General features: G+C 64.9%; 43 protein-coding genes and 1 pseudogene (2 of these 44 cut by a window edge). 16 read left to right on the forward strand and 28 right to left on the reverse strand.

Annotated features, from left to right (window positions below):
- The 7 genes from O6W96_RS19085 to O6W96_RS19115 form a co-directional block, all read right to left on the reverse strand.
- Nucleotides 1–457, reverse strand: partial view of an NAD-dependent epimerase/dehydratase family protein gene (locus tag O6W96_RS19085; protein ID WP_353471003.1) — the 5' portion only. The gene continues 350 nt to the left of window position 1, outside the view; only the first 457 of its 807 coding nucleotides appear in the window; the start codon lies at nt 455–457; its stop codon lies beyond the left edge, outside the window.
- Nucleotides 454–990, reverse strand: a complete 537-nt coding sequence (gene rfbC / locus O6W96_RS19090; protein ID WP_353471004.1) for a dTDP-4-dehydrorhamnose 3,5-epimerase — start codon at nt 988–990, stop codon at nt 454–456. Before rfbC ends, O6W96_RS19085 begins: the two co-directional genes overlap by 4 nt.
- A complete protein-coding gene (locus tag O6W96_RS19095) occupies nt 980–2,248 on the reverse strand; it encodes a class I SAM-dependent methyltransferase (RefSeq protein WP_353471005.1) in 1,269 nt (422 codons plus the stop codon). Before O6W96_RS19095 ends, rfbC begins: the two co-directional genes overlap by 11 nt.
- Nucleotides 2,245–3,318, reverse strand: a complete 1,074-nt coding sequence (gene rfbG, locus O6W96_RS19100; RefSeq protein ID WP_353471006.1) for a CDP-glucose 4,6-dehydratase — start codon at nt 3,316–3,318, stop codon at nt 2,245–2,247. Before rfbG ends, O6W96_RS19095 begins: the two co-directional genes overlap by 4 nt.
- On the reverse strand, nt 3,312–4,085 hold the full coding sequence (gene rfbF / locus O6W96_RS19105; RefSeq protein ID WP_353471007.1) for a glucose-1-phosphate cytidylyltransferase: 774 nt from the start codon (nt 4,083–4,085) through the stop codon (nt 3,312–3,314). Before rfbF ends, rfbG begins: the two co-directional genes overlap by 7 nt.
- A 27-nt stretch (nt 4,086–4,112) precedes the next feature.
- Entirely contained in the window at nt 4,113–4,883 is a 771-nt protein-coding gene (locus O6W96_RS19110; RefSeq protein WP_353471008.1) for a cephalosporin hydroxylase family protein, read from the reverse strand.
- Between the two features lie 231 nt (nt 4,884–5,114).
- The gene (locus O6W96_RS19115) at nt 5,115–6,137 is read right to left on the reverse strand and encodes an EpsG family protein (protein ID WP_353471009.1); all 1,023 of its coding nucleotides are present in this window, start codon (nt 6,135–6,137) and stop codon (nt 5,115–5,117) included.
- Between the two features lie 145 nt (nt 6,138–6,282).
- Between O6W96_RS19115 and O6W96_RS19120 the strand changes: the two genes are divergently transcribed.
- Nucleotides 6,283–7,419 (forward strand): glycosyltransferase family 4 protein, encoded by a 1,137-nt coding sequence (locus O6W96_RS19120; RefSeq protein ID WP_353471010.1) that lies wholly within the window; start codon nt 6,283–6,285, stop codon nt 7,417–7,419.
- A gap of 24 nt (nt 7,420–7,443) precedes the next feature.
- Here the strand turns inward: O6W96_RS19120 and O6W96_RS19125 are convergent, their stop codons facing one another.
- The 4 genes from O6W96_RS19125 to O6W96_RS19140 form a co-directional block, all read right to left on the reverse strand.
- Complete coding sequence (locus O6W96_RS19125; protein WP_353471011.1) at nt 7,444–8,790, reverse strand: O-antigen ligase family protein; 1,347 nt, start codon at nt 8,788–8,790, stop codon at nt 7,444–7,446.
- Nucleotides 8,787–10,115, reverse strand: coding sequence for a tetratricopeptide repeat protein (locus tag O6W96_RS19130; RefSeq protein ID WP_353471012.1), 1,329 nt, complete (start codon nt 10,113–10,115; stop codon nt 8,787–8,789). The genes O6W96_RS19125 and O6W96_RS19130 overlap by 4 nt, the downstream gene beginning before the upstream one ends.
- Nucleotides 10,105–12,270, reverse strand: a complete 2,166-nt coding sequence (locus O6W96_RS19135) for a GumC family protein (RefSeq protein WP_353471013.1) — start codon at nt 12,268–12,270, stop codon at nt 10,105–10,107. The genes O6W96_RS19130 and O6W96_RS19135 overlap by 11 nt, the downstream gene beginning before the upstream one ends.
- Nucleotides 12,271–12,369: 99 nt before the next feature.
- Nucleotides 12,370–13,095, reverse strand: a complete 726-nt coding sequence (locus tag O6W96_RS19140; protein ID WP_353471014.1) for a polysaccharide biosynthesis/export family protein — start codon at nt 13,093–13,095, stop codon at nt 12,370–12,372.
- A gap of 115 nt (nt 13,096–13,210) precedes the next feature.
- Here O6W96_RS19140 and O6W96_RS19145 point away from each other — a divergent pair, with 115 nt between their 5' ends.
- On the forward strand, nt 13,211–13,558 hold the full coding sequence (locus O6W96_RS19145) for a hypothetical protein (protein ID WP_353471015.1): 348 nt from the start codon (nt 13,211–13,213) through the stop codon (nt 13,556–13,558).
- Nucleotides 13,555–13,926: a hypothetical protein gene (locus O6W96_RS19150; RefSeq protein ID WP_353471016.1), complete on the forward strand. Its 372-nt coding sequence runs from the start codon at nt 13,555–13,557 to the stop codon at nt 13,924–13,926. The genes O6W96_RS19145 and O6W96_RS19150 overlap by 4 nt, the downstream gene beginning before the upstream one ends.
- Here the strand turns inward: O6W96_RS19150 and O6W96_RS19155 are convergent.
- Both O6W96_RS19155 and O6W96_RS19160 read right to left on the reverse strand, forming a co-directional pair.
- Nucleotides 13,918–14,679 (reverse strand): metallophosphoesterase family protein, encoded by a 762-nt coding sequence (locus O6W96_RS19155; RefSeq protein WP_353471017.1) that lies wholly within the window; start codon nt 14,677–14,679, stop codon nt 13,918–13,920. The two genes, O6W96_RS19150 and O6W96_RS19155, sit on opposite strands and share 9 nt — an antisense overlap.
- Before the next feature lie 90 nt (nt 14,680–14,769).
- On the reverse strand, nt 14,770–16,056 hold the full coding sequence (locus O6W96_RS19160; RefSeq protein WP_353471018.1) for a nucleotide sugar dehydrogenase: 1,287 nt from the start codon (nt 16,054–16,056) through the stop codon (nt 14,770–14,772).
- A 359-nt stretch (nt 16,057–16,415) separates the two neighbouring features.
- Here O6W96_RS19160 and O6W96_RS19165 point away from each other — a divergent pair, with 359 nt between their 5' ends.
- Both O6W96_RS19165 and O6W96_RS19170 read left to right on the forward strand, forming a co-directional pair.
- A complete protein-coding gene (locus tag O6W96_RS19165; protein WP_353471019.1) occupies nt 16,416–17,408 on the forward strand; it encodes a site-specific integrase in 993 nt (330 codons plus the stop codon).
- Between the two features lie 183 nt (nt 17,409–17,591).
- On the forward strand, nt 17,592–17,999 hold the full coding sequence (locus O6W96_RS19170; protein WP_353471020.1) for a hypothetical protein: 408 nt from the start codon (nt 17,592–17,594) through the stop codon (nt 17,997–17,999).
- A gap of 127 nt (nt 18,000–18,126) precedes the next feature.
- Here the strand turns inward: O6W96_RS19170 and O6W96_RS19175 are convergent, their stop codons facing one another.
- The gene (locus O6W96_RS19175; protein WP_353471021.1) at nt 18,127–18,384 is read right to left on the reverse strand and encodes a hypothetical protein; all 258 of its coding nucleotides are present in this window, start codon (nt 18,382–18,384) and stop codon (nt 18,127–18,129) included.
- 149 nt (nt 18,385–18,533) lie between these two features.
- Entirely contained in the window at nt 18,534–19,649 is a 1,116-nt protein-coding gene (locus tag O6W96_RS19180; RefSeq protein WP_353471022.1) for an SGNH/GDSL hydrolase family protein, read from the reverse strand.
- A gap of 22 nt (nt 19,650–19,671) precedes the next feature.
- Between O6W96_RS19180 and O6W96_RS19185 the strand changes: the two genes are divergently transcribed.
- Entirely contained in the window at nt 19,672–19,869 is a 198-nt protein-coding gene (locus O6W96_RS19185) for a hypothetical protein (protein ID WP_353471023.1), read from the forward strand.
- A gap of 19 nt (nt 19,870–19,888) precedes the next feature.
- On the opposite strand, the gene O6W96_RS19190 is transcribed toward O6W96_RS19185, so the two are convergent.
- The 3 genes from O6W96_RS19190 to O6W96_RS19200 form a co-directional block, all read right to left on the reverse strand.
- On the reverse strand, nt 19,889–20,695 hold the full coding sequence (locus O6W96_RS19190) for an SGNH/GDSL hydrolase family protein (RefSeq protein ID WP_353471024.1): 807 nt from the start codon (nt 20,693–20,695) through the stop codon (nt 19,889–19,891).
- 163 nt (nt 20,696–20,858) lie between these two features.
- Entirely contained in the window at nt 20,859–22,034 is a 1,176-nt protein-coding gene (locus O6W96_RS19195; RefSeq protein WP_353471025.1) for a nucleotidyltransferase domain-containing protein, read from the reverse strand.
- On the reverse strand, nt 22,031–23,032 hold the full coding sequence (locus O6W96_RS19200; RefSeq protein ID WP_353471026.1) for a hypothetical protein: 1,002 nt from the start codon (nt 23,030–23,032) through the stop codon (nt 22,031–22,033). Before O6W96_RS19200 ends, O6W96_RS19195 begins: the two co-directional genes overlap by 4 nt.
- A gap of 314 nt (nt 23,033–23,346) precedes the next feature.
- Here O6W96_RS19200 and O6W96_RS19205 point away from each other — a divergent pair, with 314 nt between their 5' ends.
- From O6W96_RS19205 to O6W96_RS19215, 3 genes and pseudogenes are all read left to right on the forward strand, one after another.
- Nucleotides 23,347–23,628, forward strand: coding sequence for a hypothetical protein (locus O6W96_RS19205; RefSeq protein ID WP_353471027.1), 282 nt, complete (start codon nt 23,347–23,349; stop codon nt 23,626–23,628).
- Between the two features lie 8 nt (nt 23,629–23,636).
- Nucleotides 23,637–24,347, forward strand: coding sequence for a class I SAM-dependent methyltransferase (locus tag O6W96_RS19210; RefSeq protein ID WP_353471028.1), 711 nt, complete (start codon nt 23,637–23,639; stop codon nt 24,345–24,347).
- Between the two features lie 57 nt (nt 24,348–24,404).
- Nucleotides 24,405–25,363 (forward strand): annotated as a pseudogene (locus tag O6W96_RS19215) (IS481 family transposase).
- On the opposite strand, the gene O6W96_RS19220 reads toward O6W96_RS19215, so the two are convergent.
- Nucleotides 25,352–25,726 carry a phage tail protein gene (locus O6W96_RS19220; RefSeq protein ID WP_353471029.1) on the reverse strand — a complete coding sequence of 125 codons (375 nt, stop codon included), beginning with the start codon at nt 25,724–25,726 and terminating at the stop codon, nt 25,352–25,354. The pseudogene O6W96_RS19215 and the gene O6W96_RS19220 sit on opposite strands and share 12 nt — an antisense overlap.
- 202 nt (nt 25,727–25,928) lie before the next feature.
- A complete protein-coding gene (locus O6W96_RS19225; RefSeq protein ID WP_353471030.1) occupies nt 25,929–27,164 on the reverse strand; it encodes a hypothetical protein in 1,236 nt (411 codons plus the stop codon).
- A gap of 376 nt (nt 27,165–27,540) precedes the next feature.
- Here O6W96_RS19225 and O6W96_RS19230 point away from each other — a divergent pair, with 376 nt between their 5' ends.
- On the forward strand, nt 27,541–28,167 hold the full coding sequence (locus tag O6W96_RS19230) for an SMI1/KNR4 family protein (RefSeq protein WP_353471031.1): 627 nt from the start codon (nt 27,541–27,543) through the stop codon (nt 28,165–28,167).
- Between the two features lie 12 nt (nt 28,168–28,179).
- Entirely contained in the window at nt 28,180–28,353 is a 174-nt protein-coding gene (locus O6W96_RS19235) for a lasso peptide biosynthesis protein (RefSeq protein ID WP_353471032.1), read from the forward strand.
- Between the two features lie 42 nt (nt 28,354–28,395).
- On the opposite strand, the gene O6W96_RS19240 is transcribed toward O6W96_RS19235, so the two are convergent.
- The 4 genes from O6W96_RS19240 to O6W96_RS19255 form a co-directional block, all read right to left on the reverse strand.
- The gene (locus O6W96_RS19240) at nt 28,396–30,318 is read right to left on the reverse strand and encodes a S9 family peptidase (protein WP_353471033.1); all 1,923 of its coding nucleotides are present in this window, start codon (nt 30,316–30,318) and stop codon (nt 28,396–28,398) included.
- 127 nt (nt 30,319–30,445) lie between these two features.
- On the reverse strand, nt 30,446–32,266 hold the full coding sequence (locus tag O6W96_RS19245) for an ABC transporter ATP-binding protein (protein WP_353471034.1): 1,821 nt from the start codon (nt 32,264–32,266) through the stop codon (nt 30,446–30,448).
- A gap of 7 nt (nt 32,267–32,273) precedes the next feature.
- A complete protein-coding gene (locus O6W96_RS19250) occupies nt 32,274–33,488 on the reverse strand; it encodes a nucleotidyltransferase domain-containing protein (RefSeq protein ID WP_353471035.1) in 1,215 nt (404 codons plus the stop codon).
- 628 nt (nt 33,489–34,116) lie between these two features.
- Entirely contained in the window at nt 34,117–34,323 is a 207-nt protein-coding gene (locus O6W96_RS19255) for a hypothetical protein (protein ID WP_353471036.1), read from the reverse strand.
- 585 nt (nt 34,324–34,908) lie between these two features.
- Between O6W96_RS19255 and O6W96_RS19260 the strand changes: the two genes are divergently transcribed.
- From O6W96_RS19260 to O6W96_RS19275, 4 genes are all read left to right on the forward strand, one after another.
- On the forward strand, nt 34,909–36,516 hold the full coding sequence (locus O6W96_RS19260; protein ID WP_353471037.1) for a TolC family protein: 1,608 nt from the start codon (nt 34,909–34,911) through the stop codon (nt 36,514–36,516).
- A 41-nt stretch (nt 36,517–36,557) separates the two neighbouring features.
- Nucleotides 36,558–38,273, forward strand: coding sequence for a type I secretion system permease/ATPase (locus O6W96_RS19265; RefSeq protein WP_353471038.1), 1,716 nt, complete (start codon nt 36,558–36,560; stop codon nt 38,271–38,273).
- Between the two features lie 11 nt (nt 38,274–38,284).
- Nucleotides 38,285–39,586: an HlyD family type I secretion periplasmic adaptor subunit gene (locus tag O6W96_RS19270; RefSeq protein ID WP_353471039.1), complete on the forward strand. Its 1,302-nt coding sequence runs from the start codon at nt 38,285–38,287 to the stop codon at nt 39,584–39,586.
- 190 nt (nt 39,587–39,776) lie between these two features.
- Nucleotides 39,777–45,770, forward strand: coding sequence for a Calx-beta domain-containing protein (locus O6W96_RS19275; protein ID WP_353471040.1), 5,994 nt, complete (start codon nt 39,777–39,779; stop codon nt 45,768–45,770).
- 140 nt (nt 45,771–45,910) lie between these two features.
- Here O6W96_RS19275 and O6W96_RS19280 read toward each other — a convergent pair whose 3' ends face one another.
- The 3 genes from O6W96_RS19280 to O6W96_RS19290 all read right to left on the reverse strand — a co-directional run bounded on the left by O6W96_RS19280 (nt 45,911) and on the right by O6W96_RS19290 (nt 55,379).
- The gene (locus O6W96_RS19280; protein WP_353471041.1) at nt 45,911–49,024 is read right to left on the reverse strand and encodes a TonB-dependent receptor domain-containing protein; all 3,114 of its coding nucleotides are present in this window, start codon (nt 49,022–49,024) and stop codon (nt 45,911–45,913) included.
- Nucleotides 49,025–49,558: 534 nt separating this feature from the next.
- Complete coding sequence (locus O6W96_RS19285) at nt 49,559–54,136, reverse strand: autotransporter domain-containing protein (protein WP_353471042.1); 4,578 nt, start codon at nt 54,134–54,136, stop codon at nt 49,559–49,561.
- 367 nt (nt 54,137–54,503) lie between these two features.
- Nucleotides 54,504–55,379, reverse strand: coding sequence for an SDR family oxidoreductase (locus O6W96_RS19290; RefSeq protein WP_353471043.1), 876 nt, complete (start codon nt 55,377–55,379; stop codon nt 54,504–54,506).
- Nucleotides 55,380–55,758: 379 nt separating this feature from the next.
- On the opposite strand from O6W96_RS19290, the gene O6W96_RS19295 reads away from it, so the two are divergent.
- Nucleotides 55,759–56,730 carry a phytanoyl-CoA dioxygenase family protein gene (locus tag O6W96_RS19295; RefSeq protein ID WP_353471044.1) on the forward strand — a complete coding sequence of 324 codons (972 nt, stop codon included), beginning with the start codon at nt 55,759–55,761 and terminating at the stop codon, nt 56,728–56,730.
- A gap of 54 nt (nt 56,731–56,784) precedes the next feature.
- Here O6W96_RS19295 and O6W96_RS19300 read toward each other — a convergent pair whose 3' ends face one another.
- On the reverse strand, nt 56,785–57,671 hold the 3' portion of the coding sequence (locus O6W96_RS19300) for a nucleotidyltransferase domain-containing protein (protein ID WP_353471079.1). 211 nt of this gene lie beyond the right edge of the window; the window shows 887 of its 1,098 coding nt (coding positions 212–1,098); its start codon lies beyond the right edge, outside the window; the stop codon is at nt 56,785–56,787.

Below are 57,671 nucleotides of genomic sequence, written 5' to 3' on the forward strand. Positions count from 1 at the left end.
TGTCAGACCGGTCGCTTGCACCAAATATGTTCGACAGGCGGACGACCCGCGCGGTCGGACGCGGATCGGTCAGTACCAGCGCCTCACCCGCCAGTTTGGATATGTTGTAGAAATCGGACGCGTCCGCCGGGTCGACGGCAATGCGCGTTTCCTCGCGTCCGCTGGATTGACCGGCGTACACCCGGGTCGACGACAGATACGTGAACGACTGGAAGCGGGATTCCGCGAGCCAAACTTGTGCGAGCGCCACGTGAGTGGCCATCGTATCGTGAAGGCGTACGCGGAAATCGGCGGTCAGCCCGGCACAGAAGAAGACGTGCCCAGCGGATGAAAGGGGGACGGCACCACGCTCGGGGATGACGACCTCGGTCCCCGCATCGCGGAGGCGCGTTACCAGCGCCGCGCCGATAAATCCGTGACCGCCAACGACGGTAGCCCTGTTCGGAGCAATCGTCATACCGTCGGCTCCAGCAGGGCATAGCCCCGGTCGGCGTCAGATATCACCGTAGGCTGGACGGGCCAGTCGATGCCGATCGCCGGATCGTCCCAACGCACGCCTGTCGCGGCGCCGGGTACATAGGCTGCACCCATCAGGTAATGGACTTCGCTGTCGGGCTCGAGCGTGACGAAGCCGTGCGCCACGCCGGTCGGTAAGTGCAAGGCGCTGTCGCTGTCGGGGGAGAGCTCGAACGCCTGCCACTGGCGATACGTCGGCGATGCGTCGCGCAGGTCGACTGCCACGTCCCAGATCCGCCCGCGAGGACAGGACACGATCTTGGGCTCGCCGTGCGGTGCGTGCTGATAATGCAGCCCGCGCAGCGTGTGACGGACGGTGTTGCGCGACAGATTGGCCTGCACGACGGTGAAAGGCAGGCCAGCCGCCGTTATCTCTTCGGCGCAGAAGGTGCGCGCGAACGCTCCTCGTGCGTCATGCTTCACATCCAGTCGGATCAGGACGACGCCGGCGATCCGCGTCGGTTCAAAGCGCACCAGTTGCGACCCGGATCTCGGGTACGGCGATGACGAAGTCGCCGCCCCAGCCGGCCACCTCGGGCAGCTGGCGCATAACCTCGTCTTTGATGTTCCATGGCAGGATCAGCACGTGATCGGGCCGCGCCGCGACCAGCGCATCGACGGTTCGCACCGGAATATGACTACCGGGCAACAGCGTATCCTGCTTGGCCGGGTTGCGATCGACCACGAAATCCACGTCGGCGACGGTGATGCCGCAATAGTTGAGCAGCGTGTTGCCTTTGGCCGCGGCGCCATAGGCGACGACGCGCTTGCCCTCGTCCTTTGCGGTGCGCAGGAAATCGAGCAGCCCAGTGCGGACCGCGCGGACGCGGGCGTCGAAGCCCTCGTATCCCGCCGGCCGATCGAGCCCGGCAGCAACCTCCTCGTCGAGCAGCGCCTGTACGTTTGCCGTCACCGTGTGCGCGCTTTGCTCCCGTGCCATGAACACACGCAGCGAGCCGCCATGCGTCGGCTGCTTCGTCACATCGACGATCTTGAGCCCTTGGCGTTCGGCGATCGTCTTCACCGCGAGTAGCGAGAGATAGGTGAAATGTTCGTGGTAGATCGTATCGAACTGAACCTGTTCTATCAGGTTCAGCAGATGCGGGAACTCGACCGTGAACACGCCTTCGGGTTTCAGTATCTCGCGTACGCCGGCGACGAAATCGTTGATGTCGGGGACATGCGCCAGCACGTTCTTAGCCGCGAGCAGGTCTGCGGCCCAGCCTTCCGCTACCATCCGGCGCGCGGTGTCCAGACCGAAGAACGCGATTTCGGTCGGCACACCCTTTGCGATGGCGGTCTCGGCGACATTGGCGGCGGGTTCGATACCCATCACCGGTATGCCCATGGCGACGAAATACTGCAGCATGTAGCCGTCGTTGCTGGCGATCTCAACGACGCGCGACTGCGGGCCAAGATCGAAACGTGCCGCCATATCCTCGGCATAGCGTTTGCAATGTGCCAGCCAGCTGTCCGAGAAAGACGAGAAGTACGCGTAATCCTTGTCGAAAATATCCTCGGCAGGCACCACGTCATCGACCTGCACCAGCAGGCATGCGTCGCATACCCGCGCGTGCAGGGGATAGACCGGCTCGGGTGCGTCGGCGCGCTCGGGCGTGATGTAACTGTTGGCGAGCGGCTGCAACCCGAGATCGACGACGGTGCGGCTCAGTACCGCGCCGCAGCCCTGGCAGATCGGCGCCGCGCTGGGCGAAGGTTTGTCGGACGTCATGGAATAGCCTCGTATTGATCGATCTGCGCGTCGCACAGTGCGCGCGCGTTGCTGCCTGCGGCGAAGTCTGAATACCAGCGCGCGGTCCACGCAACGCTCGCGGCATCGTTCAACCGCGGTCGCCAATCGAGCGCCTGCCCGGCAAGCGCGGGATCGAGCGAGAGTAATTTCATCTCAGGCGGATGCTCGCCGTTGTCGCGTTGCCATGCGGGGTCGGCGCCCATGGCCGCGGTGACCGTATCGGCCACCTCGGCGACAGTCATCGGCGTGCCCGGGACGGGGCCGAAATTGAGCGCACGGGGCGTCATCGCATCTTCCGCCAACGCCTGTGCATAGAGCAGGTAGCCGCGGATCGGCTCGAGCACGTGCTGCCAGGGTCGCGTCGCGTCGGGGAAGCGCAAGCTGAGCGGAAGCCCCGTCTGCATCGCGCGCCATACATCAGGGATCAACCGGTCCGCGGACCAGTCGCCACCACCGATTACGTTACCGGCGCGCGCGGTACCCACGGCCACGCCTGCTTTGTCGAAATAGGATGTGGCATAGCTGCGTGTTAGCAGTTCCGCCGCAGCTTTTGATGCCGAATAGGGATCATGCCCGCCTAGCGGATCGTCCTCGACAAAATCGCGCCCGCTATCGTTATTGGCATAGACCTTGTCGGTCGTGACGACGAGGATGGCTTGCAGCCCGGCGACACCCCGCAAGCTGTCAAGTAAGCAGACGGTGCCCATCGTGTTGCAGGAGATCGTCGCCAGCGGATCCGCATAGCTGCGTCGGACCAGCGCCTGCGCGGCCAGATGCAGGACGATCTCCGGCCGGGCGGTGTCGATCGCCTTCGCCAGCGCCGCGCGATCGGTAATGTCGGCGATCGTTTCGCTCGCCACCAGATCGGAGCCAAGCAAGGTCCACAAGGCCGGATCGGTTTCCGGGGCGAGCGCAAAACCATGGACCTCGGCACCCAATCGTTTGAGCCACAACGCGGCCCACGTGCCCTTGAATCCGGTATGACCGGTCAACAGGACGCGGCGACCATTCCAGAACGCGCGGTCAACGCCTCCGCCGTTGGTCACCATGTCTTCCACGGTGGATTGCCACCAGCCCACAATTCTTCGAGCTGCGTACGGTCACGCAGCGTGTCCATCGGTTGCCAGAATCCGTCGTGAAGGAACGCGGCGAGCTGACCGTCCGCGGCAAGGCCGGCGAGAGGTTCGGCTTCGAACGGCATCGCGTCGCTTGTCACGCGGTCCAGCACGCGCGGTTCGAGCACGAAGAAACCGCCGTTGATCCGCCCGCCGTCACCAGCCGGCTTCTCCTCGAAGCGCAGTACGCGCTCGTCTGCAATCACCGTTGCACCGTAGCGACCCGGCGGACGTACCGCCGTTACCGTTGCGTCCAGATCATGCGCGGTATGGAAATCGACAAGTTTGCCGATATCGACGTCTGACACGCCATCGCCATACGTCATACAGAACGGTTCGTCGTCGGGCAGCAAATGGCGAATACGCTTCAGCCGCCCACCGGTCATCGTCTCCGCGCCGGTATCAACCAATGTCACCTTCCACTTCGGAACATCCTCGCCGCGCGAATAGGTGATCGACCCATCCGCCAGATCGACCGTCAGGTCAGAGCGATGCAGCACGAAATTGGCGAAATATTCCTTGATGAAATATCCCTTGTAACCAAGGCAGACGATGAACTCGTCGAACCCGTGGCGGGCATACATGTTCATGATGTGCCACAGGATCGGATTGCCGCCGATCTCAACCATCGGCTTGGGGCGGAGATGTGTTTCCTCGGAAAGCCGCGAGCCAAGCCCGCCTGCCAGAAGCACTACCTTCACGTGGCTGTCTCCCGTCTCAGGTTTGCGTCAGCGAACGCGTTTGACGAAGCAGGACGGCCAATAGGTCACGCGCTCGGTCACGGGGCTTTCGTTGAACAGCCATTCGGGCTCCTCGATCACGAAGCGCGTATCCTCGGAGACAAAATCGCGTGCGGCTTCTTGCGGGTTGTTGGTAGCCCAATCATCCTGGCTGCGCGGTGCGCCAACAACCTGCTGCATGATCCCGTCGGTGGAGACGATATAGCTGCCGACCGGCACCATATCGGCATAAGCGCGCAACTCACCCAGCACGTGATCGTAGGTGTGGTTCGAATCCAGGATCACCAGCACGCGCTCGTCGGGCTCGATCATTCCCTTCACCTGATCGACGATCTCGGGCGCGGTCGACGATCCTTCGACCAAGTCGATACGCTTGAACATCGGATGCGCTTCGATCGCCTGACGGTTGTGCGCGCGGATCTCGATATCGATGCCGATCACGCGGCCTTGGCCCATCGCCTCGAACAGCGATGCATAATAGATCAGCGAGCCGCCGTGCGCGACGCCCGTTTCGACGACGACATCAGGCTTGAGCGTCCAGATCACTTCCTGCAGCCGGACCATGTCCTCGGGCAGCTGGATGATCGGGCGACCCATCCAAGTGAACGAATAGACGTGCTTGGCGTCCCACCCAACGCGCAGCCATGCATCGGAAGCAGCTTTGAAGCCCTCCGCGCTTGCCATCGGATAGGTGGTGTCGTGTCCAGCGGTATTGGTCACGGTGACGGTCGCCGCCACCTCGTCAATGATCGTCTTCATTTTCGCCCTTGATCGAGAGGCCGTGCCTGAATCGGCGTTGCCGTGGTTCGCTTAGCAGTAGAAACGTGACAAGCTCAACCCTAACTCAGCCGGTGCCTAATCATGACGATAAGGTGACGCGGATTAGCCAGGCGCGGTTGTTGCAACGGCAACACGCGTCGCTTGAGTGCATTGGAGGACAATGCAACAAGAATTTCGATGAGAGTAAAAATCTTACAACGAGCATCGAAATTAGATTAGGATCGTAAATGGAATCCAAAAATTCGCATTATCGGCAAAATTGAGCCACACAAACTGCACGAGAAAACTATAGGCTATGACGCCGATAAGAATGGAAGGTACTGCCCTCCCGCGCTGCCCTAGTAAATAGGGAAGTCGTGAGTAAAATACCGCCTGCAGCGGTATTAGGTATAGCGAAATTCTGTCTACGCCGGACGACGCGGAAGTCGTCGCCAGCGCGACCATCGATACGATGGCAAGGATCGCGCATGTCGTCCAATAGCTTTTTTGAAACGAGGGCATGTCAATGCGGTTGCGTAACAGCAGGAAGAGCACTGCGGCCACGACATTCATTGCTACGCGGATCGCTGCACCCTGCGAATCATACGTGCTCTGAACGTAGTTGGTGACTAGGGTGTCTGACGTATCCCGCAGAAATAAAACGAAAAGAACGGCGAACAGCACCGCACCCAGGCTGCCGAGTACCACGCTTCGTCGGAAGATCGGGATAAGCGCAATGGGTAGAATGAGAATAGCCGTCTTGTGAAACAGCGCCGCAATGCCGATCAGCATCACCATTCGGATGAGACGTCGCTCCGACGCGTCGGCGAGGGCAAAGCATATGACACCGATTGCAGCGGCCTGTCGCGTGTACCCCATCGCAACGACGATGATCAGATAGGGCACTGCCACCAGCACTGCGAGAAAAGGATTGGGTTGGCGCCACGCGAGTTTGGCGAAGCCGCCCATGAAAAGCGCGGCGCAACAGACGTTGACCAAGCCTATGCCCAGCCCCGTCTGTGCGCCAAGCCAGTTTAGCAGTGCGTACCCGGCATCTGTTGTCTTCAACGCAGCCGGCAGGGACAAGAAGAAGATATCATTGTATATCCGCTCATAAGAGCCCCAATCGCCACCTACCTCGAACCGTAACCCAATCATCAGGATTGTCGTGCAGACGGCCACCACGAAGAACAGGCCGCGGGGATCCCGTTCGTGCCGAAGTTGGGCTTGAACGGCACCCACCGACCACAGCACGAATAAAAGCCAATAGGGGAACAAAGCGGATCCAATCTTCGAGACCCAGCGCCGGGCGATATCAAGCGATATAGCTCTCGTCACGAACGGGTCCAGCGCATAGACGCCGGATGTATACTACCATTTGTGGTTCGGAACACACGGCATGCCCCAAACACAAACGATCGTCCTGTCGATCAACACGAGCTGGAATATCGTCAACTTCCGCCGCAACCTGATTGCCCGGTTGCAGCGCGAGGGGTATGACGTCGTCGCGCTGGCGCCGCGCGATGCGCATAGCGAGACGCTGGTCGCTATGGGCGTGCGCTATTTCCCGGTTGATATCGACAGCAAGGGGCTGTCCCCGGTCCGCGACCTGAAGCTTGCCGCACAATATTACCGCATCCTGAAACAGCTTCGCCCGGTCGCGTTCCTCGGCTGGACGATCAAGCCTAACGTCTACGGCTCGCTCGCGGCGCATGCACTCGGCATCCCGGTGATCAACAACATCTCGGGTCTGGGTACCGCGTTCATAAAGGTTGGACTGCTCACGCGGATCGTGCGGAGGCTCTATCGCACCGCGCTCGCACGGTCGGCGACGGTGTTCTTTCAGAACCGCCACGACCGCGATCTGTTCGTCGCGCAGCGGCTGGTCCGCGCGCCGCGTACCGTGCTGTTGCCCGGTTCGGGGATCGATCTGGCGCAGTTCGTCCCCGACCCAGCGGGGGAGGGGGCATCTCCGATGTTTCTGATGGTCGCGCGCCTGCTCCGCGACAAGGGCGTGGTCGAGTTCGCCGAGGCCGCCCGGATCGTCCGCCAGACCCGGCCCGATGTCGCGTTCCAGCTGCTCGGGTTTCTCGACGTACAGAACCGTACCGCGATCGACCGCGCGATGGTCGATGGCTGGGAGCGCGAGGGGATTCTGGGCTACCTTGGCGAGGCGGCGGATGTCCGGCCGTATCTGGCGCGTGTGACCGCTGTGGTGCTGCCGTCCTACCGCGAGGGCATGCCGCGGTCGCTGCTCGAGGCAGCCGCGATGGGGCGCCCGCTGATCGCCACCGACGTGCCCGGCTGTACCGAGATCGCACGCGCCGGCGAGAACGCGTTTCTGTGCGCGCCCCGCAACGCGCAGTCGTTGGCGGATGCGATGCTCGCGTTGCTCGACCTGGACGCCGACGCGCGCGCGACAATGGGGCGGCGCAGTCGGGCCATCGCTGAGCGCGAGTTCGACGTCTCGGTCGTCGAGGCACGCTATCTCGACGCGATCGCCCGCGCGACTGCGCCCGCCCCCGCGACCGCCTAAGCGACCGCGTAGTCCAAACCCAACCTACAGGCTCAGATGGCGGGCCGAGGAGGGCTGGCGACTACGCTGCGTATAGGGACGAACGCCCGACATCAGGCCGATGCACGCTGCGAACACCGCCGACAGCGCCGCGGTGCGGAGCGGATAGTCGACCATGCTGTGCAACATGATCGCCGCGGTCGCGATGACGGCCGCCTGCGCGAACGGATCGGGCTCCGTCGCGCGCCAGATCGCGCGCAGTCGGACGACCCACCAGGCTAGGAACAGCGCGGCGAACGCTACCCCGACGATGCCCGTCTCCAGCAGTAGTTCGAGCCAGTCGCTGTGTGCGTGGTTCATGAACGTCGTGGTGACCGACGCAAGCGGCTCCTGCAGGTGATAGACCGGCTGGAAGCTGCCGGTGCCCGAGCCGATCGGGAAATAGTCGCGAGCCGCGCGGACGGTGAGGGCGAACGAGGTCTGGCGCGACAGTTCGACATTCGCCTTCTGCGCCCCGAACAGGTTGTTGCCGAACGGGCCGACCACGATCGTGACGACCGCCGCGATCGATACGACGACGGTGGCCACGACGATTCCGCGGCGCAACGCGGGGCGCTGGCGCCCGAAGGCGAGCCATGATCCGAGCGCCACGGGGACGCCCAGGCCGATCCCCGCCAGCGACGAGTTGATCAGCAGGCCGACGAAGAGAACGGCATAGGCTGCACCCACCAGCAGGCGGATCGCCGAGGCGCTGCGCTGCGACCCGCTCCGCTTCAGCAGGGTCACCTGCAGCGCCGCAAGGAACGGGATGCAGACCAGCAACAGCGTCGCATTGTGATTGGCGTTAGCAAAGAAGCCGACGGCGACGCCGTAATTGGTGACCCGGTAGAGATAGGCGCTGTTACCGCCGATCACCTGCAGTGCGCCGATCGCGACCGAGGCGAGCGTGACCGCGACGATCGCTACGGCGATGCCGCGTCCGCGAAACGCACCGAGCACGACGATGCCCAGCAGTACGGCGAACGCCGGCAGCAGCCAGAGGATGCTCGACGGGGCGACATCGGGCGCCAGCGTCAACGGCAGCCAGGGCAGGGGAATGCCGAGCAGGCGATAGCCCTCGACCACCGCGCCGCGCCCAGGCAGCAGGGTCCAGAGCGCGGGCGGCAGCGGCACCAACTGGACCAGCGCGATGACGAGGAAGATCGCGAGCAGGCCTAGCGGCGCGCGGATCTGGGCAGAGGGACGCTCCTGGATCATCTGCCATACTGCCCAGCCGATCAGCGGCAGGCTGACGATCTGGAGGATGAAATTGGCGATGAATCCTGCCGCACTCGCGCCTCCGAGCAATAGGCAGGCGAGCAGATAAACAGGGACGGCTGCATGGCGGATCATGGGGTGGTTTCCGATGCGGCTGTCGATGTAGCTTTCGCCGCACCTGCCGGCTTGCCCGTCGACGCCGGTCCCGACAGGGGGCGAAGGTCGAGGTCGCGCAGCGTCACGCTCAGCGGGGACGGGAAATCGCCAGCTTCGCCGCGCAACGTCAGCGTCTGTGCCGGACAGCCTGCTGGAATGACGATTTCGCCGGTGATGCGGTGCGGCTTGGCGGTCGCGGTCACGACGACGTTCATCCGCTGGTCGCGGTTGGTAGGGGCAGTCGATCCGCAGGCGAGCGACCAATAGAGCTTGGCGGCTCCATCGGTCTTGCCGGGATCAACGGTGAACGCGAACCGATAGCGCCCCGGTTGCAGGACCAGCAACTGGCGCGCGAGATCGCCGCTGTCGCGACCGTAATAGTCCACGATCAGGCTATTGTTGCGGATATCGGCTGCGCCAAGACCGCTGGCGGTCAGCGTCCAGTCGAACGGGGGCGACGCTGCGGTCTCGCGGAAACCGCCGTTGGTGATCGGCGCTGCGGCCTGCGTCGGCGCGATCCCGTAGATACGCTGCCAGACCGACCGCGCGATAGGATATTGGCCGCGTTCGACCAGGCGGTTGATCAAGATCGGGCCCCAGCTTTCCTTGTCGCGCGCATCGGCACGGCCTGCGGGGCTTGCGAGTGCGAAGATCGTGTCCGGCGCGGTGTCGGACTTGGCGAGCGCGATCAGCACGCTGCGTTCCAGGACCGGATCGGTACGCAGCGTATGGCGGACCGCGTCGTGCGTTTCGGGCGCCATCGTCATCTTCGCCATTGCGGTCGCGATCGGCACCTGGGTCGCGCCGAGGATCCGCGCGAGAACCGAGAATTGCGTCGCGGCATCGGCGTAGCGTGCAGTGCGTAGGTAGCGATCGAGCAGCAGCAGGTGGATCAGCCGCTGGCGAGGATCGAGCCGCTGCCCGGCCTCCAGCGTCGCGACAGCACGGGCAGGCATACCGTCGAGCAATTGCTGATGGCCCAGGATCAGATAGGCACGGGCATCGAGCGGTGCATGTGCCGCCCCGCGCCGCACGGTGTCGAGCGTGGCGGTGTCGAGCATGCCGCGTTGCTTGACAAGCATCGCCGCAGTCCGCGCGAGCACGGCATCAGGGTAACCGGGAGCAAACCGGGCGATCGCGGGTGACGTCGCTGGCAACGTCCTCACCATTGCCGACTGGAAGGAGAGCCAGCCGACCGATACGCCCGCAACCGTCAGGACCGCAGCGGACGCAAAGCCGCGCGCAGTGGCCAGACCTCCACGGCCTGCGGCCCTGCGGCGCGAGCCGCGGTCTTTACGGTTCATCATGCATCGTCAGCATGATGCGGCGCTTCTTGTCGTTACTGTCCGCGACGTAGCGATACTGATCCTTGTTCTGCCCATAGCCGTAGCCGTAGCCATAACCGTAGGACGCCTGAGGCTGGTAGCGCGTCAGAATGGCGCCGACCATGTGCGCTCCAGCCGTGCGCATGCGGTTCTGTGCCTCGACCGCGGCCCGCGTCCGGGTGCGACCGGACTCGATCACCATCAGCGTGGCCTGTGCGATCGACGACAATAAGGGGGAATCGGCGAGGCCGAGGATCGGTGGACCGTCGATGACGACGACGTCGAACGTCGCCGAGGCGTCGGCAAGCAGAGCGGCAAACCGTGCCGAAGCGATCAGCTCGGGTGGGCTTGGTGGAATGGTACCCGATGGCATGACCCACAACGCGTCGACATCGGTTTGCAACACATGCTCGCTGAGCGATCCCGTATTGGTCAGGATATGCGACAGCCCGACATTCTCCCGGCCCGTGACAAAGGCGGGACGGCGCATGTCTGCATCGATCAGCAGCACCGACTTGCCGAGCCGCGTAAAGCTGTACGCCAGTGCCCAGGCCGAGGTCGACTTGCCTTCGGCTGGACGCGTGCTGGTGACGAGCAGCGTCTTGGGCGCGCCACCCTCGGTGACGAACTGCATCGCCGAGGCGGTCGACAGATAGGCTTCGGCAACCGGCGACAACGTATCGCGCAATTCCTCGATCGGCTTGGCAGTCTTGGCGTTGGGAATACCTCCCAGGAACGGCAACTGCAGCTTGTCGCGGACGTCGTCGGGCGACTTTATCGTGTCGTTGATGAACTCGAGTACGATCGCGGCCAGCATGCCGACGATGAAGCCCAGCACCGCCCCGATCAGGAGGTTGAAGTAGAGATTGGGCGAAAATGCCCCGCCCGGTACCAGCCCGCGGTCGACCACCGACGCGACCGCCGTGCCGATCCCGCCGGCGACGCCGATCTCCTTGTAGCGCTGCAGAAGTGCATCGTAGAGCGTGCGGTTGGTGTCGACGTCGCGCTTGAGAATATTATACTGGATAAGGCGGCCGCGTTGATCGAGGACCGTGCCGCTAAGCCCGGAAACCTGCGAGCGTAGCCGGTCCTCTTCGGCGCGCGCCGCCTGGAAGTCCTGGCGAAGCGTACCGATGCGATCCGAATTCGCCGTGCGCGTCTCGGTGACGACGGACGCGCGGAGCGCATCTATCCTTGCCTTCAGCGCGACCATTTCGGGGTAATCGGGACGGAAGGTCTGAAGCTTCTGCTGATATTCGGCATTGAGTGCGGCGATCTGGCCGCGCAACGGTGCCGCGTTGCTGCTGCCTTCGGTCGTTGCACCGCCCAATGCGGCTTCACGATATTTTTGCTCGGCTGCGATGCGGCGTGCCTGCGTGGCGGCCAGCGCGGTGTTGAGCGAGACCAGCGAACTGCCGGTCAGCGAGTTGACGTCGCCGCCTTCCTCGCTGCCGCCCGTACTGATCAGGCGTTGCTGTTGCGCATAGCTGGTCAGCTGCCGTTCCGACCGTTCCAGATCGCGCCGTGTGGTAGCGATCTGGCGCTGGAGAAAATCGCGCGCGTAGGACGAGGATTGGTAACGGCGTTCGAGATTGGTCGCGATATAGGCGTCGGTGATTCCATTGACGACCTTCGCGGCGATCTGCGGGTCACGCGCGACGAACGAGACGGTCACGATCATGCTTTGCGGTTGCAGGATTACCTTCGTCCCGCCCTGTACGAACCCCGCCGCAATGGCGGTGTTGGCCGTGCGATCGGTCCCTTCGCCGACGATCGCTGGATCTGCCGCAAGGTTGAGATTCTGCGCGACGCGTTCGGCCAATGCCCGGCTACTGAGCAAGGCAAGCTGCGTTCCAATGAAATTGGAATCACTGCGTGCGCTATTCTGTCGTCCGCCTTTCGAACCTTCGTCAGCAATGATTTCGACTTGAGGTGGGTTGAGCTCGAGCGAGGCGGTGGAGCGATATTTCAGCGGCGTTAGCAAGGTGATAAGCACCGCTGCGGCGATGCCGGTACCTATCGCCGCCAGGATCAGCCAACGCCACTCGACAGCGATACGCCACAGCAGCGACAGGGACAGTTCGCGCCCGCCAGTCGCGGCCCCATAGCTACCATAACCGCTCTCGTTGGTCATGGGGGCGAGATCGCGGCGCTGATCCGGTTGCACGGTCAGATTCGTGGGACCAGCGGCCCCTGGGCTTGCCATGTACAATGATCCTAGAGACGAAAGACGTCAGAGCGCCAAGAAGATGGAAGCGAGCGGCAGGCTCTGCATCAGGTCGCGCTGGGTCTTCTTGACGGCCGAACCGTCCACCACGACTGTGTCACCCGGAAAGACCTCGGGATCCTTCATCTCGCCGCGGCGGATGCTGGTCAGATCGAACGCTGCGGCCATGCGCTTGCCGCCGATCGTACGGAAAATGGCCACACGGCGCGGATTTGCCAGGTCGTCGGTGCCGCGCGCGAGCGCGATCGTCTGGACGAGCGAGAGCGGTCCGGTCGCGGGATAGATACCAGGCTGGCGGACCGATCCATCGACGGTGACGACACGGCTGGCCGATGCCTTCAGCGATACGGTAACGCTGGGGTTTCGCAGGTATTTCTCATCGAGCCGCTTGGCGATCATAGTGCCTAGCTGGCTGGTGCTCAGCCCCACCGCATCGACCCGGCCGACCAGCGGCATGGTGATGCGCCCGCTCTGATCGATATCGTAATCGCGCGTGAGATCGCTCACCTGGAATACCATGACGCTGACCGTATCGAGCGGCGCAAGCTTGTAGGTGTCATCGACCGCTACGACCTTGGGGGCATCCGGCGCGCCAAAATTGCTGGAATCGTAGGAGATGTTACCGCCTCGCGTCGAAGCGCAGGCGGCCAGCAGCATTGCCAGGCCAAGAGCGATTATCCGGCTCATTGATCCGTTTCTCGTCATATCGTTGCCTTGCAAGCCGAACCGCATCCCCATGATGCAGGCGTCACATCTACAATTAACCCCGCTTTGTCGCAACCCGCGTGGTGAGCAACTTGGCGCAAGACTATAGTATATCGATCTCCGCCTATTGACAGGATCGAGCGTGCGACGGATGCGATTCCGCATGTCGCTGTTCCTAGTGCTTACGTTGCTGCTTCAGGTCGGTGGCAATGCCAGCCAGGCTATAACCGACGAAATCCTTGTCGTGGCCAAGCCCCGCAAATGCGATCTTTCGGTCGCGGGACGCACCTTGCGCAGTCGCGAGTTCAAGGCGCGTGCGGCAGAATGGGCGGCGGGGCGGCCGGTACGCGTCGTCGTGCCTACCGATGCTCGCACCAAATGCCTCGCCAAGATCATGTTCCGCCTGCACGATAACGGGGTGACCCGTGCCGAGTTCGTCGCCGAATCCGTCGATGCGCCCGCCACCATGGACGGGGGCGGCAAGCGATGATCGCGCTCGTACTCGACTGGGAGGCGTTCAAGGTCTGGTTGACCGCCACGACGGGACTTTCGCATCATGACTGGCATCTCTTGCTGGGAGTGTTGCTGACGCTCGGCTTCACATGGCTGCTGCGTCTGCCGCTGGGTGCATGGGCACCGTCGCTGATCGTGCTTGCCCTGGAACTGGTCAACGAGGCGCTCGATTTCACGCGGTATCATATCGATGGCTACCCGTGGGGGCCTGGTCCGATGATGGTCGATATCGCACTCACCATGCTGCCCCCGCTTGCGATCGTGCTGGCAGCGCGGTGGGATTCGCTCGACTTCTATCGTTTCAGGCGACGCCCGCAGGGCATGATCAAGGTCGCACTACGCTAGTGCCGGTTGCAATCCCGTCGCGAGAAAGCGGAGATCGTCCTCCTCGATCACGGCTGCAGTAAGAACGCCGGTCCGATAGGCACCGGTATCGATCCCGATCCGGTTGGTGCGACGGTCGATGCCGTCGCTGATCGTGTGACCGTGGATCACCATGCAGCCATGATCGTGCGCGTCGGACAGGAAGGGTTGCCGGATCCAGCGCAGATCACGAGGCTGCTGCTGCTCGATCGAAACGCCCGGCCGAATACCGGCGTGGACGAGGAGATAGTCGCCGAACGCGAACGTATCACCGAAGGTCTTCAAGAACGCGACGTGCGTTTCAGGAATCGCGGCCCGCAGTATTTCGGCAATCCGTTGGTCATCCATCGCCTGCAGGGCCGAGACCGCAATCCCATAGCTTTCGGCGCAGGTGTCACCGCCAAATCCCAGCCAGTCGTGCGCGACACCGGCTTCCCCTGCCAAGGCGCGCAGCAGGAACTCCTCGTGATTGCCGAGTAGGAACAGCATCCTGGCAGGGAAATGCTTCAGACTCTGCAGGCGCTCGATCACGCCGGCGGAATCCGGTCCGCGATCGATTAGGTCGCCGAGAAAGACCACTGCCGCGGTGTCCACCGGACGGTCGGCGATGTCGTCCTCGATGCGCCCGAGGAGATCGTCGACCAGATCGAGCCGGCCATGAACGTCGCCGATCGCATAGAGACGCTTGCCCTTGGGACCGGCGAAGCTTTGCGCCGACGATACGCTGGCCGACATGCGGCGAAACAATTTAGAGAACACGCAAACCTCGAACGCAAACACACGCGATCGCACTCCGACCGCTCCGTCTGCATGTAGGGTCGCGTTCTACATCGTCCATAGTTTTGACCCGGAGGGTATGTGTTGCGATCCCGCAAGCGCGTTCTTGAGATCGACAATGCCTCCACCCGGCGCCAGCACTTGCGCGAACCGGCCGAAATCCTCGACCAGTTCGCGGTGCGGTACCGCCAGGACGATCAGATCGTACTCGGCCGTATCGGGGACGGCAACGATCTCCAAGCCATATTCGTGCAAAGCTTCGGGCGCGGAGACGAGCGGGTCGTGGACGTCGACCCGGTGACCCAGTGCCTGGAACGCGGCGACTAGATCGGCGACCTTCGAGTTGCGCAGATCGGGCACGTCCTGCTTGAACGCCAGCCCGAGCATCAGCACCTTGCCAGCGCCGCTGCCCCCCGACCGCGCATGCCAGTCATGCACGTCCTTGGCCACCCACGCCGCCATGCCGTCGTTCATGTCGCGGCCCGCCAGGATGATCCGCGGATCGCAGCCGAGCTCGGTCGCGCGGTGTGCGAGATAATAGGGGTCGACGCCGATGCAGTGCCCGCCGACCAGGCCCGGCTCGAACTTCAGGAAGTTCCACTTGGTGCCGGCTGCCGCCAGCACGTCCCACACCGACAGATCCATCTTCGCGAAGATCTGCGTGATCTCGTTGACGAATGCGATGTTGATGTCGCGCTGCGCGTTCTCGATCACCTTGGCCGCCTCGGCTGCCTTGATTGACGCTGCGCGGAACACGCCACCGCTCGTCACCTGATTATAGAGTGCGGCGATGTCCTCGAGCACGTCGGGGGTCTGGCCGGAGATCACCTTGGTGATCCGGTCGACGGTGTGCTCGCGGTCGCCCGGATTGATTCGCTCGGGCGAATAGCCGAGGAAGAAGTCCTCGCCGCATCTGAGGCCGCTGATCCGCTCGAGTTCGGGGCCACACATGTCCTCGGTGACGCCGGGATAGACGGTGCTCTCATAGATGACGATCGAACGCCGGCCAAGCTTCAGCATGCCGCCGACGGTACGCGTCGCGGCCATCACGATACCAAGATCCGGCGTGTTGTTCGCATCGACCGGCGTGGGCACGGTAACGATGTAGAAATCGGCGTCGGGGCAGGCAGCAGGGTCGGTCGTCAGGCGCAGGCTCGACGCGGCGAGGCGATCGGTATCGATTTCCCCCGTGCGATCGTGCCGGCGTTCGAGCTCGGCGATGCGACCGGTATCGACGTCGAGACCCCAGGTCTCGAACGACTTGGCCAGCGCCACAGCGAGCGGCAACCCGACATAGCCGAGCCCGACCACTATTACGCGCTTGTCTCCGGTCATGTCCGACACCCTATCATCTGTTCTGCGAAAAATCGGTTTCTTACTGACAACCTGCGTAACGACAAGTCGCGTTAATTACAGGCTTAAGCTCATGACCGAGCGGAAGAGTCATAACGGTTATGTCGGATCGTGTTGGACCGATGGCGTGGATGGCGGTTGAGCGACGGTGTTCGCTCGGGCGGTCGCCTGGCAAAAGTCTGGCTCCGTATTCTTCCGATAAATGGTATTCTCGGAATAAAGAAAAGCTTGGTTCGGCGGGGTGGAATTGGCATGCGGCGTCTGGCGCATCACACGCCATCCGATTGAATTCTGGTCGAGAGAATTTTGGATCATTCGACGAACTGCTGGAGCAACGACGCATGACCGACGACTTCGACGATACCGCATTGGCGCGCGTTTCGTCGACGCCGTTGATCCCGTCGTTGCTCGACGACGAGATCGAGGCCGCGCGCGCCTACGTCAACGCCGCGCGGGCGCCGGCGACGCGACGTGCGTATGAATCGGACTGGCGGATATTTCTCGCCTGGTGTGCGTCGCGTGCGATCGACCCTTTGCCCGCCGCGCCGGGCGCGGTGGCGATCTTCCTGTCGAGCGAAGCGGACGCCGGCGCGCGGCCATCGACGATCGGGCGGCGCCTGGCGGCGATCGGCTATATGCATGCGCAGGCCGGGTATGATCCGCCGCAGCAACAACCGGGCGCGGTCGCGATCCGCAATGTCGTGGCAGGAATCCGGCGCACTCATGGTATCAAGAAGGTCCAGAAGCGTGCCGCGGACGGTGACATGCTGCGCGACATGCTGCGTGGCTGCGAGGGCGACAGCGTGCGCGCGGTGCGTGATCGCGCCTTGCTCGCGATCGGCATGGCAGCCGCCTTGCGGCGATCCGAGCTGGTCGCGCTCAATATCGACGACGTCGCGATCACACCCGACGGGCTGTTGATCACGATCCGCAAATCGAAGACCGACCAGGAAGGCGAAGGCGCGACGATCGCGGTGCCAGAAGGGCGCCGGATCCGACCCAAGGCGCTGCTGTTGGCATGGATCGCTTGCGCCGGGTTCGGTGACGGCCCGGTATTCCGCAAACTCACGCCGCAAGGGCGGATCACGGCTAGGCCGATGAGCGACCGCGGCGTGGCACTGGTGGTCAAGGCCCGCGCTGCGGCCGCGGGCTATGATCCGGCACAGGTGGCCGGGCACTCGCTGCGTGCCGGCTTCTTGACCGAGGCGGCGCGGCAAGGCGCGACCGTGTTCAAGATGAAGGAGGTCAGCCGCCACAAGTCGCTCGAGATCCTGTCCGACTATGTCCGCAACCACGAGCTGTTCCGCGACCACGCCGGCGAACGCTTCTTGTAGCGGCGACGCGAGATTTATCCGGCTCTATATATAGCACACGCGACGCAGACCCTTCCCATGACGGAAAATGCTCGTTGGTCGCGGTACGAGGATCACCCGCAGGAACAGGCTGATCGCCTCATCAGGTTCGTCGGCACGCGCTCGGACTATGCACGCGCGAAAGCATCGGCGTAGACGCAGACCATGACACACTTCCATAGAGCCATCCTGTCGATGGCGTGCCTGACCTTGATGGCAGGCTGCGATCAGCCATCATCATCCACGGTTGTCAAAGCGAAGGCGACGCAGGACCCGATAGCTGCGGACGTCGACCGGATGGAGGCGGATATACGTATTGCCGCTGCCAACAAGCGCATCGATGAACTGGAGCGGCAGGTCGGTGCGTTGCAGGCGACCCCGGAAAAGCTCGATCTCGACCTGCTCACACGTCGCGTGGAGACGTTGGAGGCAAAGGCTGGCGGCGATGCGTCGTCTCCGGGAAAGCTATCGGGGAAAACAACGTCCGAGCCTGGTCAAACGCCTCGATCGGGTTCGAAGCCCGATGGTTTTGGGCAGCTGAAACAGCAAACCGCTAAACCGGGTCCGCTCTGATCTAGAGACCGGACATGGCGGCCGAGCGATCGCTTTAACCCGGCAGGTTCATACCGTCGCGCTGCAGCGCGTCGTGTGGAAACTCTGCGTCATGTAAAAACGGGCCGGAATTACCGGCCCATTTCAATCAGTTGCTGTCCGAGTCGTCATCGTTTTCATGATCGATGATCAGGTACGTCACACCCGCGAGGATGCCGATACCGATGACGATCGGGGCGATGCTCGAATCCTGGAGACCAGCCAGATTGCTGGACTTCGACGTAGACGTGCCTGCACGAACCGACGAGAGCGACCCAGCCGAGCTTGCAACAGGGGCGGCGCTTGCTGCAACCGGCAACGCGGCCAGAGCAAAGGCCGATGCGGCCAAGGTCAGTTTCTTAATCATAGGTCACTCCCAGTATCAGCCAGTGCGGCTGCCCGGCCCCAACGTCTACGATCGCCAAGGGTTCCTGTGACAAGACCAATCAGGACACAGGTATCGCAACGGGCTGCACGATCGGATTCACGCAGGCTTTATCAGATCCGATCGTGTCGTCAGGATAGGGGCGGGCCTACAAGTCGTTCGAAGCCGCCACTCAGCCCATTCGTATCGAGCACGCCTGCCAGCCATGTCATCATGTCCCCGTAGACGACGCGCTGGGCTGCCCACTGCGGATGATTATAGGTTTCGAACACCACGCCCTGGTAGGTCGAGGTGTAAACGCTCTGCCAACCGCGCCGCTCTACCCACTTGAATCCGCGGTATTCGAAATCGAGCAGTTTGACGTCCTCCTCGCGAGCAAGGTTCGCGAGTATCCCGTTCCAGGTCGCATAGCTTGCCAAACCATCCACGATCACGCCGCCCCCGGTCCAGTCGCACTTCTGAACCTGCTGGGTAGAGGGCGGGACCAGGAATTCGTCGATCGGCGGATCGAAATGGCGAACGACACTGGTGAAGACCCCACTCTCCTGGATCGATCCGGGCTCGACCTGCACCGTATTGCCGCCAACCCTGCGGGTCACCGTCATGATGATCCCGGCATTTGCCCCGGCATTCTGCCCATCGTTCAACCCGGTACGATCGTCGATACGTAATTTGCTGCCGGCGCGTATCGCCTGCCCCCCGGCACGCTCGAACAGCCCACGCCCCTCTTCGCTCGGAAGCGGCGAGCCGAACGTGCCGGCTTCTCGATCAAACGCCAGGGTCCCGCCGTAAAGCAGGGTTTGCTGCTCGGCCGGCCATGCGATGCCCTCGGACAGCGCGCTGCGAATTGACAGCGGCGTCGTCTTTTCGGGCCAGGGATGCACCGTGTTGCAGACGATCGGCACGGCGCCGGTCGTCTTGATCTCGCGCAGAAGTGTTCGAAGTCTTTCCTTGGTAAAGGCAGCGTTCGGTCCGCGACCATGCACGCCATACGCCGATCCGCTGTTCATCCCGAGTCCGAGAATGACAACGTCGTACGGCTTTCCTGCCACGCCGGCATATTGGTTCGGGGTCTGATCGTCGAAGGAACCGCCGACGGCCGCATTGACTTCGCGGATCGTCCTGCCGGCCGGACGGGCGGCCATCAACGCTTTCGCGAAGTAGCGGGTCGGGGTGTTGTCCGCGATGATGGCGGCGCGATCGGGATTGTCGAAGCCTACCAGATCATCGCCCAGAAAAACCGACATGCCCAACGTCAGGATACCGAGCGTGGCGCGTGACTGGAGCGGCGGGGCGGACGGTGTCGGCGTAGGTGCCGGGGAAGGCGCAGGTGCAGGCGCGGGGGTTGCCGGCATGACGACGATAGGACCATCGCCGGTGCCGCCCTCGCCACCACATCCCGCCAGCGCTACGGTGCTGACGATGCCGCTTACGGCTGCGCGCCGGGTCAGTGTCATGTCGTCGTGATCCACCTGGCGCGAAGGCTTCAATGCTTATCCAGAGCCTTGTCGACGAATGCGACATCCAGCTTGCTCATGCCCGCATAACCGTCATCGGTCGGATGCACACCATCTGCCAGGGGAACACGGCCTGCGCGTTGCTCCGCGTCGAAGTCGAGCACGGCAATGCCCTGGCTCTTTAATGGTCCGTCAACGATCATCCTGTTGAACGCCTGACGTTCGCGTTCCTGTTCCGGCGGTAGGCCGTTGCGCATCATCACCGTGCCGACCCCGACGATCCAGCCATCCTCCTTCAGCCGCCTGACGTAGTCCTGTAGCGTCTCGAACAACGGAATGGCCTTGGCGTTCTGCGCGAAGTCGTTCGAACCGCCACCCAGGACCACGACATTGCGACGTCCCGATTGATAATAGTCCTCCAGCGATACCAGCCCGGCCAGCGAGCCCAGCGTGATGCCGTTCACGCCCTCGTTCGCGACGATCACATCGTTGCCGGCATGAACCTGATACCGGCCGGGCCGCGAGGTCGTCAGCGGATCGCTCGCGGCAACGCCCTCGGTGATGCTGTCCCCGACGAAGACCACGATGTCGTGCTTGGGGTGAGCCGCGGCATACCAGCGCTGCAGACCAAAGGCCAAGAGCAGCAGCAAGGCAGCGACAGCGAGATATTGCCACAACGGACTGCGACCGACCGGACGCCAACGCCCCTGTACTTTGACCATCGGGACGCGGCAGCCGACGCAGCGACTGAACGCCATGTCGTCCCGGAACCGGACTCCGTGGGCGTTACGCAAGTGACGGCCGAACAGGCATTCGGGTAATTGTTTTATCGTCATAAGTTCAGCACCCCCCGGCGTGCCCGCGCCTTTCATCGCGTGGTAACCGGAAACAGATCAACTTTGAAAGGCCTTGGTTTTTATTGAACCGGGCGCGGTGAGCGGACAGCCTCCGTGGGAATGGTCTTGCTTTCAGAAGCGATCGGATACTGCGATGCGGTGTTCATGCTCGTTCGCGATGACGGCGTCGCCTGCGTCGCCGGAGCAGCTTCGGGATGCGCTGCAGGGGATGGAGCACGAACCAGAAGCGCGAGCGATCCGCGTCTTCCTCATCGGAAGCGGAGAACAACAGACGCCTGATCCAGCCGGTGAGATCGCCCGCGCTCGAGGCGACGAGCAGCTTGCCGGTCATCTCCGCCCAGCCGCGCCAGCGCGAGCGGGCGAGTTCGGCGGTTCCGCCGCCCGCTTCGATCGTGCGCCGCGCCAGCGCGACGAGTAGTCTCAGGCGCAGCGATCGGGGGGCGGCGAAGGACGATGGCGGGGGCGTGCCGAAGAAGCGCCCGGCGAGCAAGATGGCGGAGGCGCCGGCGCGGGTCTGACCGCGGGCGACCGCGCCGTGCCAGAGCCGGTCGCCGCCATCGGGCTCGCGTGATAGCAGCGCGGCGACATCGGCCAGCCAGCGTAGCCGTGCCCATAAATGCGCCGCGCCGTGGTTGCAGATATAGGCGAACAGCGCGTCGCTTGCGAGCGTCGGCACTGCCGCGCCGGGGGCGAGGTCGACCCATTGGATGGCTTCGCGGTCCCGGACCGGGGGGCCGTGGACGGCGTCGGTCATGCTCCAGTGAAGCTCGACGGTTTGGCGATTGCTGGGGTGCCGGACCGCGATGTCCTTGGCGAGCGGCATCGTGTGTGCGACCCGTTCCGGCAGGTTGCATGCCCCGCCGGGTGTCCGGTACCCGGCCTTCTCGAGTACCATCGCCGCGCGGCGGGCGTCAGTCGGTCGGACGAGCAGGTCGATATCGGCGAACTGGCGGCGATCGATCGCGCCGTACGCCAGCACCGCCAGCGTGCTGCCCTTGAGGAACACCGGCTCGATCCCGTCCGCCATCAACAGCGTATGCAACCGGACCGCCTCGCGGGCGGACCGGAGCGGCGCAAGCGGATCATGACGCGCGGCGAGCATCGGGGGGATCGGCAGCTTGCACCTCTTCAGCGCTTCGACGACCAGCGGTACGACCTGGTGACGGTGGGCGATCGCGGAGAGCCTGTCGCCATCGAGATCGCCGTGCGTCTGCCAGGCCTGGGGTGGGTCGAGCGGTCCGGCACACGCACAGACGAACGCGAATTCGGCTGAGATGTTTGTAAGATAAGCGCGGCGAGGAGAAACCGGTGCCGTCACGCGCCGGGCGCGTTGAAGGTGATGGCATAGGTGCCGGCGGGAAGCGTCGCGCCGGGGGCGGAGGGCTGGCTGACCGTGAAGCCGGTCGCGGTCGCGGTCAGATACCCGTTACGGACCAGCGCGACCGCCGCTGCATTGGCGGCGGAGATGACTGGATAGCTGGCGGACGGATAGGCATGGGCATAGGTTACCGTGAACATATCCCCTGCCTCCGTTGCCGCGCTGGTGGCGAGCAGGACGATCCCCGTATTGCCGTTCGCGTTGATCGTGGCGGTTGCGCCGGAGCCCGCGCCGGGCAGAACCTTGACGCTCGGGTTGATGGTCTCGACGAGCATGACGCCGCGCCGGATGCCGTCGGCCGCGGTGAAATACGGCCGGGCGTTCGCATCGACCTCGAACGCGCCCGCTTCGGGTGTGGCGAGCAGCGCGGCGCCCGATCGCAGGAACTTTAGTGCGCCGAAACCGGGCGATGCCGCCCCGGCGCCGATCACCATCCATCCGTCGAAATTGCTCCCCGCCGATGGCAGCGCCGGGTTGACGCCGCCCGGGAAAATCACCTGCTGATAGCTGTTAGCGACGATCGCGTTCATCGTCCCGTAGCGGACCGGATATTGCTTGCTCACCTGCGACGACGCGACCCCGGTGCCGGTGAACAGCGCCCAGCGCCCGGCGACCTCGCCTGCCGAAAAAACCGAATTGTCGACGGTGACGCGGCTCCCGCCGACATGCCCGGTCTGTCCGCCGGTGCCCGCCTGCCAGAGGTCGACGACAATGCGATCGCCGTTCTGGACAGCGGCATAGCCGTTCATCGCCGGGCTGCGCGTCTTGACCCAGTAATTGGTCACCCCCTTGCCGTCCGCGCCGTATTTGAACGCGAGATAGCCGGTGTCGTTGGCGGCGCTGCCGTTGACCTGGATCGGCGAGTTGCCGACCGTTCCCGAAGCGTTTGCAACCGCTGGCGTGTTGGGCTGCTCCCCACCGACGATCATGGTCTTCATTATCGTCGGCGCGGTCGCGACCGCGAGCGCCTGCGCGGCTATCGCGCGCGCGACCGGATCGACCTGCGCGGCTGGCGGCGGAACTGGCTAGCAAGAGCGCCGATATTGCGAAAAGCACGATCCTGGTCATGCGCGATTCCTGCATAGGAGGACATCGACCCGCACAGCGACGCGTGCGGACCGATGCTCGGCCTTTGAAGGGCGTTTAACAAGCCGGGTGTTTGCCCACCCACCCTCCGTCGTCTGCCCCCGCGAACAGGTCTCACGTCATGCAGGCCTTGTCCGTATGGTCGTAGACTCGTAGACGTGTCGACATGAGGACCGGGTATCCTTCCGCGCTGGGCGATGCTCACGAACTGACCGGCATTCTCGCGGTCCCGAAGCGTATCGGGGGCAGGATCGTGGCCGGGGCGGTGCTGCCGGCGATGACGGTGCAGCGTCGCGCGGTAGTGTACGATCCAGCCGAGGAGAGAGCGACGATCCCCCGCTCCTACGCCGCGGCGGTCATCGCGCTGCCCGTGCTGCAATATTGGCGGATGATGGCGCACGCAGGTGACAGTGTGACGTGCGTGCCTGCGGTGCGGACCTGGTCGTGAGGGACGGCATGCACAACCGTCTCAAGCGGTTTGCGCGTCTGGTCGCGCTCGTCCGTTTTACGCGGGCGCTGGCGACGCCGCTCGGTCGTGGCTGGCTGCGCGCCAGCCGTCGCGGCGCGCTGCTGTTCCAGCCTGCGACCGTGACGCGACTGGATCGGCATCCGGCGCTGTTCGCGCTCGTGGTGGCGCGATTGATGGAGGCCGCTGCCCCGCGCGTGTTGTCGTTTGGCTGTTCGACAGGCGAGGAGCCGATTACGCTGGCGCGATATCTGCCGCACGCGCGGATCGACGCGATCGACGCCAACCCCGCCTGTATCGCGCAGGCTCGACGGACCGTCGACCGCCTCGAGCTGAGACAGATCACCTTTGCCTGCGCCGATACGCCGGATGCCTTGGTGGCGGATGGCTATGACGCAGTGTTCTGCCTGTCGGTGCTGCGTCACGGCGATCTCGAGGTGCTGCGCCCCGAACGCTGTACCGGACTGATGGCGTTTGCCCAGTTCGCCGCGGCCGTAGAGATGCTCGATCGTTGCGTGCGACCGGGCGGTTTGCTCATCCTGTGGGGCTGCCATTTCCGGTTCACCGATACCCCCATATCGGCATGCTACCAGACGGTCGCGACACCGCACGTCAAGCCGCAGCAGGGTCCGTTCTACGGTCCCGATGATCGGCTCTTGCCCGACGGCCGCTATCCTGCATTCGTCTTCCTGAAGCGCTAGGTGTTTGATCCCACGGTTTGATGGTGCGATCCTTTCGTTGGAATGGAAGGAAGCCATATGGGACAGGTACGTCACGGGAGGGCCACGACCACGCACGCCATCAGAGCAGCAATACAGCGATCGCAAGCTTCGCTCGCGACGTTGAGCCAGGAACTGGGGATCAACCCCAAGACGGTGGCGAAGTGGCGTAAGCGGGCGACGGTCGAGGATTTGAAGACCGGGCCGAAGGCCCCTCACTCCACGACCCTAACCGAAGCCGAGGAGGCAGCGGTCGTCGCATTCCGGCGTCACACGTTGCTGCCGCTGGACGACTGCCTCTACGCATTGCAGCCGTCGATCCCGCACCTGAGCCGGTCAACGCTGCACCGCTGCCTGCAACGCCATGGCATCTCCCGTCTGCCGGACATCGAGGGGGACAAGCCAAAGCGGCAGCGCTTCAAACGCTACCCTATCGGCTTCTTCCACGTGGATATCGCCGAGGTGCAGACCGCCGAAGGCAAGCTTCATCTGTTCGTAGGCGTCGATCGCACGAGTAAGTTCGCGGTGACGCAGTTGGTCGACAAGGCTGACAGGCGGACGGCTTGGGAATTTCTGGAACACCTGCTGAAAGCGGTGCCGTACCGGATCCACACGATCCTGACCGACAACGGCATCCAGTTCGCCGAGCAGCCGCGCAACCGCAACACCGCCTGGTCGCGGCAGATGCGCTTCGACATGATCTGCGAAGCCAATGACATCGAGCACCCGCTTACCAAGCCGAACCACCCTGGACCAATGGTCAGGTTGAGCGGATGAACCGCACCATCAAGGAAGCGACCGTCAAACGCTTCCACTACGAGAGCCACGAGCAGCTACGGACGCACCTTGCCGACTTCATGGCTGCTTATAATTTTGCCCGCCGACTGAAGACGCTCAGCGGCCTCACACCCTACGAATACATCGCCAAGATCTGGACGTCAGAGCCGGACAGGTTCATCGTTGATCCGATCCACCATATGCCGGGACTAAACACCTAGGGGGATCTGCGCCGTAGCCTTCACTTTGATGGCGTTCAGCCCCGATCCGGTACTGCTGAAGCCGTGCGTATGCCGGGGCATCTGCGTGGGGCTGATCGTAGAGGATGGACTTCCGCCACGTGTAGCGATGGCATAAAGTGGCAGGCCGGGCCCCTCGCCCATGTTGATCGGTACGCGACCGCGCAAATCGGGCAGTGCGAACGTGTTCACGCCATTGCCGCCAAATTCTATGCCAAGCAATGAGAACAACACGGAGTATTGCGAGGTCGACATTACCTTGCCTCGCAAGACGCATAGTCGAGGGGCGAGAAACTGAACCCGAACATATTGATGGAGCCGATGAAGCGTTCCACACCCATGCAAAATTCCTTCTTGCTGCCGTGCCGATGGACGCGATGCACTGGAATACTGATGTACCGGATGCGAACGATCATGCCATTTTTTGCAAAATCACCGATAACTTAAGATAGTATAGTATATTAACCGAAGTTATATATCGATCTTACGAATGCAACATGATGCCTACAAGACTAGAGAGTCAATCAAATCTAAAAAATTGCGTCGGTTATGAAGCCTGTTCTGATAGGATTGCAGTATCATGGCGCAAGGTTTCGAGCCGGGCATGGATAGAGTCGGTGAATTCACGCGCTGCGGCGTCGATCTCGGGCGTCACGTCGCGGCGTTTCGTCGCGCTATCGGCAACGAAACGCAGGCCAGGGGCCTTGGCGCTGCGTAGCGCGATCGCGGTCATCGCGGCGCGCTGTCCTGGATCGGGCACGAACCCGAAATGCGGCGCGATCCGGTCGACGATCGCCCCGGGCATCTCGGTATAATCGACTAGCAGGCCACCCCCCAGATGCCAATGCTCGAGCACGGCCTCGCCCATCCGCTTCAGCACCAGCGCCGCATACCGATCCGCCGCCATGTTCTCCGCGTCCGGAATGTCGAGCAGCCCGACCGGCAGCATCCCCGCGACCGTATGGATGCCGCGTTGGCGCCGCTGCGACACCAGCACTTCGACCGGGTTGCGATACGCGAACACCCACGGCGTCTCGGGAAAGGCGGCGCGGAACAGCGGCAGCGCGAGCACGTGCCAACTGTCGAGCTTGAAGAAGACGCGCTGCGTCCGTCCCGACCGGTCGCGACCAAGCGCGGCGACGATCGCGCGCAGCGCTGCGACCTGTTCGTCCAGCGGTGCACCCGATGTCATCGCCCAGCGGACGACCGCGTCCAGCGGCTCGGGCTCGGAGAGCACGACATGGTGCGGATCCGCGCCGAGCATCTGCGCGATCAACGTCGACCCGCATCGCGACATGTGATGGACGAAGCCGGCGGGCGCAGGGGCGGCATCGGCGCCGGCCATCAGCGTCGCCAGGCTGGTGCGGGCTCGGAACATGCGGTTGAACGGCCGCGGCGCGAACCGTTGCACCGCTTCCTCGTAGAACGGCATGTCTAGCTGCTGGGGACCGAACCAGGCCCAGTCGAACACGGGAATTACGCCAGTCTGCACGGCCCGCGCGGGCAGCCAGCCGCAAGGTGGCCAGCGATCGAGCGTCACCGGACTGGGCGTCCCGCGGCTGATACCGAGCCGATCGGGCCGGATCGCCTCCATGTCGAGCACGATCCCGTGCGCAGCGGCGATTGCCACGGCGTCGGCGACATAGGCATCGGGCTGCTCGATCGCGCCGAGCCGAGCCTGAAGCGCCTCGTCGGCCAGCACGAGCGCAGCGAACGCGGCCAGTCCGGCTTGAGCGTGCGGATCGCTCGCAGACGTATCGTAGCCATGGTGCATCGTGGTCACGCTTGTCCCCCCGTTGTGGTATAGGCTGTTCTGGTGTCCGTAGCTCGTGTTCGCTGGTGCTGCCGAGTTGCTGGGCAGTCGGGCGGGCACGTCTTACGCTACGGCTCGGAACCCCAGGGGAAGCGTATCGTGGCTGAGCCCAGCGGACAACATGCCCGCGCCCGGTAGCCATGTCTCCCGTCGTCCCCGCCCTTGGCACACGATGGCCCGATCGGTTGCCTGCCACTGACGTTCGACCCCGCCCGCCTTGCCGCAGACCTTGCACGTCTCGAGCACCGCGCCCGATCCTGCGTGGCTCGAAGACCTGCTGGATCGGAGCAGGACCATTGCATAGGCTGCGCGCAACGTCCGTACTTCACAGGATCGGGAGAGCAGCATGACCGGAATGGCCACCGCCTGGGCGGCATGGACGAAATTTCATGCAGGCCATGGTTTCGCGATCGAGCATTTCCTGAACCCGCCCGCGACGGAGGCCGATCTCGCTGCGATCGAGACCGAGACGGGCTATCGCCTGCCCGACGATCTGCGCGAACTTTGGCGCCGTGCGAATGGCCAGCCGGACAGCTACGGTATCGCGTCGCCAGCCCCTGGCACTGTAATCAGCCCGGTTTTCGGTTCGTACGACTTCATCGGGTGTGCGGCAGCGCTTGCGGCGTATCGCGACTGGACCGAGGTCCTCGAGGAGCAGGGCGATACGATGAACGACGGGATCACCCGGCGAGAGGGCGATCCGGTGCAGGCGGCATATTGGATACCCGGCTGGCTGCCCTTCGCGGTCGACGGTGGGGGGAATTTCTATGCGGTCGACATGGCACCGAGCGAATGCGGGACCTACGGGCAGGTCATCCTGATGGGGCCCGACGAGGACGAACGTCGCGTCCTGGGGACCGGGATCGCCGCCTGGCTGACCGACACCGCGCGGCGGGCCCCACCGCTCGACAACGAGGCCGAACCGCCCCTGGCCCATTTCGACATGGAATATGCGCCGCATGTGACGGTGTGACGGTGTGACGGTGTGACGGGGCAACGGGGCAAGGAGCGTCGCGGGATCGACAGCGTTCTGCATCTCGGCGTGCGCGATCCGACCAGGACGGGATTGGAGGCGCACGCCTGGCTCGACGCCGGTGGGCTCACCGTCACCGGCTATCCGGTCGATCCGGCGCTGACCGAGGTCGCGCGTTTCGTCTGAACCCCCGGGCGCCTATGCCGGCGCCCGGGGTTCAGGGAATGCTCAGCGCGCGTTTTTCACGTAGCGATCATACCAGGCGATCGCGCGTTGGCGGACGTCCGCGGACTGCTCCAGCCCCGTCACGCAGTGGCCAGCGTCGGGGTAGATCACCAGGCTCACCGGCACGTTGCGATCCTTCAGCGCATGCCACCATTCGATCGACTGGGTGGGTGGCACCTCGATATCGCGCTCGCCGACATAGATGAAGGTCGGCGTCTTCGCACGCTTGGCCTGGTAGATCGCGGACACGTCCTCATAGGCCTTGATGTCGTCGTACATCGACTTGCCGAAGAACGGCAGCATCCACTGGTCGATGCCGTTGGTGCCGTAATAACTCACCCAGTTCGACAGACCGGCGCCCGCGACGATACCCTTGAAGCGATCGGTCTGCGTATTCGCCCACATCGCCATGAAGCCGCCATAGCTGCACCCGCCCAGCCCCAGACGTTTGTCGTCGATCGGTGCGATCCGCTCGACCGCGTCAATCCCGGCAAGGATGTCGCGCAGGTCGCCACCGCCGAAATCGCGCTTGTTGGCGGCGGTGAACGCTTCGCCCTGGCCGTAGCTGCCACGTGGATTGGGAAGAAAGACGTAATAGCCTGCTTTCAGCAGCGCGGCATTCAGCGAGTTCTCGGACAGATACCCAGGCGTCGATGCCGCGGAGGGGCCGCCGTGGACGAGCGTGATCATCGGCGCCCCGCCCGCAGATGGGCCCGCAGATGGGCCCGCGGGTGGGGTTCGAGGCGCGAGCAGCCAGCCCTGCACGTCGTAGCCCTCGTTCTTCCAGCTGACGCTGCGCGCGGTCACGAGCGCGGGCGCCGCGTCGTTGTCGTGCGTGATCTGACGCACCGCACCGATCGGTCCCGCATAGATCGCGGGGGCATGCTCGTAATCCTGCACCACGGCCGCGGCGATGCGGCCATCGGCGGAGAATACCGCGCGACCGTCCCCTGCGCTCACGCTGGCCGGCTTGGCGAAACCGGGCACGACCGGCTGACCGGGCGTCAGCGTGCCGAGCTGGACCTGATCGCTCGCCAGCGTCACCGTCCGCAGGCCGGCCTTGGTCCAGTCGATCGTGGTCACGGTCGACTTCGCGCCCGCGGTGATGTTGCGGGGGCTTCCGCCTGCCAGCGGCACGGTGAAGACGTCGCCGCCAATCGAGCCGAAATCGCTCATCAGCCCGCCGATATACGCCACCGTTCGTCCATCGGGCGACACGCGCGGCTGGTTGAGCTGTGTCGCCGGCTTGGCGATCGCGCGCACCGCGCCGGTCTGCGCATCGATCGCGTCGAGCGTGGCCACCCACCAGTTGTTGTCGCCATTGCCGAGCGCGGTCGTCGCGACGAAACCGCGACCGTCCGGCGTCCAGGCATATTCGTAGACATAGCGCCCTGCCGGCGACAGCGGCGTCACCGCCGTAGCTGGCTTCGCAATGTCGAACACCGCGAGGCGCTGCTCGTCGCTCTTCTCGCCGATCTCGCCGATCATCCGCACGCCCGCCTGCGTCGCACCCGATTCCTTGGCGGCGCCCAGCGTTACCAGCAGCGCGATCCGCTTGCCGTCGGGAGAGACCCGCGGCGTCTGCGCGATGCCGGCGATCGTGGCGACGGTGCGCGTCGTCCGGGCATCGGCATAGGTCAGCCGCACGGTGCCGGCGGTGCCGTCGCGCACCAGAAAGACCAGGTCGCCGTCCGGCGCGAAGGTCAGTCCCGAATAGCTGCACGTCGCGCAGGGATCGATCGTCCGGAGCACCCGCCCGTCGGCGACGCTGCGGATCGTCACCACAGCGCGCGCGCCTTTGTTCTCGACCGTCGCGATCCGGTCGCCCGCAGGCGAGAGGGCTAGCGCGCCATATTGGTGAAGCGATTGCGCCGATGTCGGCGCCGCGGACGCAACGAGGAGAGCGGCAGCAAAAGTCAGGCGCATCGAAAGCTCCGGTAAAACGGCAATATCCTTGACGCTTAACGTGTTGCCCGGTCGTCGCAAGCGGGGAAAATGGCGCTTGGAGGCGACGTCGACCGCGCCGATATCTCCGATCGCAACGGCTGTCCGGCTATGTATCGACGGTCTGCGCGGCCTCCAGCACGATCACGCGGTCGCAGGCGCGGAGCGTTTCCTCGCGGTGGGCGATGATTAGGATCGTCGCCTCGGGTAGCGCACGACGCAGATTGGCGATCACCGCCTGCTCGGTCGCGATGTCGATCGCGTTGGTCGCTTCGTCGAGGATCAGCAGCTGCGGATCGCGTAGCAGCGCGCGGGCGAGCGCGATCCGCTGGCGCTCGCCGCCCGACAGCCGCGTGCCACGATCGTCCATCGGCGTATCGAGCCCCTGCGGCATCGCGCCGACCATGTCGGCCGCCCCCGCCTGCGCGAGCGCCTGCCAGAGGTCCGGATCGGGGCGGACGTCGCTGCCCCAGGTGAGATTGCGGCGGATGCTGTCGTTGATCAGATAGGAGTCCTGCGCGACATAGGCGAGGCGACGTCGCCAACTCGCGAGCGTGGCCGGGCCCAGTACGGTGTCGCCGATCATGATCCTGCCCTCGCTCGGCTCGAGCAGCCCGGTCAGCAGATCGACGAAGCTGGTCTTGCCAGTGCCCGACGGGCCGGACAGCCCGACCAGCTCGCCCGTGCCGATCGCGAGATCGAGCCCGATGAACACGGCTGCGGGCGCGTCCGGATAGCGGAAGGTTACGCGGTCGAAGCGGATCGTTCCGTTTCGAACGGACTGCGCGCCGGCGCCGCTGGTGATCGGCACTGGCGGGCCGAGATCGATCTTCAGGTCGTGCAACGCGGTAAAGGCGGGCAGCACGCCGAATAATTGCTGCGCGCTTTGCTGGAGCGACCGGACCGGTCCGCTCATCCGTACCAACACGACCAGCGCGGCGAGCAGCGTCACGGTCGGGATGTCGAACAGCACCGCACCGAAGATCATCATCGCCCCGGCCAGCGAGGCGATGCTCGCGGATACGATCGCAACGCGCGACTGGAAGCGCTGTTGCAGAGTCAGCTGCGTGCGCAATTGTGCTCCCTCCTCGCCGATCTGTGCGACGAACGCGTCCGCCATGTCGTGCGCGACCGCGATCTTGAGACCACCGAGGAAATGCGCCGTCTCGCCGGCGATGCGGAACGCGAAGCGTGCGGTCGATCGGCCGACGTCGGCCGCTCGCCGCGACAACGGCACCAGTACGACCAGGCCGAGCAGCGCGAAGCCGATCATCAGCAGCGCGACGACCGGCGACAGCAGGATCATCAGGATCGCCTGGGTCACCAGCATGATGCTCGCCGTCATCATCTGCAGCAGCACCGAACAGGCAAAGGCCAGCCGGGTGATCTCGCTCGACAGGATGTGCGCGATCCGCGCATGCCGCAGCCGCGCCAGCGACGACCAGCGCGCATGCGCCAGATCGGTGACGACCATCAGTCGGCGATGATCGACGAACCCCAGCGACAGGTCCGAGACCAGCCGGTCGCGCGCCGACAGCACGGCCGCGCGCACGCCGACCAGCAGGCAGAACGCCAGCAGCACCGCCGCCAGTTGCTCGAGCCGCGTGACCAGCCCGATCGATGACAGCGTGTCGACGACCATCGCGCGCCAGCGTCCACCGGTCTGCGGCGCGAGCAGCGAGAAGATCGGCACGAGCAGCGCTAGCCCGACGCCTTCGAGAATGCCGCCTGCGAGCATCAGCGCGAGTGCGGCGCCCAGTCGTCGCCCGCCATAGCGGACGAAATCGCCGACCAGCGCCTTTGCGTCCGCGACCAGCGATCCCGTCGAGCCATCGGCCGCGGGGGCGGTAGTCTGATTGCGAAGGAACGGCATGAAGCGAAGCATGCGGGGCCGGCGCACCGAGAGCAAGCCGGTGTCGGAATTGACCACGCTGGCGCTACAGCGGTCTGGCGGTCTTCCCCTCGCTTTGCGGCCGCAACCGTGCCGGGCGGCGCAACAGCCGCAGCGGCAGTCCGGTCAGGATGGCGACGGGCACCGCCCAGGTCGGCACCTGGAGATGCGCGACCGCGTTGGGTCGGCTCAGCAGGCTGCGGACTGCACCCCAGCGATAGGTGAGACCGGGTACGAGCCAGAGCTGCGCGCGTTCGAACGCGATCAACTCGCGCATCGGTCGCATCAGCCGGCCTTCGGCATCTTCGTCCGCAACGATCGCGGTGTAGCAGAAGCGGATGAGGCGTCGCGTCACGCGGTCGCGGCGGATGTCCTCCAGCAACGCCTGCGGTACGGCGATGCCGAACATTTCGTGCGCCAGGACGATCGCCAGCCCGGGGCAGCGCCCGGCGCCCAGCGCGACGGCTTCGCGGTACAGCGTCTCGATATCCGCGTCGTGCAACAACGCGGCCACGTCGGCGAGCCATTTTAGGCGCGCCCACAGATGCTTGGCGCCGTGGAACACCAGATAGGCAAACAGCGGCGCCGGCGCGAGCGTCGCCAGCGATGTACCGGGCATCAGCTCGACCGGCGTGCGCGGTGAATCCAGGCCGATCGTGGTGATGGCGGCGCGATTGTCGCCGAGCTCGGTATGCAGTTCGACGACCGTACCGCGTTCGTCATGATACCATTCGGACTCCTTGTGGGCGGTGAGATAGCGACGGATGTGCACCGGGTCGGTGATCCCGCCCAGGATCGAGAGGCGATAGCCAAGCGCCGTGAGCGTCTCGCACGCCGCATCCAGCCGGCCACGCGCAACCAGGACATCGACGTCCCAGGACGTCTTGAGCGTCAGCGTATGATGGGCCTGCATCGCCAGCGTCGATCCCTTGACGAACACCGCGTCGATCCCGGCTGAGGCCAATGCCTGCCCGACGCGGATCTCCTCTCCGGTATTGCGCAGCGATTGCATCCGGGACGCGGCCGCCCGTCGCGCGAGCAGGGTGGCGGCGGTATCCGGTAGCGCGTGGCCGATCGTCGCCAGCCCGTGCTCGACAAAACCACTGACCCGGTGGCGGTGTGCCAGGGTAACCAGCCGGTCGGCATCGAACGGAATGGCAGCGTTCCGCGCGATAACCGCAGCTCTATCCGGCGATGCCAGCGGCCGCAGGCAGGCGGCGAGCAACGCCAGTTCACGGTCGTCAGGTCGGTTGCGGGGCATTATGATTTGGCCTGCCTGGGGAGGTATGCACGGCCGCATGCCAGCGTGAATACGATCGCGCCACTGTATGATCGCATCTCCGCGCTTTGAACCATGGTGTGCTGCGGCGTTTCCCGAGTTTTGGATCGAGCAGCCAGCATGTGTTCGCTGGTTCGCATGGTCTTGCAGCAAAGCTTGAGCACGTAGATCGCTGACATGGCGGACTTTGACGACTCCATAATTCCTGAACTGGGCGCCGCGCAACCGCCTTCGACATCGCGCAGCGATCAGTAGTTAATTCGTAATATTATTCAGTTGAGTTTTACAAATATTAAGAACTGGGTTGTTATTCTTCCCGGATAGGTCTGTGTTTCAGGGGTTGGCGATCGAGGTCGTATAGAAAAAACAGGCCTTTGCAGAATGTTTCAGATCATGTTTCTCGCCATTGGCACATGTTTGCTGGCGCTAACTGGCTGTGCATATTGGGTATTTGCGAACATTCGCCGCCGACGCCGTGAAGTGAGGCGTATGGAATGGCGTCAACGCATCCAAACCAACTGGGACAATATGCCCAAGTCGTTGCCAACCTCCAAAGATAGCTAAGTACTTGATCCGTCGGGTACGACCTGCCTGCTGCCGCTAACCACGCTCACCTTGATGCAGCACCATCGGCTCCTCGACCGTAACGCCAGAGATTGACCTGCGGCACGTCAGTGCCATCGGTGATCGTCGGATCGGCATCGTACGGATCGATATGGCAGGATTCGGCCCCGCCGACGGTGGCGAAATGCGCGCCGTTGAAGCCTGGTCCAAGTGCGTTCGGCGATGTGGACCGGCACTGGTCGTGCTCGGTCACCAGATTGCTCGATCCGTTCCGAGCCGGCCGATGTGGAGATAGAGCCCGTTCGTATCGCCGAGTCTGTGCGCACGCCGCGGGTCTGGCGTTTCCAGCCGCGGCCGTCGGCAAAACCATGATGCTCCCCAAGGATGTCCTCGAATACGTAACGCTCGGTGGAAGCGGCCTGGAAACTGCTCCGTAGAAGATCTCGGTGCATGCCAGGGTAGCGACATATCCGCAACGAGACGGAACATTACGACTTCGGTCGGTGATGCTCTTGTGGTGAGCCGTGAAATAGAAGAATGGAAATGCAAGGGGATCGGCGACCTGGGAGGGTATCTGCCGCGATCCATGGGGGAGCAAGGGGATCGACCGTACCGGCCGCGCACGCGGTGGAGTACAGCCGAACCCGAGTGTCGGGCTGGGGTACGACGACATGACAAGTTCGATGGCCATCGTGCTTTGCGATGGCTGGGTGCGACCAAGGGGCGACTGTGATCGTCGGTCGTCGTCACGATGTTCGTGTCAGGATGGCCCGTGTTAGAACGAATGGTGCGCGTGCGCCGTTCGGGTTGCACGGCTGCCCTCGCTGCCGGATTGACCTTGGCTGCGGGTCCCGTCCATGCCCAGCGCGCGCCGTCCGCGGCGCAAGGGTCGCTGGTCGTCGATCCGCAGCAGGGCGCGACGCCGCGACCCTTGCCGCCATCGCCCGCCCTGCCAAACCCGTCCGTTCCGACGCCTGTGACGGTGTCATCCGCGCCTGCGCCGACGGTCGACATCGCGATTCCAGACGCGCCGATCGCACGGGTGTCGGGTGGATCCTATGGTCCGCCGTCGCCGGTTCGGGATACGCCGCAGCTCGGGGCCTGGGCGCAAGGCGTGCCCGGCGGGTTGCCGGCGCCGAGCGGGGATCCGTTGCACATCGATCCGACCGCCGATCCGATCCTGCAACTGGCGCATGCGCAATCCCCGCTTGCGACCTTCCAGCAGGTGATCGGCGAGGCAGTCGCGCGCAACCCTTCGCTAGATGAGGCGATCGCGCAGGCGGACGAAGCCAAGGGCGTACGCGGCGAAGCGCGCGCGCGCGCGCTGCCGGTCGCCGACCTGTCGATTTCGACGTTCCGGATCATTGATCGGGCGTTTTCCAATGATCCCAACAACGTCCTCGAACGCTCGCGCCCCAGCCACCGCACCGACGGGTTGCTGCGTATCCAGCAACCGCTGATCGATTTCGGGTCCAGCCTGAGCCGAATCCGGGCGAGCGAGGCGCGGCTGAGCGCGGCGCGCGTCGGGATCGAGGATGTCGGTACGCAAATCGCACTGCGCGCGGTTTCGGCCTGGTACACCGTCTACGGCTACCGTGTGCTCGTCCGGCTGGGCGAAGCCTTTGCGACCAGCCAGCGCAGCCTGCGCAGCAGCATCGAGGATCGCATCCTCCAGGGTGCGGCCGCGGCCGGCGACGTGGCACAGGTCGACAGCTATATCGCCTCCTCGGATTCGCAGCTGGCCGACTTCCGGCGACAGCTGGCCAGCGCGGAGGCGCAATATATCGCGGTGATCGGTCATGCGCCGCCTGCCGGTCTGGCCCGCGCCCCCGAACCGTCGCTTGCCGGCATCGGCACCGCCAGTCTGGTCGCTGATATCGACACGCTACCCGCGATCCGTGCTGCCAAGCTCGGTGCCGACGCCGCGCGATCGGACGTCCGCGCGGTAAAGTCCGATCTCCTGCCGCAACTCGCCGGTGGGATCGATGCCGGGCGCTACGGCATCATCGAGACGGCGCGCGATTACGATATCCGTGGCAGCCTGACGCTTAGCCTGCGGCTGGGCGGTGGTGGGCCGCAGCGCGTCGACCAGGCGCAGGCGCGCGCCGATGGTGCGGATGCCCGCTTGCGGCGCACCCGGCTCGATTCGCAGCGCGATGCCGAGATCGCGCTGGCCGATGTCGCTGCATTGCAGGCCGCGCAGACCGCGATCGAAGCCAATTACCTGGCGAGCCGGCGCGCGCGCGACGTGCTGGCGGAGCGGTTCCGCGTCTCGCGCGGCACGCTGTTCGACCTGCTGGCGTCGCAGAGCAATTATTTCGGTGTTGCGGCGCGCTATGTCCAGACCGTGATCGAACTCGATACCGCGCGCTACGCGCTTCTCGCCCGCACCGGCCGCTTGCTGCCGGCACTGGCCATCCAACCTGCCGCGCTGGAACCCCGATGACTCCGCACCACGACATGCCACATGACAGGCCCAGTCACGACATGATCGAACACCCGCGGCCGCGCTTCGCGCCGTGGCTGATCGAACCGATGTTGCGCAACAAGGGCACGTATCTGAAGGTCGCTCTGGCGGCTGCGATGATCAATATCTTCGGGCTGATCACGTCGCTGTTCACGATGACGGTGTACGACCGCGTCGTCCCCAACAACGCGTTCTCGTCGCTGGTCGCGCTGTCGATCGGGCTCGCGATCGTCGTCGTGTTCGATTTCGTGCTGCGCGTGTTGCGGGCGTATTTCACCGATCTGGCAGGCGCCGATATCGATCACGACATCGGTGGACGCGTGTTCCGTCGGCTCGTCGCGATCCGGCTCGACCAGAAAAAGGGCTCGACCGGTGCGCTGACCGGCATGATGCGCGAGCTCGAGACGCTGCGCGACTTCTTCGCATCCGCGACGATGACCGCGCTGGTCGACGTGCCGTTCATCGTCATCACGCTGATCTTCATCGCGATCCTCGGCGGGATGGTGGTGTGGGTGCCGCTCGCGGCGATCCCGATCGTGGTCGGTGCGGGCTGGCTGACGCGACCCGCGCTCGACCGGTTGTCGGCGCGCTCGATGAGCGAAGGGCTGACCAAGCAGAGCGTGCTGGTCGAGACCGTGGGCGCGCTCGAAATGGTCAAGACCAGCGGTGCGAGCCGTCTGCTCGGCCAACGCTGGAACAGGGCCAATCAACAGCATTCGGACAGCTCGACGCGTCAACGCCTGGTCTCGACGATCGCGACGACGGTCGCGGCGTCTGCGAACACGCTGGCCTATGCGGGTACCGTCGTCGTCGGCGTGTTCCTGATCGCCGACCACAAGCTGACCACCGGCGCGCTGGTAGCGTGTTCGATCCTGTCGGGCCGCGCGGTGCAGCCGCTGGCGACGATCGCGGCACTGCTGTCGCGACTGTCGGCGACGCGCACGGCGTACAAGCAGATCGACGCGATGATGGAAACCGGGTCGGAGGAGCCGCGCGGTACCGCGCTGAGGCCCGCGCGCTTCGATGGCCGGATCGAGCTGCGCGGGGTTTCGTTCCGCTACCCGGGAGCTGCGGAAAAGACCTTCGACGGGCTCGATCTGGTCATTCCGGCGGGGCAGCGCGTCGCACTGCTGGGCAAGGTCGGATCGGGCAAGTCGACGATCGCGCGCCTCATCCTCGGTCTGTATCAGCCGCAGGAAGGGCTGGTGATGATCGATGGCACCGATATCCGACAATATGATCCGCATGTGATGCGATCGCTGATCGGCACCGCGCTGCAGGAAAGCGTGCTGCTCAGCGGTTCGGTGCGCGAGAACATCACGCTCGGCCGGATCGGCGTCGACGATGCCGAGATGCTGCGCGTTGCCGAACTGACCGGCACGCACGGCTTCATGGGACGGATCGCCAATGGCTATGACCTGATGCTCGCGGATCGCGGCGAAGGCCTGTCGGGTGGCCAGCGCCAGTCGATCAGCCTCGCGCGTGCGCTGGCCGGTCGTCCGCAGGTGCTGGTGTTCGACGAGCCGACCAGCGCAATGGACCAGACGACCGAGATGCAGCTGATCGATCGGCTCCAGACCGAGTTGCAGGGCCGCACCTTCGTCCTCATCACGCACCGCCCCGCGCTCGTCCGGCTGGTCGATCGCATCATCGTCGTCGAGGCCGGCAAGGTCGTCCAGGACGGACCCCGCGACGCCGTCCTGCAAGCGCTCCAGCGTCCCCGCACCGCGGCCTGAGTACCTGATCCATGACCGATACGCATCTCGAAGACCTCGCCGATCGGATCAAGCCCAAGGCGGTATCGAACCTCCTGCTATGGCTGATCCTCGGTTTCATCGCCGTCTTCATCGCCTGGGCCAGCATCGTGAAGCTCGACCGCACCGTCCACGCACCCGGTCGGGTCGTGCCGAGCAGCCGGTTGCAAGTGCTCACCAATTTCGAGGGCGGCGTCGTCTCGGCGATCCTCGTCCATGTCGGCGATCTCGTGAAACGCGGCCAGCCGCTCGTCCGGCTCGATCAGACCCAGGCGGGGGCGGAGTTCGGCAGTAGCGAGATCACCGTCGGCGCACTCAACGCGAAGATCGCGCGGCTGCAGGCGGAGATCGCCGGGCGCGAGCCGGTCTATCCCGCCGCCACGACCCCTCAGGTCGGGCAGCAGATCAGTATCGAACGCTCGCTGCACGCCGCGCGCATGAGTGATCTTGCGAGCCTGAGCGCTGCGGGCGCGGCGCGCGCGGCGCAGGCCGAGCGCGCGGTTGCCGAAGCGCGGTCGGCCTATGCTTCGCGCGTATCGGCGCGCGATTCCGCCAAGCGGCAGCTCGACATGATCCGTCCGCTCGTCGAACGCGGGATCGAGCCGCAGCTGACGCTGATCCAGCTGGAGAACAGCGCCGCGGTCTCGGGTACCGATGCCGCGCAGGCCTCGGCCGCAATCGCGCGCGCGCAATCGGCGGTCGCGGAGGCGCGTGCCAGCCTTGCCCAGGTCCGCAGCGCCTGGCGTGCGCAGGCGGGTACCGACCTCGCGACCGCGCAGTCCGAGATGGCGGCGCGCCAGCGCTCGATGCCGGCGCTCGCCGCCAAGCTCGGGCGCTCGACGGTCGCCTCCCCGGTCGACGGCCGCGTCAACCGCGTGCTCGTGTCGACGGTGGGCAGCAGCATCGGCGCCGGCCAGCCGATCGTCGAGGTGGTGCCGAGCGCCGATACGCTGACCGTGGAGGCGCTGGTCAGTCCCAAGGATATCGCCGCGGTCCGCATCGGCCAGCGTGCCAGGGTGAATATCACTGCGTATGAATCGGGCGTCTATGGCGGCATGGACGGCCGCGTCCTGACCATCTCGCCCGATGCCACGGTCGAGGAGCGCACCGGCGAAAGCCACTATACGGTGCGTGTGCGCGCCGACGCGCAGAACTTCCGCGGCCCCGAAGGCCAGCGTCTGGTGATCGGTCCGGGCATGACCGCAGACGTCAACCTGATCGGCGATAAGCGTTCGATCATGGCGTACATCCTGACCCCCTTCACCCGGTTGCGCGAGGAAGCGCTGCGCGAATAGCGATAGCGCTTGCCCACGGCTGCATCGTTTTCCTGGTGCAGCCGTGGCGGCCCCGCGATTTATCTTTCCTTCGCTGCCAAACCTGACAATTTCGTCATCGAGTCGTCACGGAACGGCGATAGGCGCATGAAATTGGGAGATTTCGTGCACGACGAGGCACGAATCGCGTGGCGTAATCGGGGGATCGGTCGTGAGTGCATTTACCGCAGGGAATATCGTTATTTACCGCGTCGGAGCAGGCGCAACCGCGCTGTCGAATGCAACCGCGGCGGTGTTCCTCGACGAATATACGTCGACCGGGATTCTGGTTCAGTCGATCGCGTTGCCGACCGCCGATACCAGTGTCGGCGGGATCGCCAACCAGACGCTGACCGCGATCGGCAACTCCGCACTCGAGGGTCTTCTCACGCGCAGCGTCGATGGCCGTTTCCTCATGCTGACCGGCTATGACACCGCGGTCGCGACGACCAATGCCGCGGCGCTGGCGGCCGCGACCGGGCGCGTCGTCGGTCGTGTCGGCGTCGATGGCCTTGTCGACACGTCGACATCGCTGGCGATCGGCTCGGGCAATATCCGCGGCATCGCGAGCGACAACGGCGCGAGCTTCTACGTCAGCACGTCGACAACCGGTGTGTCCTATGGCAGCTTCGGCACCTCGGCCGTGACTCAGCTCAACACGAGCGCGACGGGCCCCGTGAACGTCCGCGGCTTGGGTATCCATGATGGTCAGCTTTACGAAAGCTCGATGTCCGGCGCCTTCCGGATCTCGACCGTCGGCACCGGTGAACCGACCACCGCGGGGCAGACCATCACAACGATCGCGAGCGACGGCTCGGCGAGCTCGCCCAGCGCGACCGCCTCGGCGCCGGGCGCCTTCTTCTTTGCCGATCTCACTGCCGCGGTCGACGGCGTCGACACGCTGTATGTCGCCGACAGCCGGACGGGTGGCGGGCTGTTCAAATATTCGCTGGTCGGGGGCCTGTGGACCGCGAACGGCTCGATCGACGACAGCGGGCTTACCGGCCTGACGGGATCGATCAGCGGCAGCACCGTGACTCTGTTCGGCACGACCGGCGCCGCGCTCGACCTGTTCAGCGATGCGACGGGCTATAACGGCATTCTGACGGGAGGCAGCACGCGCCTCGCCACCGCCGCGACCAACACCGCCTTTCGCGGCGTCGCGTTCGCACCGCAGGCTGCCCCCGCCGCGACCGAGACGATCGCGCTGCAGACCAATGCCGTCAGCCAGGCCGAGGGCAATGGCACCGACAGCGTCTACACCTTCACGCTGACGCGCACCGGCAGCACCGCCGCGGCCGCCACCGTGACCTATGCGGTCGTTGCGGGCGGTACCGCGGATGCAGCCGATTTCGTCGGTTCGACAACCGGAACCGCGACGTTCGCAGCAGGGCAAAGCACGACGACGGCGACGATCACCGTTGCGGGCGATACGCTGGTCGAGGCCAACGAGACGTTCGTGCTCGGGCTGTCCGCGCCGAGCGCCGGCTATGTCGTCAACCCGGCGACGCTGACCAACACGATCCTCAACGACGACCTTCCCGGTCTGTCGATCGCCAACGCCTCGATCATCGAGGGCGATGCGGGCACGAGCGTGCTGGTCTTCACCGTCACCGCCAGTGCCCCCGCCCCGACCGGCGGGATCAGCTTCCAGGCGGCGACGTCGGACGGCACCGCGTCCGCAGGCAGCGACTATGTCGCGCTGGCAGGTAATTTCACGATCGCGGCGGGTACTACCAGCACCACGGTCAGCGTCGTTATCAACGGCGATACGGTGTTCGAGCGCAACGAGACGTTGCAGGTGACGCTGACCAACCCGACCAACGCGATCATCGCTGGCGGTCCGGCGACCGGTACGATCGCCAATGACGACGCGGTGCCCGTGATCGCCTCGATCTTCGCGACCAATTTCGCCAATTTCGCCGCATCGGGCTTCGCGCCCGGCGCCGCGGCGAGCAGCGGACAGCTCGACTCCAACGTCTGGCGCGTCGTCGGCCTGTCGGACCAGACCAACCCGGCCTACGGTTTCACCGGCGCATCGGGGGGCGATTTTGGCCGCGGCCTGATCAACGGCGATCCGGTGACCGCGGGTGTCTACACGCCGGTCAACGACCGTGCGCTGATCCTCCAGCCGACCGGTGCCGAGCTCGAAGCGGGCGGCTTCATCGAGGCGCGCATCCAGAACACCAGCGGCGCGACCGCGACCAGCTTCGACATCGGGTTCGACTGGGCGTATCGCAACAACGCGACGCGCGGCGAGACCATGCAGCTCGCCTATTCGACCGACGGCACGACCTTCACGAGCGTGGCCGCGGCCAGCTTCACGACCCCGACGGCGATCGACAACACCACCGCCAATTTCACCAACCAGAACGAACAGGTCAGCATCGCCGGTACGGTTGCCGATGGCGGCTATCTCTACCTGCGCTGGATCCACGTCTCGTCGGTCGGCAGCGGCAGCCGCGACGAAGTGGGTATCGACAATGTCTCGGTGACCGCACGCCTGAGCACCGACCCCACCGCGGCGATCAGTAATATCAGCCTGCTCGAAGGCGATGGCGGCGCCACCGCCGCGGTCTTCACCGTCACCCGCTCGAGCGGCGTCGGTACCGCGAGCGTCGCTTACGCCACCGCCAACGGCACCGCGCAGGCAGGCAGCGACTATGTTGCGCAGACCGGCACCGTCACGTTCGCGGCCGGCGAGACGAGCAAGACGATCACGATCCTCGTCAACGGTGACCGGGTCAACGAGGCGAACGAGACCTTCGTCGTCAACCTGACCAACCCGGTCGGCTTCGTCGTCCCGGCCCCCAGCGCGACCGCGACGATCCTCAACGACGATACCGGCCCGATTGCGATCTACGATATCCAGGGTCTGGGCCATCGCTCTCTGTTCACCGGCCAGGTCGTAGCGACCAGCGGCGTCGTCACCGCGCTGCGCAGCAACGGCTTCTACATCCAGGATCCCAACGGCGACGGCAATATCGGCACGTCGGACGCGATCTTCGTCTCGACCGGCACCACCGCACCGACGGTCTCGGTCGGCAATGCGATCACGCTGTCTGGCACGGTCGCCGAATTCGCGTCGGCCACGACCAACCTGACGATCACGCAGCTCAACAGCCCGACCGCGATCACGGTCACCAACCCGTCGGTCGCGCTGCCGGCTGCGGTGTTGATCGCGACCGACGGCACGGGTCGCGCGCCGCCCACCCAGGTGATCGACGACGATCGCCTCACCAGCTACGATCCGACCACCGACGGCGCCGATTTCTATGAATCGCTCGAAGGGATGCGCGTCACCGTCCGTGCGCCGCGGGTCGTCGCCGACACCAATGCCAATGGCGAGACCTATGTCGTCGCGTCGCTGGGCGTGGGCGCTACGGGGCTGAACAGCCGGGGCGGCATGACGATCTCGGCGGGCGACGTGAACCCCGAGACGATCAAGATCTATCAGGGCACATCGGCTGCGGGCGCCTATCATCAGGGCGACACGCTGAACGACGTCACCGGCATCGTGAATTACTTCGGGGGCGAGTATGAGGTCGACCCGATCGGCACGGTCAGCGCCGCGACCACCGCGGCCCCCCTGCCCCGCGAGACGACCACTCTGGTCGGGACCGCATCGGGCCTGAGCTATGCCAGCTTCAACCTCGAGAACCTGTCGCCTGTCGCGACGCGCGCGACCGACGACACCGACGCCACCTATGCCGTCAAGCAGGCGGCCGTCGACGTGCGGTTCACGATCCACGCCAACGAGATCGTCAACGCGCTGCACAACCCCGACATCATCGGCGTGCAGGAGGTCCAGGACGCCGATGGGGAGAATGCCGGCACCGACCTGTCGGGCGCCGCGACCGCGCAGAAGCTGATCGACGCGATCGCCGCAGCGGGTGGCCCGACCTATCGCTATGTCGAGGTCGCGCCGACCGCGACCAACATCAGCGGGGGCGCGCCCAACGGCAACATCCGCAACGGCTTCCTCTTCAACACCGAGCGGGTGAGCTATGTCGAGGGATCGGCGACCGCGATCCAGGCCGACGCCTATGCCGGCACGCGCAAGCCCGCCGTCGCCGATTTCGTGTTCAACGGTCAGGTGTTCACCGCGATCGACATGCACTCGACCTCGCGTGGCGGGTCGGACGCGCTGTACGGCGCGAACCAGCCTCCCAACAATGCCGGCGATGCCGCCCGCACTGCGCAGGCGACCGCAGCCAAGGCCTATGTCGACACGATCCTCGCGCGTGATCCGTCGCACCAGTTCGTCGTCAATGGCGACTTCAACGGCTTCTACTACGAGACCGCGCTGCAGACGCTGGCACCGGTGGGCAACACCGGCGCGCTGTCCAACCTGATCTACAAACTGCCGGTCGAAGAGCGGTACACCTATTATTTCGACGGCTATTATCAGTCGTTCGACAACATCATCGTCTCGACCGGGCTGTATGCGGGATCGAGCTTCGACATCGTCCATTACAATGCGGGCTATAACGACGGGCTGTCGACGACCGATCACGACCAGGCGATCGCGCTGATCGGGATCGTGCGGAGTGGCACCGGTCCGGCCGTCGCGGTCGCCGACGGGTTCGCGACCACCGCGATCTCGATCTATGGCGGCACCGTGCTCGCCAACGACACGGGCGGCGACGCGTCGCTCAGCGTCATCGCGCTGAACGGTAGCGCAGCGGGTGTCGGTCAGGCCGTCCGCCTGTCCTCGGGTGCGCTGCTCACATTGCTGTCGGGTGGCACCTTCGCCTATAATCCCGACGGCGCATTCAGCACGCTGGCGGCGGGCGCAACGACCACCGACAGCTTCACCTACACGATCAGCGGTGGATCGACCGCGACCGCGACGATCACGGTCGGCGGGATCGCCACCCCTGCCCCGGACGCTGCCGGCCATATCCTCGGGACCGCCGGCAACGACATCTATGGCGGCACGCGAGGCGCGGATTATTTCGACCTGTCGAATGGCGGTGTCGATCGGGTCAGCGGTGGAGCCGGCGCGGATGCGTTCTTCTTCGGGGCGGCGCTGACCGGCGCCGACCGGATCGACGGCGGTTCGGGCATCGACCAGGTGGGCCTGCAGGGCGACTATACCGGCGCCAACCGACTGGTGCTGACCGCCACCACGCTGAACGATGTCGAGGTTCTCGCCGCGCTACCGGGCTTCAGCTACGATATCGTCCTCAACGACGGCGTCATCGGCGCGGCGGGCAGTTTTACGGTCTTCGGGACCAACCTGGCGGCGGGCAATGCGTTCACCGTCGATGGGTCCGCGGTCACGTCGGGATCGTTGACGCTGTATGGTGGTCTAGGTGTCGACACCTTGACAGGTGGCGCGGGCAATGACGGTTTCCTGTTCGGGGCGGATCGCTGGAGCCCGACTGATGTCGTGGTCGGGGGCGCCGGCAACGACCAGCTGGCGCTCGACGGCGACTACACCATCACGCTCGACAGCCGTGCCGGCGTCGAGACGGTGGCGTTGCTCGCAGGTCCGGCACAGCCGGGCAATGCAGCGAACGACTATGTCATCACGATCGCCGACAGCTTCGTCACCGGGGGGGCGACCAAGACGGTCTGGGGGCTGCCCGTCACGACCGATCTGGTCGTCGACGGTCGCGCGGTCGCGCACGGCAACCTGAACATCTTCGGCGGATCGGGCAACGATCGGCTGTCGGGCGGCAGCGGCAACGACACGCTGTTCGGCGGGGCGGGTCGCGACACGCTGACCGGCGGGGCGGGCAACGACGTCTTCGTCTACAACGCCGCCAGCGAATCCTCGAGCACGGGATACGACACGCTGGTCGGTTTCACGCGCGGTGCAGACGTCGTCCAGGTCGCGGGCGTCGTTCGCAACACCTACGCCGCCGACGTCACCGGCCGGCTCGACGATGTGAGCTTCGACACCGACCTCGGCAATGCGGTACGTGGCAGCCTGACCAGCGGGTCGGCGGTGTTCTTCAACGCCAGCGCCGGCAATCATCAGGGCGAGACGTTCCTGGTGGTCGATGCCAACGGGATCGACGGCTATCAGGCCGGCCAGGATCTGGTCATGCACATCGTCCCGACAGCCGCATTCCAGACGACCGCGGCACCGGTCGAGATGATCGCTCCGCTCTCGACGATGCTGGACCTCGCGGCGACCCACGCGGTTATCGCCTGATCCGGCTTCGAGGCACTGCTGCGATCGGATACCGACCGTCTCGCAGCAGGGATGCCAATGCGTGGCATAGGGTGAAGGTCAGATAGAGCCCGGGTCCCGATCAATGTCGATCGGGACCCGGGCATCGAACGTTGCCGTAATTACAGCCGCAGCGAGACGCCGGCGACAAGCTGCCGTCCGAGCAGATCATACCCCATCACGGTATTGCCGCGCAGCAGCCCGATCCGCGAACGGCTGTCCGGGATGAGTGGCGGATCGCGGTCGAACACGTTGTTCGCGGCCAGCCGGAACGTCATCTGCTTGTTGATGTCGAAGCTCAGCGCGACGTCGATCCAGTTGTACGAGCCAACGCCCGGATATTGATCGCGGCGTGCGCTCACGTCCTGCGCGGGGATGCCGGTGTCTTCGGGCGCATAGATGTCGAGCGGCATCGCGCCGCGGTGACGCCAGTTGACCGACAGGCTGGTCGAGCGGTCGGGCGCGGTCCAGGTGGTGCGGAACTGGTGTGCCCAGCGCGGCATGCTCTCACCGCAGAGATTGCCGAAATACCCGACGCAATTGCGTGGTTCGATGGTCGGCGACGACTGCGAACCGACGCGGGTCATCAGCGTACCGTTGAAGCTCATGTCGAGCCGCCCGAACCCGCCGAGGCCGACATTATACTGCCCCTGGAAATCCCAGCCGTGCGACTGCGACTTGTAGCCATTGGCCGAACCGCGGGCCACCCAACCGGTCGCCGGGCTGGTCGCAGGCGAACTGGACAGCGTGCCGGTGCCGGGGTTGCGGACGATGCCGCGGCAGAAATAGTCGTTCCCGGTGGCCAGGCACTCGCCGATGATGTTCTGCGGCTGGAGGAAGTCGAGCTGGTCCTTCAGGTCGATCAGCCACCGGTCGATCGACACCGTCAGGCCGGGCAGGAAGCGCGGGCGCAGTACGACGCCGAACGTCTTGGTATAGGCACTTTCCGGCTTCAGTTCGAATCCGCCTTCGCGCACGGTGCACCGATCGTCCGGGCAGATCAGCGAGGCGCTGCCGTAGAGATTGTCGGCAAGACCGGTGTTGCGGCACTGCTGCAACGTCGCGGACGGTGCCAGGCGCCCGCCATTGGGGTTCGACGGATCGACCCGCGGTGCGCAAGGATCGGAATAGAAACCTTGGTTCCAGAAGATGTTGGCGGCGCCCTGCGCGGTGCTGACGCCCGGTGCGGCCTGCGACTTGTTGTAGGACGCGCGCAGCGTGATGTCGGGTATCGGCGCCCACAGGCCCTCGACCTTCCAGGTATCGAACTTGCCGTCGAGCCGGTTGTATTTCGACACGCGGTAGCCGGCATTGACCTGCAACAGTTCGGCGAACCGACGGTGTTCGATCAGCGGTGCCTGCACCTCGGCATTGGCCTCGAGGATGCTCTGCGTGAAGCGCTGGTTCTCGCCGCCATTGTTCTGCTGGAAGATCTCGTTGACGATCGTCCGTTCCATTTCCTCGCGATATTCCGCCCCCAGCGCGATCGCGATGCCCTGTTCCGCGAGCGGCGAGGTGATGCCGTATTTGCCAAGGTCGCCGCTGACGGTGCCGACGAACTGCAACAGCCGCGGGATGCGCGTGCTGATCCCGCCGGTCGCGCCGCCATAGAGATACTGGTTGAGCGCGGCGTCCTGGTTGAACGGCGCGAACGCATTGAACGGCACGCAGGACGGATCGGTGCCGTTGACGACCGCGCGACAGGTCGGCGTCCCGTTGACGCGGACGACGTCGAGCGAGCGATTGATGTTGTCGAAGCGCGCGAACGGCACGTCGATGGTGTCGAGCCGCGCGCGCGAGATCATGCCAGCGACGTCATAGGACCACACGTCGTTGAACCCGCGCCCACGCAGGCCCGCGACGATGCGGTAGCCCTCGTTGGTGAAGCGCTGCTGCACCAGCGGCAATCCGTCGAAGCGATAGCGGACGTCGATCGGCGCATATTGCCCCGCGACGCCGGCATTGGCACCGCACAGATCCTGAGCCTGCGCGCCCGACAGGAACGCGTTGTCGCAATTCACGCGGAACGGATCGGTGCCGTACGCGCCGAAGTTGAAGGTGCGGTTGAGCTGCGTGTTGTACGATTTGTCGCGGTAGAACAGCCCGTTGCCGTAAAGCTCGATGTCGTCGCTGATCTTCGCGGTCAGGAAGCCGCCGACGTTGATGCGGTTGAACGCGCGCTGCACCGCCCAATTGTCATAGGGGTTGGCGGAAGTGCCCGGCGGTCCGCTGTTGATCGGAATGAAGGTGCCGTTGCCGTTGGGATTGTTGACCAGGATCTGCCCGGCGCGCGGCCCCGACTGCGGAATGATCGTGCCCGCCGGCGTGAAGCTCGCGCGCGAACAGCCGAGCGGCGAGGTGTTGGTCGGCTGGACCGCTTCGCAGACCGAATAGGACCGATCGACCAGTTCGACCGGGTTGGACTGGCGATAATTGACGAAGCCGGTGATGTTCACCCGGTCGTGGAACAGGTTGGCGCCAGCAGCCAGGCTGACGTCGGACCGTCCGCCATCGTTGGTCAGTCCGCGCTTGGCGTTGAACCCGGCGCGCCCTGCCGCATCGGTGACGGCATTGCTGTCGTTGTCGTGATTGAAGAAGCTGTAGTTCGCGTCGAGCCGGATACCTTCGAAATTCTTCTTCAGGACGAAGTTGACGACGCCCGACACCGCGTCAGAGCCGTAGACCGACGAGGCACCGCCGGTCAGCACGTCGATCCGCTCGACCAGCGCGTTGGGGATGATGCCGACGTCGACCGTGTTGGCGAGGCCGACGCGGAGGCCGTCGATCAGCGTCAGCGTCCGCTCATAGCCGAGGCTGCGCAGCTTGATCCGCTGGCGTCCTTCGGAATCGCTGAAATTCTGTTCCGAGTTGACCTGCACCTGCGGCAGGCGGTTCAGCACTTCCTCGATCGTCGTCGCGCCTTGCGCGGCGATCTCCGCGGCGGTCGTCGTGACGATCGGTGCGGCGGAACGGTTGTTCGGCCGCGTGATGCGCGTGCCGGTCACGACGATGTTCCCGCCCTCGCGCTGATCTCCGGCCCGGTCCGTATCCGCGGCCAGCTTGGCGGACGCGACGGGATCGCCGATCGCGATCTGGCCGTCCTGCACAGCGTCGCCAGCCCCTATCGTGGCACTGCCCGTATCCGAAGCTTGACCTTGGGTTTGAGCCTGAGCCGGCAACGCGACCAACGCAGCCACGCAGCATGTCGTGGCCATCAACCCCTTGAACGAAACCATTCTATTCCCCCTTATATTCCAAGAGGGCACAGGGATGCTGCTGCGCGATCGACTACTTCCGACCCTGTCCGGAAGCATTCGTGAACTTTACGCCGCTCGTTCATCGGGATCTAACGCCCCGTGAGCTCGCTGACATTGCTCGGCAGTACCATCCCGACCCTCGGACAGGCACATGCTGTCACGTTCGAAATAGCAAAACAATACCAATCACGCTGCAAACCAGAGGTGGTATGATATTTAGTCTATCAGCTGTTTTGATCGGTATTGATGGCAGTGTCGTCGACACGCGTTCTCGCCGTTGCCCAAGATGCCATCCGCCTTGCCTGGAACTGCTCTTACAGCGTCTCTTCCGGACAGCGCCGAATCGGGCAGAGGATTACGGTTGGGGCGCCGTGGGCGGCGAAGCGACGTTGGCTGCCGGTCGGGGTGATCGGCCCCGCCCTGCTCTTTCCCGCCACTCGATCGCGCCCCGGGCGTGCTTGGTCTTGCCGTTTAGGGAGGCGTGGCGTCGTCTCGCCTCCCTGAACGTTCCCGCTACAGTCCCAGCGACACCATGATGCGCAACCGGTTGTCTTCGCTGGCACCGCCGATGCTGCCCGAATAGCCCGACGTGATCGTCAGCCGCTCGACCGGCTGCCAGGCCAGATCGAGCGACACCAGCGCCGCGTCGCGCGACAGTGGCGCACCCGAGACCTGGAACGTCTGGCCGCCTCCTGCAAATCGTACCAGCGAGCGCGGGGTGACGTCGCCCAGCGCATGCTGCCAACCGATCCGCGAGCGTGCACTCAGGCCCTCGGCGATCGGCGTCTGGCCGCGCATGCCGAGCGTGGTCAGCGTGAACACCTCGCTGGCATCGCGACCGGTCAGCGCCACCGCGCTGTTCGTTTCGGCAAAGCCGTCGGTGTGGACGCGGTAGAGCTCGATCCCGGCAAAGGGTTCGACGGTACCGCCGAACATCGCCGTGGGCAGCCCCGCCTCGACGAACCCGTGCAGGACGTCGCCGTCATAGTTCGAGCGCGCGACCGCCGCGAACCCGGGGAACGCGATGCCACGCGTGACATCGGCACTTGTCCAGGCGTAGCCCGCCGCGGTGCGCACCGCGACCGGACCAAGCGTGCCGCCTCCATAGCCGAGGACCTGCTTGGTTTCGACTTCTGCAGTGCTGCCGCGCGTGGCGATCGACAGGTCGGTCCGGCTATAGCCACCGGCCACACCAAGCCGGGCACCGTCGAGCGCCAGGTCGACGCCACCGAACGCGCCCCAGCCCGAGCGGGTGGCGCGGGCGGCGTTGCGATCACCGTCGTCGGAGCCGCGCTGGCCGAGGATCTGGCCCCAGATCCCGCTGGCGTCGCCGGGCTCGAGCAGGCGGGTCCGCGTCGCGTCCTCACCGGTCTGCGCGCCGCGCAGCATCGTCGTGCGGACGGTCGCATGGACTTCGCCCGCCAGGTCGTCGAACGCATCGCGGACGACCGCGTCGTCGGGCACCAGCGTGAGTGCGCCATAGGCGGCGTTGCCGACACCCAATCCGGCAAAGGCGGGTGCGACCGCAGCCTGGTTGCGCGTCGTCGCCAGCCCAGCCAGCGATCCGCCGGTGCGTGCCACCGCGATCGCGATCGCGGTGTTGCTCTGGAGGAGGCGGAATTCAGTGCCGTTCGTCGGGGTCTGGACGACGGTATAGCTGCCGGTGATCCCGCCATTCGCGGTCAACAGCGTGTAGCGGCTGCCGACCGTATAGGCGCCGCCGTCGCGCGTGACGTTCAGGATGGCGCCGCTGGCAAGCGTCGCAGTGCCGCCGACGGCGATCCGGTCCGAAAGCCCGGCTGCGGTCGTCTCGGCGAGATAGGTCGATCCGCTCGCCTGGGCGAAATTGCCGGTGACCGCGAGCGTGCCGGGGCTGTTGCCCGGTGCGACCGTTCCGCCCGTCGCGACGACGAGACCGGCGATCGTGCCGACCCCGCCGAGGGTCGCGCCGTTGCCGACCGTGACCGCCGAGGGCAGCGCGCCGGCAAGGACGAGGCGCCCGGCGTTGACCGCAGTGGCACCGCTGAAACCGGACTGGCTGCCGAGCGTGAGCGCGCCGCTGCCGATCTTGACGAGCTGCCCCGTGCCGGTCAGCGCGAGCGCGGCGGTACCGTCGACGCGCTGGTCGAACACCAGGATACCCGCGTTGGCGATCCCGCCGGTCAGCGTGGTCGCGGTGCCGGTCAGGCTTGCAGTGCTCGCGATGGTGGTGCCGTTCGCATAGGTCGAGGGTGCGGTGAGCGTCCAGGCGCCGGTGTTGACCGCCAGCGTCTCGAAGCCCGTCGTTGCGCCGAAACTGCCGCCCGCGCCGCCCAGGTTGACGCGGTCGATCCCCGCGCCGCCATCGATCGTGCCGGTGATGACCGACCCGGTCAGGATGTTGAGGATGTCGTTGCCGTCACCCATGTCGATCGCACCCGCGGTGCCGCCGGTGATTGTCCCCGAATTGGTGATCGTATCGGCAAACCCACCGACCAGCGTGATCGCACGGCCGGCGCCGCCACGGATCGTGCCCGCGTTGTTGATGGTCGTCGCACCGTCGGCGACGCCGCCCGCATTGGTGTCGTGGTTGATCAGGATACCGGTGCCCGCACCGAAGATCGTCGCGCCGGCAGTGTTGACGATCGTGCCACCGCCCATCGCGATGCCCTCGGCACTGTTCGCGCGACCGCCGGAATCGACGCCGTTCGCGCTGAGGCCCTGGATCGTGCCGCTGTTGGTCACCGAACCGATGAAGTCGATATCGACGCCGTCGCCATCGCCGTTGATCGCGACGCCGTCCCACCGCCCGGTGATCGTGCCGAAGTTCACGACCGTACCCGTGCCGTCGGAGCCGATGCCCGAGCCGTTACGCCCAACGATCGTGCCTGCATTGTTGACCGTCACCGCGACATCGCTGGTGATGCCGTGGCGCAGGCCCGAGATCGTGCCGGTCGCCTGGTTGTTGACGACGCCCGAGCGCGCCTGCCAGTCGATGCCGTCATAGCTGTTGTTGGCGGGGCCGTCGGAGAAGATCAGACCGGCATTGATGACGACCGCGCCCTGGCCGGGGCGGATCGCGTCCTGGCCGAACGACTGGATGATCCCGGTGCTGGTGTTGATGATCTCGATCGACGAACCGCCCCCGATCGCATCGAAGTCGATCGCCTGGCCGCCATTGGTCGAGCGGATCGTGCCCGAGTTGCGGATCGACACGTTTGCGCCGCGCGGGTTGCCGGCAATGCGGATCGCGTCGTTCGCGCTTTCGATCAGCGCACCGGTCTCGTTGCTGATGTTGAGATTGAGCGAGCCGTTCGTCGACAGGTCGATCGCGCGGCCGTTTGCGTTGCGATTGCTCAGCGTGCCGAGGTTGGTGACGCTGTTGCCGACAAAGCCAGAGCCTGCTGCGCCTGCGACGGTCGCCGCGAGGTTGCTCGTCAGCGTCGCGCCGGTGCCGATATAATAGCCGAACGCCGCCTGCTGGCCGGTCAGCGTCAGCGTGCCCCCGGTAACGTTCAGTCCGCCGGTAAACGCCTGCGCACCGATCGACAGGTTGCCGGCGCCGGTCTTCGACACCGCGCCGTTGCCGGCGATCGCGCCGGTATAGGTCGTATTGGTCGCCTCGTTGATCGTCAGCAGCCCGCGGGTGGTGATGCTGCTCTGCGACAGCGTCGCGGCGTTGCCAAAGACTGTCGTGCCGCTGCCGACTTCGATGCCGTTGGCATAGGCCTGCAGACCCGTCAGCGTCCAATTGCCGGTGACCGATCGCAGCGATTCGAAATTGACCGAGCCGGCAAAGCTGCCACCCGTATCGAGGCCGGGAAAGCCGAGGCGGACGGTATCGGTGCCGGTGCCGCCATCGACGATGCCGGTGATGATCGATCCACCCTGGATGTTCAGGATATCGTCGCCGCCACCCATGTCGATGGCGCCCGCGGCACCGCCGATGATCGTGCCGGAATTGGTGATGGTGTCGGAAAAACCGCCGATCAGCGTGATCGCGCGGCCCGTGCCGCCCTGGATCGTGCCGGCGTTGGTGATCGTCGTCGCATTGACCGCGCTGCGACCCGCATTGGTGTCGTTGCTGGCCAGGATCCCGGTACCCGCGCCGAAGATCGTCGCGCCGGCGTTGTTGATGATCGTGCCACCGCCGATCGCGACGCCCTCTGCGGTATTGGCGCGACCGCCGGAATCGACGCCGTTCGCGCTGAGCCCCTGGATCGTGCCGTTGTTGATCACCGAAGCGAGCAGGTCGATGTCGACGCCGTCGCCATCGCCGTTGATCGAGACGCCGTCCCACCGGCCGGTGATCGTCCCGACGTTGACGACGGTGCCCATGCCATCGGAGCCGACCCCCGAGCCGTTGCGGCCGAGGATCGTACCGGCGTTGTTGACCGTCACCGCATTGTCGGCGGTGACGCCGTGGCGCAGGCCGGAGATCGTGCCGCCCGCCTGGTTGTTGACGATGCCTGACCCCGCCTGGAAATCGATGCCGTCATAGCTGTTGTTGGCGGCGCCGTCGGACAGGATCAGCCCGGCATTGGTTACGACCGCGCGGTCGCCGGGGCGGACTGCGTCCTGGCCGAACGACCGGAGTTCGGCACCGGCATAGTTGTTGATGATGACCGTCGGGCCGAACGTGACCGCATCGAAATCGAGCGCCTGGCCACCATTGGTGCTGCGGATGATACCGTAATTGTCGACCCGGATCGTGCCCGACGTCGGTGCGACGTTGATCCGGAAGGCGTCGTCCTGCGATTCGATCAGGCCGCCCGCGGCATTGGTCAGCGTGATCGTGCGCGGGTTGCTCGCGCCCGATGCGTTGATCGCGCGACCGCCTGCGGCCGTCGTACGGATCGTTCCAGCATTGGTGATCCGCAGGCCTGTCGAACTGGTCGTCCAGCTGATCGCGGGGGTCGCGCCCGGCGCCAGCGTTCCGCCGGCCTCGACCGTGAGCGTATCCGTCCCGCCGACGGTCTTTGCGGTGGTGTCGGTGGTGCCCTGGCGGACGACGATCGCCTGTTGGGCAAGCGACGCAGTGGGCACGAGGCCTGCGACGAGCGTGGCGTAAGCGAGTACGTTCAGGCTCGCGCCATTCGATTTCGTAAGCATGTCTCTATTCCCCCCGGTCGGCCTTTGCTGGGCCAATTCCGGTGCTAGGCGGGGCATATGACGGATATGTTACGGTCTGTAATATTTCGAGAACGACGCCGTGGACGAGAAAGTCATGCGTCAATGAACAATCCCGGGTCTGCTGTAGGCCTTTGGGTGTGAGTCAGTTGGTTGTAAGCCAGGCTGCCATATTGAGCTTGTCACAGCAGGCGTCATCACGACCATCTGTTCCGATACTATCGGCCGACACTTGCTCCAGCTGTCGTGTCTCCAAAAAGCCCAGGTCACGATGAATCTAGTGGCAACCTCAGCAGGTAGCTGACAGCTGACAGCGGACGTGCAGCCGGCTGAGGTCGCCGCGTCGGGCTCAGGAAATCGGAACGCCGCCGGTGACGGCGACGACGTTGCCCGACATGTAGCTCCCCTCCGCCGAAGCGAGCATCACATACGCGGGAGCGAGTTCGCCCGGCTGTCCTGCGCGGCCGATCGGGGTGTCCTGGCCGAGTGTTTCCAGTTCCTTCGGTGACTTGGCGATCGGCTGAATAGGCGTCCAGATCGGGCCGGGCGCCACCGCGTTCACGCGAATGCCGTCGCTGGAGAGGAGGTTGGACAGGCCCACCGTCAGGCTCGAGACAGCGCCCTTGGTCGCCGCATAGACGATCATGGTCTTGCCAGCGACCTTGGCCTGCTCGCTGGTCGTGTTGATGATCGCCGAGCCCGGCTTCATGTGCGGTGCAGCGGCCTTGGCCAAACGGATCATGGCAAAGACGTTAGCGGCGAAAGCGCCCTGCATCTCGTCATCGTCGATGCTATCAAGCCCCTCGTTCATGGTCTGCGCGGCAGCATTGTTGACGAGCACATCGATGCCGCCAAGTTCCGCGATCGTACGCTCGACGAGGGTTACGCAGTGATCCCGGTCGCGGAGATCGCCCGGCAGCAAAACGCACCGCTGTCCTGCCTTCTCGACCCAAGCCTGCGTCTCTTCGGCATCGGCCTGCTCGTCCGCAAGGTAGGAGATCGCAACGCTTGCACCTTCACGGGCATAGGCAATCGCCACTGCCCGGCCGATACCGGAATCTCCGCCGGTTATAAGCGCGACCTTGCCCTTGAGCAGGCCCTTGCCGACGTAACTCTCCTCGCCATGATCGGGCTTGGTCCGCATCGCGGTCGTCAAGCCGGGGCGTGGCTGCTGCGGCTCATCGGGAAAACGTGTCGGCTGGCTGGTGCGCGGATCGTCGGTCATATCGGTTCCTGCAGATGGGGATCAGCAGCAAACGGCTCAAAAGATAGAACGTGCCAGGCAGCCGCTGTCACGAGCGGGCATCGAGCCGAACCTGTTCCTCCACATCCGCACCCTCTCGTGGCAGATGTCGATGCTCCGCCCCGATCACCAGTCCGTGCATCAGCGCCGACACAGGGTGATAGCGACCCTCGCAACACCGAAACATCGTCGACGCAAATGCGCAGCGACTTTACAAACAAGAGCGCACGGCGATGATCGCGTGGCTGACCTTCCAACGTGATGCTGAGCGTTTGACGGCAAGAGCGCATATGGCATCGAACACGCGTTTGTGCCTCCGTGGAGGCGACATGCCCGGCGTTGGGATAGGGAATGGGGTAGGATGCCAAGGTTCCAAGAGATCGAAGGCTTGCGTGATTTCTGGGCGGGAATGATCGGCGGGGCACCGGTATCGCCTCCGGTACCGTTGCGCCCGTTGTTCGATACTCTGGGACTTGGGCTCGAACAGGCGATTTCACATTGCGGTCGCGAACGCCCGGACTGGGATGCGTTCGTCGCCTGGATCTTGTCCACCGCGGGCAAGCCCGATCCGGCCGCGCTGTCGCGGTACGGCGCCTGGTATCGTGGCGAGGTCGCACCCGAAGCCGAACGCGTGCGGCAGGCGGCGGTGATGGCGACCGCGCCAGTCTTCTCCGATGCCGAGATCGCGACTTGGGAGCGCGACGGCGTGATCGTGCTGCGGAACGCCATCGCTCCCGACGATGCCGCGGCGATCGCCACGCATCTCTGGACGCTGAAGGGCGCGACGCCCGACGACCCGATGAGTTGGTACGGGGGCCGCGAGGGTGGCATCATGGTGCAGCAATTCCAGCATCCCGCAATGGACGTGCCGCGTCGCGCGCTGCGCGTGCATCGCGCCTTCGCCCAGCTCTACGGCCATGCCGACCTGATCGCGTCGTGCGACCGGCTAAGCTTCAATCCGCCGGTGACAAAAGCCTATGCCTTTCCAGGACCGGACCTCCACTGGGATACCAATCTCGCGTCGCCGATTCCGTTCGAAACGCAGGGCATCCTGTATCTGACCGATACCGCCGGTGATCAGGGGGCGTTGCGCGTGGTGCCGGGCTTCCACCACCGGTTGTTGGCTTGGCTGGAGAGCCTCGACGGTCGCAATCCTCGCGATGTCGATCTGGCGGACGAGGCCGTGGCGATTGCGGGCGGGGCCGGCGATCTGGTGATCTGGCGACAGGAACTGCCGCACGGTGCCAGCGCCAATCTCGCAAAAGTCCCGCGCATGGCACAATACGTCAATCTCTACCCGATGCACCGATCCGATACGCGGGCCTGGATCTGACCCGGCCCTTCATCTCGGGCCCGAACGACAAAAGGTGCGGACCGAAAGCGCGACCTAGCGCACACGCCGATCGCGCCGCAGCCGACGCCGCTTGAGCAGTTTCGGGATGCGTTGCAGCGGGTGAGTCACATACCACAAGCGCGACGGACCGACGTGCTCGCCGGCCGGTACCGAAAACAGCAGCCGGGTCGACCAGCCTCGCAGGTCGCCCAAGTCCGATGCGAGGAGCAGTTTTGCGCCCATCTCCGCCCAGCCGCGCCAACGCGTATGCGCAAGATCGGTGGTGCCGCCGCCCGCAGTGACGACATGCGCGGCCGCCGCGACCAACAGTCGCAGGCGCAGCGACCGCCGCGGTGCGAAACCAGGCGGCAGCGGCGTATCCAGGAAACGATGCGCGAGCAGGATCGCGGAGGCTGCGGCGCGCTCTTGCCCGCGCGCGACGGCCGCGATCCAGAGCCGCTCGCCACCATCGTCGGCATTGGCCAGCAGCGCGGCGACATCGCCCAGCCAGCGCAGCCGCGCCCACAGATGCGCAGCACCGTGCGCGCACAGATAGGCGAACAGTGCCTCGCCCTCGAGCGTAGGGAGTGCTGTCCCAGGTGTGATTTCCACCATCTGCACGCCGCCGTGATCGCGCGGTGGACGTTCGTGGGGATTGTCGGTCATCCTCCAGTGCAGCTCGACGACATGACGGGTATCCCGATGCGTGAGCGCGATGTCCTTGGCGAGAGGCAATAGTCTCGCAATCCTCGCACCCAAATCTCGAGCGGCCAAATCTTCAGCCTCGAGGTCTCCGACGGGGGACTCGGACAGCCGATAGCCCGCCGCGCCCAGCAGCGTTGCGGCATGAGCTGCTTCGCTGGGACGCACCAGCAGGTCGATGTCGCCGAACTGGCGGGCGTCGAGTGAACCATAAGCCAGCATCGCAAGTGCGCTGCCCT

The sequence above is a fragment of the Sphingomonas faeni genome, from assembly GCF_040407495.1.
GTDB classification, from domain to species: Bacteria; Pseudomonadota; Alphaproteobacteria; order Sphingomonadales; family Sphingomonadaceae; genus Sphingomonas; species Sphingomonas faeni_D.

Bases quoted from the DNA above. Each gene is read 5' to 3' on its own strand.
- O6W96_RS19095 (WP_353471005.1), bottom strand. From the start codon at position 2,248: ATGACGTCCGACAAACCTTCGCCCAGCGCGGCGCCGATCTGCCAGGGC.
- rfbG (WP_353471006.1), bottom strand. From the start codon at position 3,318: ATGGTGACCAACGGCGGAGGCGTTGACCGCGCGTTCTGGAATGGTCGC.
- O6W96_RS19110 (WP_353471008.1), bottom strand. From the start codon at position 4,883: ATGAAGACGATCATTGACGAGGTGGCGGCGACCGTCACCGTGACCAAT.
- O6W96_RS19120 (WP_353471010.1), top strand. From the start codon at position 6,283: ATGCCCCAAACACAAACGATCGTCCTGTCGATCAACACGAGCTGGAAT.
- O6W96_RS19125 (WP_353471011.1), bottom strand. From the start codon at position 8,790: ATGATCCGCCATGCAGCCGTCCCTGTTTATCTGCTCGCCTGCCTATTG.
- O6W96_RS19130 (WP_353471012.1), bottom strand. From the start codon at position 10,115: ATGAACCGTAAAGACCGCGGCTCGCGCCGCAGGGCCGCAGGCCGTGGA.
- O6W96_RS19135 (WP_353471013.1), bottom strand. From the start codon at position 12,270: ATGACCAACGAGAGCGGTTATGGTAGCTATGGGGCCGCGACTGGCGGG.
- O6W96_RS19140 (WP_353471014.1), bottom strand. From the start codon at position 13,095: ATGCGGTTCGGCTTGCAAGGCAACGATATGACGAGAAACGGATCAATG.
- O6W96_RS19150 (WP_353471016.1), top strand. From the start codon at position 13,555: ATGATCGCGCTCGTACTCGACTGGGAGGCGTTCAAGGTCTGGTTGACC.
- O6W96_RS19155 (WP_353471017.1), bottom strand. From the start codon at position 14,679: ATGTCGGCCAGCGTATCGTCGGCGCAAAGCTTCGCCGGTCCCAAGGGC.
- O6W96_RS19160 (WP_353471018.1), bottom strand. From the start codon at position 16,056: ATGACCGGAGACAAGCGCGTAATAGTGGTCGGGCTCGGCTATGTCGGG.
- O6W96_RS19165 (WP_353471019.1), top strand. From the start codon at position 16,416: ATGACCGACGACTTCGACGATACCGCATTGGCGCGCGTTTCGTCGACG.
- O6W96_RS19170 (WP_353471020.1), top strand. From the start codon at position 17,592: ATGACACACTTCCATAGAGCCATCCTGTCGATGGCGTGCCTGACCTTG.
- O6W96_RS19175 (WP_353471021.1), bottom strand. From the start codon at position 18,384: ATGATTAAGAAACTGACCTTGGCCGCATCGGCCTTTGCTCTGGCCGCG.
- O6W96_RS19180 (WP_353471022.1), bottom strand. From the start codon at position 19,649: ATGTCGGTTTTTCTGGGCGATGATCTGGTAGGCTTCGACAATCCCGAT.
- O6W96_RS19190 (WP_353471024.1), bottom strand. From the start codon at position 20,695: ATGACGATAAAACAATTACCCGAATGCCTGTTCGGCCGTCACTTGCGT.
- O6W96_RS19200 (WP_353471026.1), bottom strand. From the start codon at position 23,032: ATGAAGACCATGATCGTCGGTGGGGAGCAGCCCAACACGCCAGCGGTT.
- O6W96_RS19205 (WP_353471027.1), top strand. From the start codon at position 23,347: ATGAGGACCGGGTATCCTTCCGCGCTGGGCGATGCTCACGAACTGACC.
- O6W96_RS19210 (WP_353471028.1), top strand. From the start codon at position 23,637: ATGCACAACCGTCTCAAGCGGTTTGCGCGTCTGGTCGCGCTCGTCCGT.
- O6W96_RS19230 (WP_353471031.1), top strand. From the start codon at position 27,541: ATGACCGGAATGGCCACCGCCTGGGCGGCATGGACGAAATTTCATGCA.
- O6W96_RS19240 (WP_353471033.1), bottom strand. From the start codon at position 30,318: ATGCGCCTGACTTTTGCTGCCGCTCTCCTCGTTGCGTCCGCGGCGCCG.
- O6W96_RS19250 (WP_353471035.1), bottom strand. From the start codon at position 33,488: ATGCCCCGCAACCGACCTGACGACCGTGAACTGGCGTTGCTCGCCGCC.
- O6W96_RS19265 (WP_353471038.1), top strand. From the start codon at position 36,558: ATGATCGAACACCCGCGGCCGCGCTTCGCGCCGTGGCTGATCGAACCG.
- O6W96_RS19270 (WP_353471039.1), top strand. From the start codon at position 38,285: ATGACCGATACGCATCTCGAAGACCTCGCCGATCGGATCAAGCCCAAG.
- O6W96_RS19280 (WP_353471041.1), bottom strand. From the start codon at position 49,024: ATGGTTTCGTTCAAGGGGTTGATGGCCACGACATGCTGCGTGGCTGCG.
- O6W96_RS19285 (WP_353471042.1), bottom strand. From the start codon at position 54,136: ATGCTTACGAAATCGAATGGCGCGAGCCTGAACGTACTCGCTTACGCC.
- O6W96_RS19290 (WP_353471043.1), bottom strand. From the start codon at position 55,379: ATGACCGACGATCCGCGCACCAGCCAGCCGACACGTTTTCCCGATGAG.
- O6W96_RS19295 (WP_353471044.1), top strand. From the start codon at position 55,759: ATGCCAAGGTTCCAAGAGATCGAAGGCTTGCGTGATTTCTGGGCGGGA.